The sequence below is a fragment of the Nesterenkonia marinintestina genome, assembly GCF_025420485.1.
Lineage (GTDB): Bacteria > Actinomycetota > Actinomycetes > Actinomycetales > Micrococcaceae > Nesterenkonia > Nesterenkonia marinintestina.
This window is the reverse complement of record NZ_JAOEFD010000005.1, coordinates 1-55,699: the sequence shown is the minus strand read 5'-3', so window position 1 is coordinate 55,699 and position 55,699 is coordinate 1. Positions and strand designations below refer to the sequence as shown.

53 protein-coding genes and 1 riboswitch (1 of these 54 cut by a window edge) are annotated in these 55,699 nt (G+C 70.2%); of the genes, 28 read left to right on the top strand and 25 right to left on the bottom strand.

The genetic code is table 11. The features are described from left to right. Together N7E59_RS05530 and N7E59_RS05525 are read right to left on the bottom strand one after the other, a co-directional pair. On the bottom strand, positions 1-993 hold the 5' end (the start) of the coding sequence (locus tag N7E59_RS05530) for an acyltransferase family protein (RefSeq protein WP_261623923.1). It extends 1,053 nt beyond the left edge of the window; only the first 993 of its 2,046 coding nucleotides appear in the window; it begins with the start codon at positions 991-993; its stop codon lies beyond the left edge, outside the window. 121 nt (positions 994-1,114) lie between these two features. Beyond that, entirely contained in the window at positions 1,115-2,518 is a 1,404-nt protein-coding gene (locus N7E59_RS05525; RefSeq protein WP_261623922.1) for an FAD-binding oxidoreductase, read from the bottom strand. A gap of 299 nt (positions 2,519-2,817) precedes the next feature. On the opposite strand from N7E59_RS05525, the gene N7E59_RS05520 reads away from it, so the two are divergent. The 6 genes from N7E59_RS05520 (at position 2,818) to N7E59_RS05495 (ending at position 9,685) form a co-directional block, all read left to right on the top strand. After that, positions 2,818-4,137: an MFS transporter gene (locus N7E59_RS05520; protein ID WP_261623921.1), complete on the top strand. Its 1,320-nt coding sequence runs from the start codon at positions 2,818-2,820 to the stop codon at positions 4,135-4,137. Between the two features lie 133 nt (positions 4,138-4,270). Then, complete coding sequence (locus N7E59_RS05515) at positions 4,271-5,395, top strand: ABC transporter substrate-binding protein (protein ID WP_261623920.1); 1,125 nt, start codon at positions 4,271-4,273, stop codon at positions 5,393-5,395. 145 nt (positions 5,396-5,540) lie between these two features. Next, positions 5,541-6,605 (top strand): ABC transporter permease, encoded by a 1,065-nt coding sequence (locus tag N7E59_RS05510; protein WP_261623919.1) that lies wholly within the window; start codon positions 5,541-5,543, stop codon positions 6,603-6,605. A 2-nt stretch (positions 6,606-6,607) separates the two neighbouring features. After that, on the top strand, positions 6,608-7,399 hold the full coding sequence (locus N7E59_RS05505) for an ABC transporter ATP-binding protein (protein ID WP_261623918.1): 792 nt from the start codon (positions 6,608-6,610) through the stop codon (positions 7,397-7,399). Positions 7,400-7,577: 178 nt separating this feature from the next. Then, on the top strand, positions 7,578-8,777 hold the full coding sequence (locus N7E59_RS05500) for a glycine cleavage T C-terminal barrel domain-containing protein (protein WP_261623917.1): 1,200 nt from the start codon (positions 7,578-7,580) through the stop codon (positions 8,775-8,777). Between the two features lie 2 nt (positions 8,778-8,779). Next, positions 8,780-9,685: a methylenetetrahydrofolate reductase gene (locus N7E59_RS05495; RefSeq protein WP_261623916.1), complete on the top strand. Its 906-nt coding sequence runs from the start codon at positions 8,780-8,782 to the stop codon at positions 9,683-9,685. Here N7E59_RS05495 and N7E59_RS05490 read toward each other — a convergent pair. Further along, on the bottom strand, positions 9,641-11,038 hold the full coding sequence (locus N7E59_RS05490) for a short-chain fatty acid transporter (RefSeq protein ID WP_390905012.1): 1,398 nt from the start codon (positions 11,036-11,038) through the stop codon (positions 9,641-9,643). The two genes, N7E59_RS05495 and N7E59_RS05490, sit on opposite strands and share 45 nt — an antisense overlap. A 193-nt stretch (positions 11,039-11,231) precedes the next feature. Between N7E59_RS05490 and N7E59_RS05485 the strand changes: the two genes are divergently transcribed. From N7E59_RS05485 to N7E59_RS05475, 3 genes are read left to right on the top strand one after another with little or no spacing between them, the layout of a single operon-like run. After that, positions 11,232-12,440, top strand: coding sequence for a thiolase family protein (locus N7E59_RS05485; protein ID WP_261623915.1), 1,209 nt, complete (start codon positions 11,232-11,234; stop codon positions 12,438-12,440). A gap of 4 nt (positions 12,441-12,444) precedes the next feature. Then, positions 12,445-13,254 (top strand): enoyl-CoA hydratase/isomerase family protein, encoded by an 810-nt coding sequence (locus N7E59_RS05480; protein WP_261623914.1) that lies wholly within the window; start codon positions 12,445-12,447, stop codon positions 13,252-13,254. Continuing rightward, a complete protein-coding gene (locus N7E59_RS05475) occupies positions 13,251-14,105 on the top strand; it encodes a 3-hydroxyacyl-CoA dehydrogenase family protein (protein WP_261623913.1) in 855 nt (284 codons plus the stop codon). Before N7E59_RS05480 ends, N7E59_RS05475 begins: the two co-directional genes overlap by 4 nt. 102 nt (positions 14,106-14,207) lie before the next feature. On the opposite strand, the gene N7E59_RS05470 is transcribed toward N7E59_RS05475, so the two are convergent. The 3 genes from N7E59_RS05470 to pdhA are packed head-to-tail and all read right to left on the bottom strand — an operon-like array spanning position 14,208 to position 17,840. Beyond that, complete coding sequence (locus N7E59_RS05470) at positions 14,208-15,599, bottom strand: dihydrolipoamide acetyltransferase family protein (RefSeq protein WP_261623912.1); 1,392 nt, start codon at positions 15,597-15,599, stop codon at positions 14,208-14,210. A gap of 1 nt (position 15,600) precedes the next feature. Continuing rightward, complete coding sequence (locus tag N7E59_RS05465; RefSeq protein WP_261623911.1) at positions 15,601-16,632, bottom strand: alpha-ketoacid dehydrogenase subunit beta; 1,032 nt, start codon at positions 16,630-16,632, stop codon at positions 15,601-15,603. Positions 16,633-16,634: 2 nt separating this feature from the next. Continuing rightward, positions 16,635-17,840: a pyruvate dehydrogenase (acetyl-transferring) E1 component subunit alpha gene (gene pdhA, locus N7E59_RS05460; protein ID WP_390905011.1), complete on the bottom strand. Its 1,206-nt coding sequence runs from the start codon at positions 17,838-17,840 to the stop codon at positions 16,635-16,637. A 180-nt stretch (positions 17,841-18,020) separates the two neighbouring features. Between pdhA and N7E59_RS05455 the strand changes: the two genes are divergently transcribed. The 5 genes from N7E59_RS05455 to N7E59_RS05435 all read left to right on the top strand — a co-directional run bounded on the left by N7E59_RS05455 (position 18,021) and on the right by N7E59_RS05435 (position 22,654). Next, positions 18,021-18,530 carry an Lrp/AsnC family transcriptional regulator gene (locus N7E59_RS05455; RefSeq protein ID WP_261623910.1) on the top strand — a complete coding sequence of 170 codons (510 nt, stop codon included), beginning with the start codon at positions 18,021-18,023 and terminating at the stop codon, positions 18,528-18,530. A 91-nt stretch (positions 18,531-18,621) separates the two neighbouring features. Then, a complete protein-coding gene (locus N7E59_RS05450) occupies positions 18,622-18,798 on the top strand; it encodes a hypothetical protein (protein ID WP_261623909.1) in 177 nt (58 codons plus the stop codon). 173 nt (positions 18,799-18,971) lie between these two features. Then, positions 18,972-21,077, top strand: a complete 2,106-nt coding sequence (gene paaZ / locus N7E59_RS05445) for a phenylacetic acid degradation bifunctional protein PaaZ (RefSeq protein ID WP_261623908.1) — start codon at positions 18,972-18,974, stop codon at positions 21,075-21,077. A gap of 33 nt (positions 21,078-21,110) precedes the next feature. Further along, complete coding sequence (locus N7E59_RS05440) at positions 21,111-21,938, top strand: SDR family oxidoreductase (RefSeq protein WP_261623907.1); 828 nt, start codon at positions 21,111-21,113, stop codon at positions 21,936-21,938. Further along, a complete protein-coding gene (locus N7E59_RS05435; protein ID WP_261623906.1) occupies positions 21,926-22,654 on the top strand; it encodes a class I SAM-dependent methyltransferase in 729 nt (242 codons plus the stop codon). Before N7E59_RS05440 ends, N7E59_RS05435 begins: the two co-directional genes overlap by 13 nt. A gap of 9 nt (positions 22,655-22,663) precedes the next feature. Here N7E59_RS05435 and N7E59_RS05430 read toward each other — a convergent pair whose 3' ends face one another. The 12 genes from N7E59_RS05430 to N7E59_RS05375 all read right to left on the bottom strand — a co-directional run bounded on the left by N7E59_RS05430 (position 22,664) and on the right by N7E59_RS05375 (position 33,325). Then, positions 22,664-23,719 (bottom strand): DUF2510 domain-containing protein, encoded by a 1,056-nt coding sequence (locus N7E59_RS05430; RefSeq protein ID WP_261623905.1) that lies wholly within the window; start codon positions 23,717-23,719, stop codon positions 22,664-22,666. A gap of 112 nt (positions 23,720-23,831) precedes the next feature. Beyond that, complete coding sequence (locus N7E59_RS05425) at positions 23,832-24,587, bottom strand: enoyl-CoA hydratase/isomerase family protein (protein WP_390905017.1); 756 nt, start codon at positions 24,585-24,587, stop codon at positions 23,832-23,834. A gap of 61 nt (positions 24,588-24,648) precedes the next feature. Further along, positions 24,649-25,827 (bottom strand): 1,2-phenylacetyl-CoA epoxidase subunit PaaE, encoded by a 1,179-nt coding sequence (gene paaE / locus N7E59_RS05420; protein WP_261623903.1) that lies wholly within the window; start codon positions 25,825-25,827, stop codon positions 24,649-24,651. Next, positions 25,827-26,324, bottom strand: a complete 498-nt coding sequence (gene paaD, locus N7E59_RS05415; protein ID WP_261623902.1) for a 1,2-phenylacetyl-CoA epoxidase subunit PaaD — start codon at positions 26,322-26,324, stop codon at positions 25,827-25,829. The genes paaE and paaD overlap by 1 nt, the downstream gene beginning before the upstream one ends. A 59-nt stretch (positions 26,325-26,383) precedes the next feature. Next, positions 26,384-27,211, bottom strand: coding sequence for a 1,2-phenylacetyl-CoA epoxidase subunit PaaC (paaC, locus tag N7E59_RS05410; RefSeq protein ID WP_261623901.1), 828 nt, complete (start codon positions 27,209-27,211; stop codon positions 26,384-26,386). Then, positions 27,208-27,510: a 1,2-phenylacetyl-CoA epoxidase subunit PaaB gene (gene paaB, locus N7E59_RS05405; protein WP_261623900.1), complete on the bottom strand. Its 303-nt coding sequence runs from the start codon at positions 27,508-27,510 to the stop codon at positions 27,208-27,210. Before paaB ends, paaC begins: the two co-directional genes overlap by 4 nt. Before the next feature lie 45 nt (positions 27,511-27,555). After that, positions 27,556-28,542 carry a 1,2-phenylacetyl-CoA epoxidase subunit PaaA gene (gene paaA / locus N7E59_RS05400; protein WP_261623899.1) on the bottom strand — a complete coding sequence of 329 codons (987 nt, stop codon included), beginning with the start codon at positions 28,540-28,542 and terminating at the stop codon, positions 27,556-27,558. Between the two features lie 98 nt (positions 28,543-28,640). Then, positions 28,641-29,246: a TetR/AcrR family transcriptional regulator gene (locus N7E59_RS05395; protein WP_261623898.1), complete on the bottom strand. Its 606-nt coding sequence runs from the start codon at positions 29,244-29,246 to the stop codon at positions 28,641-28,643. Between the two features lie 56 nt (positions 29,247-29,302). Beyond that, the gene (locus tag N7E59_RS05390; protein ID WP_261623897.1) at positions 29,303-30,628 is read right to left on the bottom strand and encodes a phenylacetate--CoA ligase family protein; all 1,326 of its coding nucleotides are present in this window, start codon (positions 30,626-30,628) and stop codon (positions 29,303-29,305) included. Positions 30,629-30,632: 4 nt separating this feature from the next. Next, positions 30,633-31,091: a hydroxyphenylacetyl-CoA thioesterase PaaI gene (paaI, locus tag N7E59_RS05385; RefSeq protein WP_261623896.1), complete on the bottom strand. Its 459-nt coding sequence runs from the start codon at positions 31,089-31,091 to the stop codon at positions 30,633-30,635. A 126-nt stretch (positions 31,092-31,217) separates the two neighbouring features. Beyond that, positions 31,218-32,099 (bottom strand): NAD-dependent epimerase/dehydratase family protein, encoded by an 882-nt coding sequence (locus tag N7E59_RS05380; RefSeq protein ID WP_261623895.1) that lies wholly within the window; start codon positions 32,097-32,099, stop codon positions 31,218-31,220. 20 nt (positions 32,100-32,119) lie between these two features. Continuing rightward, a complete protein-coding gene (locus tag N7E59_RS05375; protein WP_261623894.1) occupies positions 32,120-33,325 on the bottom strand; it encodes an acyl-CoA dehydrogenase family protein in 1,206 nt (401 codons plus the stop codon). 155 nt (positions 33,326-33,480) lie between these two features. On the opposite strand from N7E59_RS05375, the gene N7E59_RS05370 reads away from it, so the two are divergent. Next, positions 33,481-35,241, top strand: coding sequence for an AMP-binding protein (locus N7E59_RS05370; protein WP_315942989.1), 1,761 nt, complete (start codon positions 33,481-33,483; stop codon positions 35,239-35,241). Between the two features lie 22 nt (positions 35,242-35,263). Further along, on the top strand, positions 35,264-35,779 hold the full coding sequence (locus tag N7E59_RS05365; RefSeq protein WP_261623893.1) for a MarR family winged helix-turn-helix transcriptional regulator: 516 nt from the start codon (positions 35,264-35,266) through the stop codon (positions 35,777-35,779). 24 nt (positions 35,780-35,803) lie between these two features. On the opposite strand, the gene mmsB is transcribed toward N7E59_RS05365, so the two are convergent. Continuing rightward, a complete protein-coding gene (gene mmsB, locus N7E59_RS05360) occupies positions 35,804-36,760 on the bottom strand; it encodes a 3-hydroxyisobutyrate dehydrogenase (RefSeq protein WP_261623892.1) in 957 nt (318 codons plus the stop codon). Between the two features lie 27 nt (positions 36,761-36,787). Further along, the gene (locus N7E59_RS05355; protein ID WP_261623891.1) at positions 36,788-38,284 is read right to left on the bottom strand and encodes a CoA-acylating methylmalonate-semialdehyde dehydrogenase; all 1,497 of its coding nucleotides are present in this window, start codon (positions 38,282-38,284) and stop codon (positions 36,788-36,790) included. A 105-nt stretch (positions 38,285-38,389) separates the two neighbouring features. On the opposite strand from N7E59_RS05355, the gene N7E59_RS05350 reads away from it, so the two are divergent. The 3 genes from N7E59_RS05350 to metX all read left to right on the top strand — a co-directional run bounded on the left by N7E59_RS05350 (position 38,390) and on the right by metX (position 42,576). Beyond that, positions 38,390-39,574, top strand: coding sequence for an acetyl-CoA C-acetyltransferase (locus N7E59_RS05350; protein ID WP_261623890.1), 1,185 nt, complete (start codon positions 38,390-38,392; stop codon positions 39,572-39,574). Positions 39,575-39,841: 267 nt separating this feature from the next. Further along, positions 39,842-39,974: riboswitch (SAM riboswitch) on the top strand. Positions 39,975-40,103: 129 nt separating this feature from the next. Further along, complete coding sequence (locus tag N7E59_RS05345; RefSeq protein ID WP_261623889.1) at positions 40,104-41,438, top strand: O-acetylhomoserine aminocarboxypropyltransferase/cysteine synthase family protein; 1,335 nt, start codon at positions 40,104-40,106, stop codon at positions 41,436-41,438. A 7-nt stretch (positions 41,439-41,445) separates the two neighbouring features. Next, positions 41,446-42,576 carry a homoserine O-acetyltransferase MetX gene (gene metX / locus N7E59_RS05340; protein WP_261623888.1) on the top strand — a complete coding sequence of 377 codons (1,131 nt, stop codon included), beginning with the start codon at positions 41,446-41,448 and terminating at the stop codon, positions 42,574-42,576. Between the two features lie 70 nt (positions 42,577-42,646). On the opposite strand, the gene N7E59_RS05335 is transcribed toward metX, so the two are convergent. Further along, positions 42,647-43,417: a cytochrome b5-like heme/steroid binding domain-containing protein gene (locus tag N7E59_RS05335; RefSeq protein ID WP_261623887.1), complete on the bottom strand. Its 771-nt coding sequence runs from the start codon at positions 43,415-43,417 to the stop codon at positions 42,647-42,649. A 32-nt stretch (positions 43,418-43,449) separates the two neighbouring features. Next, positions 43,450-44,298 carry an SGNH/GDSL hydrolase family protein gene (locus N7E59_RS05330; RefSeq protein ID WP_261624018.1) on the bottom strand — a complete coding sequence of 283 codons (849 nt, stop codon included), beginning with the start codon at positions 44,296-44,298 and terminating at the stop codon, positions 43,450-43,452. A 125-nt stretch (positions 44,299-44,423) separates the two neighbouring features. Here N7E59_RS05330 and N7E59_RS05325 point away from each other — a divergent pair, with 125 nt between their 5' ends. Further along, positions 44,424-45,089 (top strand): alpha/beta hydrolase, encoded by a 666-nt coding sequence (locus N7E59_RS05325; RefSeq protein WP_261623886.1) that lies wholly within the window; start codon positions 44,424-44,426, stop codon positions 45,087-45,089. Between the two features lie 59 nt (positions 45,090-45,148). Here N7E59_RS05325 and N7E59_RS05320 read toward each other — a convergent pair whose 3' ends face one another. Further along, on the bottom strand, positions 45,149-45,394 hold the full coding sequence (locus N7E59_RS05320) for an RNA-binding S4 domain-containing protein (protein ID WP_261623885.1): 246 nt from the start codon (positions 45,392-45,394) through the stop codon (positions 45,149-45,151). Positions 45,395-45,427: 33 nt separating this feature from the next. Here N7E59_RS05320 and N7E59_RS05315 point away from each other — a divergent pair, with 33 nt between their 5' ends. The 7 genes from N7E59_RS05315 to N7E59_RS05285 all read left to right on the top strand — a co-directional run bounded on the left by N7E59_RS05315 (position 45,428) and on the right by N7E59_RS05285 (position 52,478). Next, positions 45,428-46,420 (top strand): DMT family transporter, encoded by a 993-nt coding sequence (locus N7E59_RS05315; protein WP_261623884.1) that lies wholly within the window; start codon positions 45,428-45,430, stop codon positions 46,418-46,420. Positions 46,421-46,506: 86 nt separating this feature from the next. Beyond that, a complete protein-coding gene (locus tag N7E59_RS05310; RefSeq protein ID WP_261623883.1) occupies positions 46,507-47,886 on the top strand; it encodes a glycine--tRNA ligase in 1,380 nt (459 codons plus the stop codon). A gap of 139 nt (positions 47,887-48,025) precedes the next feature. After that, positions 48,026-48,988, top strand: a complete 963-nt coding sequence (locus N7E59_RS05305) for a GNAT family N-acetyltransferase (RefSeq protein ID WP_261623882.1) — start codon at positions 48,026-48,028, stop codon at positions 48,986-48,988. Positions 48,989-48,992: 4 nt separating this feature from the next. Next, a complete protein-coding gene (dusB, locus tag N7E59_RS05300; protein WP_261623881.1) occupies positions 48,993-50,192 on the top strand; it encodes a tRNA dihydrouridine synthase DusB in 1,200 nt (399 codons plus the stop codon). Between the two features lie 134 nt (positions 50,193-50,326). Continuing rightward, the gene (locus N7E59_RS05295; RefSeq protein ID WP_390905010.1) at positions 50,327-51,670 is read left to right on the top strand and encodes a deoxyguanosinetriphosphate triphosphohydrolase; all 1,344 of its coding nucleotides are present in this window, start codon (positions 50,327-50,329) and stop codon (positions 51,668-51,670) included. Between the two features lie 145 nt (positions 51,671-51,815). Beyond that, complete coding sequence (locus tag N7E59_RS05290) at positions 51,816-52,088, top strand: type II toxin-antitoxin system Phd/YefM family antitoxin (protein WP_261623880.1); 273 nt, start codon at positions 51,816-51,818, stop codon at positions 52,086-52,088. Positions 52,089-52,091: 3 nt separating this feature from the next. Continuing rightward, positions 52,092-52,478: a type II toxin-antitoxin system VapC family toxin gene (locus tag N7E59_RS05285; protein ID WP_261623879.1), complete on the top strand. Its 387-nt coding sequence runs from the start codon at positions 52,092-52,094 to the stop codon at positions 52,476-52,478. Positions 52,479-52,490: 12 nt separating this feature from the next. On the opposite strand, the gene N7E59_RS05280 is transcribed toward N7E59_RS05285, so the two are convergent. Then, the gene (locus N7E59_RS05280; protein ID WP_261623878.1) at positions 52,491-53,009 is read right to left on the bottom strand and encodes an aminoacyl-tRNA deacylase; all 519 of its coding nucleotides are present in this window, start codon (positions 53,007-53,009) and stop codon (positions 52,491-52,493) included. Positions 53,010-53,107: 98 nt separating this feature from the next. Here N7E59_RS05280 and dnaG point away from each other — a divergent pair, with 98 nt between their 5' ends. Continuing rightward, positions 53,108-55,015: a DNA primase gene (gene dnaG, locus N7E59_RS05275; RefSeq protein ID WP_261623877.1), complete on the top strand. Its 1,908-nt coding sequence runs from the start codon at positions 53,108-53,110 to the stop codon at positions 55,013-55,015. Positions 55,016-55,031: 16 nt separating this feature from the next. Here the strand turns inward: dnaG and N7E59_RS05270 are convergent, their stop codons facing one another. Further along, positions 55,032-55,685 carry a GNAT family N-acetyltransferase gene (locus N7E59_RS05270; protein WP_261623876.1) on the bottom strand — a complete coding sequence of 218 codons (654 nt, stop codon included), beginning with the start codon at positions 55,683-55,685 and terminating at the stop codon, positions 55,032-55,034. Positions 55,686-55,699 lie beyond the last annotated feature (14 nt).

The window sequence follows — 55,699 nt, the reverse complement described above, 5'->3', positions numbered from 1 at the left end:
CCGCTGGCCGATCCACACCACCAGCGGGACTTCGAGCAGCCGGACGAACGGACCCCGCGATCCGCGCCGAGCATCGTCGACCACCGCGATCAGCGCGACCAGGGTCAGCAGGCTCGCCCCGACCAGCCCCCAGGGATGCAGCCACAAGGGCTGCTCGCCGACCGAGGAGAGGGACAGCCACACGAGGGCGACGACCGCGGCCGGTCCGAGCACATGGCGACTCAACCGTCGGGCCCCCCGGCGCTGGAGTGCGTTGTTCGACTGGGCGCCCTGCAGCACCCACGGGCGGGCCAGGGCCAGCGCCGCTCCGGCCATCAGGCCGAAGGCATGGGTGTCGGTGCCGTAGTAGACCCGCGAGGGGGAGGACCCGGTCTGGATGAGCACCAGCATCGCCGCCGCCGAGGCGACGGCCAGGCCGACGGCCACCCATCGGGTCCGGCGGATGCCCGGCAGCAGGGTGAGCATCACCGCCAGCACCACCGGCCACAGCAGGTAGAACTGCTCCTCCACCGCCAGGGACCACAGATGGGTGAACAGCTCCGGACTGCTCTGGGTGAAGTACTCGTTGCCCGCGGCGATGTTCGTCCAGTTGGAGGTGAAGCTCAGCGCGCCGAAGACCTGGCGATCCATGCCGGCCAGGGCGTCTCCGCCGACGGCCAGCGCGGCGGGCACGGTGACCAGCACCAGCAGGAGGATCGCCGGGAGGAGCCGGCGGATGCGACGGACCCAGAACCTCGGCAGGCTCAGGTAGCCGTTGTTCTGCCCCTCCTTGAGCAGCAGGGAGGTGATGAGGAAGCCGGAGATCACGAAGAACGCGTCGACCCCGATCATCCCGGTGGGCATCCACGCCGGCATCAGGTGATAGATCAGCACCAGCACCACGGCGAGTGCGCGGAGTCCGTCCAGGCCCGGCAGCGTATAGCTCCGCTTCGCGGCGGCCGGCCTACCGCCGAACCGTTCCGCACGCGCCGACTCCTGCACAGGCGGTCCCACTTTCCCGTCGTATTGCCCGTCGCCCGGACTCCGTTCCCCTGAGGCCACAGTCTAGGGAGACCCCACCGGCGAAGACCCCCGGATCAGGGGTGACGGCTCAGACTGTGACCATCCTGTTGCCTCAGAGCACCCCGCGCGCCGGGTTCAGCAGATGGGTCGGGTCGAAGGCGTCCTTGATGCGGCGTTGGAGTTCGATGACCTCCGGGGACTGCTCCCAGTCGAGCCACCGCAGCTTGTATCCGCCCACGCCGTGCTCTCCGGTGATGGTGCCGCCCAGCCTCAGCGCGGTGCGCACCGAGTCGTCGAGCGCGGCGTCGAGCCGTGCCGAGACCTGCTCGAACGGTTCGTCGCCCGAGGTGCGCACGGAGAAGGTGGGATGGAGGTTGCCGTCGCCGGCGTGGGCGACGACCTTCAGCTCGACCCCGTGGGCGACGGCGATGTCGTGCATCTGTTCGATGCAGGCCACCAGCTGCGAGCGGGGCACTGCGATGTCCTCGCCGACCCGGATCTCATCGGGCAGGCCGTCCCCGCGGGCGTGCCGCCGCAGCTCGACCAGCCGGTCCGCCTCCTCGGAGCCCGATTCGGTGACCTCCGCGCCCAGTCCGCGCAGGGCCTCGCGCACCAGCTCGGCCTCGACGGAGGCGCCGTGTCCGTCGGTCTGCACCAGGAGCAGGGCCTCTCCGCGTCGGGCGAGGTCGGAGCCGCGGGCCTCGTCGAGCGCGCGCATGGTCGCGCTGTCGAGCAGTTCGGTGATCGCGGGCTGGACCCCGGCCCGCGACATCTCCACCACGCCGGAGGCCGCGGTCGAGAGGTCGGGGAAGAACGCACCGATGGTCTCCACGGCGAGGCTCCGGTGGCGCAGACGGACCGTGGCCCCGACGACGATCCCCAGGGTGCCCTCGGAGCCGACGATCAGGGAGGTGAGGTCGTATCCGGCCACGTTCTTGAACGTCGCCGATCGGGTGCTGATCAGCGATCCGTCGGCGAGCACCACGTCCAGCGAGAGCACCGAGTCCCTGGTCACTCCGTACTTCGCGCAGCGCAGGCCTCCGGCGTTGGTGGCGATGTTCCCGCCGATGGTGCTGATCGTCCAGCTTGCCGGGTCCGGGGCATACATCAGGCCGTGCTCGGCCGCGGCGGCGTCGAGGTCGGCGACGATCACGCCGGGTTCCACGGTCGCGGTGGAGTCTTCGGCGCTGACCCGGATGATGCGGTCCATCCCGGTCATCTCCAGCACCAGGCATCCGTGGACCGCATTCGCTCCTCCGGCCAGCCCGGTCCCGGCGCCGCGGGTGACCACGGAGCGGCCGTGGGTCCGGGCCAGACGGACCGCGGTCCGGACCTCTGCGACGGTCTGCGGTCGCACGACGGCTGCGGGCAGCTGCGGGGTGAGGTGGTCTGCCGGGCCCAGGTCGGCGGCTCGGCTGTGCAGGTCCTCGGGATCGGTGCTGACGATCTGATCGGGGAGTTCGGCCCGCAGGGCGTCGAGGAGGGGGTCTGTCGGGGTGTCGGAGGAGTTCGCCATGGTCCGATCGTAGGTCCGGCGGCGGCCCCGATCCATTGCCCTCGGGAATTACCAACCAATCGGTCGGGAAAGGTGCTACAGTTCACTCATCGGTGATTCGCATCACATCCGAACGCGGACCCCATCAGGATGCGACGACGACGTCGCGACCTCGACCGGCACCCCGCGAGCGGCGCCCCAAGGCCTCCTGAGCGATCATCGATCCGCACCACGAGCACAAGAGTGTCGGATGGAATCCGCATCTCTGGGAGGGGAGTCCCTTGAGTCAGAAGGCCTATGTCAGCAGCGAGGGTCACGAGATGACCCGCGAGGAGAAGAAGGTCCTCGCAGGGACCCTCGTCGGCACCACCATCGAGTGGTACGACTTCTTCATCTACGCCCAGGCCGCCGGCTTCGTCCTGGCGGTCCTCTACTTCGAACCGCTCGGCGCCGAGAACCCGGCCCTGGCACAGATCGTGGCCTGGTCCTCGGTCGGCATCTCCTTCCTGTTCCGCCCGCTGGGCGCGATCGTCTCCGGTTGGCTGGGGGACAGGTTCGGTCGCAAGCTGGTCCTCTTCATCACCCTGACCGGTATGGGTGTGGCCACCGTGCTCATCGGTATGCTGCCCACCTACGCCGCCTGGGGTGCGGCCGCACCGATCCTGCTGATCGTGCTGCGCATCCTGCAGGGCCTGTCCGCCGGCGGTGAGTGGGGCGGCGCCGCCCTGCTGTCGGTGGAGCACGCTCCGCGCCACAAGCGCGGACTCTTCGGCGCCTACCCGCAGGTCGGCGTCCCGCTGGGCATGCTGATGGCCACCGGCTTCATGTTCGGCCTCAACGCCGTGACCACCGAGGAGCAGTTCCTCGCCTGGGGCTGGCGCGTGCCGTTCCTGTTCTCCTTCGTGCTGATCATCGTCGGCATCCTCATCCGACTGAAGGTCGACGAGTCCCCGGTCTTCGAGGAGATGAAGGAGCGCAAGAAGGAGTCCTCGGCCCCGCTGTCGGAGCTGGTGACCACCCACAAGAAGTACACCTTCCTCGCCGCGGTGATCTTCGCGGCCAACAACGCCGCCGGCTACCTCGTCATCGCGTTCTTCGCCGCCTACGGGGTCAACACCCTGGGCATGGACCGCGGGGCCACCCTCATCGCCTCCGTCATCGGCGGCGTCGGATGGTTCGCCTTCACGCTCTTCGGCGGATGGATCTCCGACCGGTGGGGACGAGTACGGACGTTCCAGATCGGCTACATCATCATCATCATCTGGGCGATCCCGATGTGGTTCCTGCTCGACACCGCCTCGCTGCCGCTGTTCGCCCTGGCCATCTTCATCCTCACCATCGGCCTCGGCCCGTCCTACGGTCCGCAGTCGGCGCTCTACGCGGAGATGTTCCCCGTCTCCATCCGCTTCTCCGGAGTCTCCATCGGCTACGCGCTGGGATCCATCATCGGTGGTGCCTTCGCCCCGATGATCTCCCAGGCGATCCTCGACGGGACGGGGCAGTCGTGGCTGATCGGGGTCTACATCGCGGGGCTCGGCATCATGTCGCTGACGGCGGTCTCCCTGGTCCCGAAGGGTCTGCAGGGGATCAACCTGATGGACGACTCCGAGCGCTCCGGCCTCTCACCGGTGGGTCGCTGATCCCCGATCGGATCAGTCAGGCACTATGAGAGACATCACACAGCTGCCGGGTGCCGTCTACCGTGACGGCACCCGGAGCGCCGAGCCCACAAGGCGCGGCACCCGGCTCGCCCGCACCGATCAAGGAGGAACAATGCGTCAGCGACACCACATCATGAAGGTCACCGCACTCACCGGGGCCGCGGCACTCATGCTCACCGCATGCGGCAACGGAGACGGCGGCGGAGGCGACGACGACGGCGGCGACGGCGAGAGCTACAGCATCGGCGTCACCCAGATCGTCTCCCACCCCTCGCTCGACGCCGCGCGGGACGGCTTCAAGTCCGCCTTCGAGGAGGCCGACGTCGAGGTCGAATGGGACGAGCAGAACGCCCAGGGCGAGCAGGCCACCGCGACCAACATCGCCGGCACCTTCGCCAACGCCGACCTGGACCTGGTCCTGGCCATCGCGACTCCGACCGCCCAGGCCGCGGCCCAGGCCATCGACGACACCCCCATCGTGTTCACCGCGGTGACCGACCCGGAGGAGGCCGGCCTGGTCGACTCCTGGGACGAGCCGGGCGGCAACATCACCGGCACCTCGGACATGAACCCGGTCCAGGAGCAGCTCGAGCTGCTCCAGGAGATCGACCCCGACGCCGAGACCGTGGGCATCGTCTACTCCTCCGGCGAGGCGAACTCGCAGGTGCAGGTCGACATGGCCAAGGAGGCCGCCGACGAGCTCGGCCTCGAGATCGAGGAGTCCACGGTCACCACCTCCGCCGAGGTCCAGCAGGGTCTGCAGTCCCTCGACGTCGACGCGGTCTACGTGCCGACCGACAACGTGGTGGTCTCCGCCCTGGAGACCGTGATCCAGTACGGCGAGGACAACGAGCTGCCGATCATCGCCGCCGAGGGCGACTCGGTGACCCGCGGCGCGGTGGCCACCTACGGCATCAACTACGAGAAGCTGGGCCAGCAGGCCGGTGAGATGGCGCTGCGGGTGCTGCAGGACGACGAGGACCCGGCGTCGATGGCCGTCGAGGAGCAGTCCGAGCTGGAGCTCTACATCAACCCGGAGGCCGCCGAGGCCCAGGGCATCGAGATCTCTGACGACCTGCTCGACCGCGCCGACGTCGTCGTCGGCGAGGACGTCGAGGCTCAGGACCCGGCTGAGGCCGGCGAGGAGGAAGAGGAGGAGGACGACGAGGACTCTGAGGACGAGGACGCCGAGGACGAGGGCGCCGAGGACGAAGAGGCCGAGGACGACGACTCCTGATCCCCGTCACCCGCACCGGATCCCCCGTCGCCGCGAGGCGGCGGGGGATCACCGCGGGGCCGGCGAACCGTCGACCGGACCCCGCACCCCGCCGCACACCCCGCGGCCCACGCAATACACCTCTCCACACCCCCGATGAGGACAGATGATCACAGCAGTCGAGCTCGGCCTGATCTACGCGATCGTGGCGTTGGGCGTCTATCTGACGTTCCGAGTGCTCAATTTCCCCGACCTGACGGTCGACGGCTCGTTCACCACCGGCGCCGGCACGGCCGGCGTGCTGATCGTCCAGGGGGTGAACCCGTTCCTGGCCACCGCGGCGGCCTTCCTCGCCGGTGCGATCGCCGGCCTCATCACCGGCCTGCTGCACACCAAGGGGAACATCAACGGACTGCTGGCCGGCATCCTGACCATGATCGGGCTCTACTCGATCAACCTGCGCATCATGGGCGCCTCCAACGTCCCCCTGCTGGGCGAGGACACCCTGTTCACCATGATGTACGGCTTCGTCGACCGCGGCATCGCATCCATCGCCGTGCTGATCGTCGTCGCGCTGCTCTTCAAGCTCGTCATCGACTGGTACCTGCACACCGACACCGGGATGGCGCTGCAGGCCACCGGTGACAACGAACTGATGATCCGCTCCTTCGCCGTCTCCACCGATCGGCAGAAGATCTACGGTCTGATGATCTCCAACGGGCTCGTCGCCGTCGCCGGCGCGCTGGTGGCCCAGTACCAGGGCTTCGTCGACATCCAGATGGGCATCGGTCTGATCCTGGTCGGACTGGCCTCGGTGATCGTCGGGCAGGCGATCTTCGGCTCCCGACTCGTCATCCAGGCGACCTTCGCCGTGCTGCTGGGTGCGGTGCTCTACCGACTGGCCATCCAGTTCGCCCTCAACGCCGGCCTGAACCCCAACGACATGAAGCTGCTCTCCGCGCTGCTGGTGATCGCCGCGCTGCTTCTTCCCCAGTGGTCCGGCTTCCGCCGGCTGGCGAAGTGGCGGCGCGGGCTCGGCGCGGGCGGCGGCTCCGCGATGCTCACCGCTGAGGGCGCCGACGCCGCGGCCGAGGCCGAGAGCACCCCCGCCGAGGAGGTCGTCGAGGAGCCCGCGGGCGCCCCCGCGGCCGAGGGAAGCGGAGGGTCCGCCGAACCTGGAGGGGCCGGAGAGACCGGACAGACCGGACAGACCGGACAGAAGGAGTCCTGAGCATGCTGACCATCGATCAGGTCTCGAAGACCTTCTTCCCCGGCACCGTCAACGAGCGCAAGGCCCTGGTGGACGTGTCCCTGGACATGCACGAGGGCGACTTCGTCACGGTCATCGGCTCCAACGGCGCCGGCAAGTCGACCATCCTGAACACGATCGCCGGCCGCATCCCCCAGGACCACGGTCAGGTGCTGCTCGCCGGTCGCGAGATCTCCAAGCAGAAGGAGCACCAGCGGGCGGCCCGCATCGGCCGGGTCTTCCAGGACCCCATGGCCGGCACGGCGCCCAACCTCACCATCGAGGAGAACCTGGCGCTGGCCGATCGCCGCGGTGCCTTCCGCGGGCTGGCGCGGGCGGTGACCCGGTCCAAGCGGGATCGGTTCGCCGAGGAGCTCAAGGCCCTGGAGCTGGGCCTGGAGAACCGGCTGAAGACGAAGGTCGGGCTGCTCTCCGGCGGTCAGCGGCAGGCGCTGAGCCTGCTGATGGCGACCTTCTCCCGGCCCAAGGTCCTGCTCCTCGACGAGCACACCGCGGCCCTGGACCCCCAGCGCGCGGCGCTGGTGACCCGGCTGACCAAGCAGGTCGTCGAAGGTCAGGGGCTGACCACGCTGATGGTCACCCACAACATGAACCAGGCGCTTGAGGTCGGCAACCGGCTGATCATGATGCACGAGGGTCGGATCATCCTCGACGCCACCGAGGCGGAGAAGCGGAACATGACGCCGGAGGACCTGCTCCACCGGTTCTCCCAGCTCAAGGGCGCCGCCCTGGACGACAAGACCATGCTGCAGTGACCTGAGCCCTCCGGACGCCCATGATGCGGGCCCACCCCCTGCGGGGCGGGGCCCGCATCTGCGTCTCCGGCTGCACCTGACCTCCGATGAGATGTTGCGCAGTACGCACACCATTGCGCCATACGAGTGATTGGCGTCACACTGGAGGGACAGGCTCCTACGGCCCCAGGAGGCGGCGATGCCCGTCAACACCAGCCCCGGAATGCTCCTCTACCCGCGGATCCGGAAGTCGCCGTTCTTCTGCGCCTCGCGACAGCACGGCGTGGCCATGTACAGCGTCTACAACCGCACGTACCACGCCCGCCACTACGGCGACCCGATCGCCGAGTACTGGGCCCTGCTCAACGGGGTCACGCTGTGGGACGTCGGCGTCGAACGCCAGATCGAGATCACCGGTCCCGACGCCTTCGACTTCACGAATCTGCTGGTCACCCGAGACCTCACGAAGTGTCGGGTGGGCCAGTGCAAGTACGTCTTCCTCACCGATGACGACGGCGGCATCCTCAACGACCCGGTGCTGCTGCGCCTGGGGGACGACCACTTCTGGCTCTCGCTGGCCGACTCCGACATCCTGCTCTGGGCACGGGGGGTCGCACGGAACTCCGGATTCGACGTGCAGATCCGTGAGGCCGACGTGGGCCCCGTCCAGGTCCAGGGCCCACTCTCGGTCTCGGTCATGCGGGACCTCTTCGGCGAGTCGATCCTCGACGTGCCCTACTACGAGCTCCATGAGTACGAGATCGACGGGATGCCCGTGGTCGTCTCGCGGACCGGCTACACCGCCGAGATCGGCTACGAGATCTACGTCTACGACGCCAGCGTCAACGGGGTGCGCGTCTGGGAACGCATCTGGGAGGCCGGACGACCGTACGGTATGACGGTCATCGGTCCCTGCCACATCCGTCGGATCGAAGGCGGCTTCCTGGCCCACGGCGCCGACATCACCTTCGACACCAACCCCTACGAGGTGGGTATGGGCTACGACTGGATGGTCGACCTGGACCAGGAGGCTGACTTCATCGGCAAGCAGGCCCTGGCCCGGATCCGGGAGGAGGGTCCCCGACGACGTCTCGCCGGTGTGGAGATCGGAGGAGCCCGGCTGGGCAGCTACAACGACGGCTCCATGATCGACGCATTCGCCGTCCGCCGCGGGGGCCGGCTGGTCGGCCACGTCCCCTCGGCCTGCTGGTCGCCGCGGCTCGAGCGGAACATCGGATACGCGATGGTGCCCAGCGAGCTCGCCGAGCTGGGCACGGATCTGCAGATCGAGACCGGGGAGGAGACCGTCGACGCCGTCGTGGTCCCCAAGCCGTTCGTCGACCCGACCAAGGACCAGCCCAAACAGGACGTCAGCGGACTCACCGGAGCCGGGGTCTGAGGATGGGCGGCGTCGGGGTCGGTGCGGGGTCGGTGGGCCCTCCGTCGCCGCTCTGGCCGTCGGTCCTCGGCGGCTCCGTCCGATTCGAGGTCATACCGCTCGACGGCGTCGTCGACGCGGTGCTGACCCATCTGGACCCCGAGGACGTCGTCACCGTGACGGCCTCCCCCCGCCACGGCCTCCAGGGCACCCTGGAGGTCGTCGACGCGCTGAGCGCAGAGGGCCGGCGGGCGGTCCCGCACCTGGCGGCCCGGATGATCCGCGGCCCCTCCGAGACGGAGGAGATCGTGGCCCGCCTGGGCGCGGCGGGTGTCGACGAGGTGTTCGTCATCGGGGGCGACGCCGCCAGACCGGCAGGTCCGTACGGCTCGGCCGAGGACCTCATGCGGTCCCTGCTCCAGCAGCGTCCCGACCTGCGGATCGGGATCGCCGGCTACCCCGAACCGCATCCGGGCATAGCCCCCGAGGACCTCGACGCCGCCTGGGCGGCCAAGCGGGAGCACGCCAGCGAGGTGGTCAGCCAGATGTGCTTCGACGCCGAGGCGATCGTGGACTGGATCTCGGGGCTGCCCGGACGCGGCGTCGGACCGCCGGTGCGCCTCGGGGTGGCCGGGCCGACGAGCACCGCACGCCTGATCAGAGTCGGGGCCCGGATCGGGGTCGGGGACTCGCTGCGCGTCCTCAGCCGTCACCGCGGGGGGCTGCGGGCGCTGATGGGCCCGGGCACATGGACGCCCGACGCCCTGCTCGACGAGGTGGTCCGGCGCTCCGCCTCCGCCGACGACCTCGGCCCGGTCGGGCTGCACCTCTACACGTTCAACGCCGTGGCGGATTCGGCCCGCTGGTGGCGACGGGTGCGCCGGTCAGCCGGAGACGATGAGCATCGTGGCACCGAACACCAGTCCTGAGGCGATGAGCGCGATGGTGGTGTAGCTGAGGATGTCGCGCATCTTCAGCCCCGCGATGGCCAGCAGCGGCAGCGCCCAGAACGGCTGGATCATGTTCGTCCACTGGTCCCCGTAGGCCACCGCCATGATGGCCACGGCCGGATCGGTGCCCAGGGCTTCGGCGGCGTCGAGCAGGATCGGCGCCTGGATGGCGATCTGTCCGCCTCCCGAGGGGACGAAGAAGTTCACCAGTCCCGCCGAGAGGAACGCCCACAGGCCGAAGGTCTCCGGAGTGGAGATCGCCACGAAGGCCTCGGAGAAGACCTCGATCAGCCCGGTGCCGTCCATCATGCCGAGGATCCCCGCGTAGAGCGGGAACTGCAGCAGGATCTCACCCACGTTCGACGCCGCGTTCTTCGTCAGCACGATCAGTTCGAACGGGCTGCGCACCAGCAGCATGATCAGCGCCAGGAAGGACCAGTTGACGATGTCCAGGGTCAGCGAGCCGCCGCCGGCGAAGTGGATCACCAGGTAGCCGGTGAACAGCAGCCCCATGATCAGCGTCGGGATGCGGGAGGCGTCGGCGCGGTCGGCCGGAGTGACGACCTCCGCCTCGGCGTCGACGTCGCCCTCGGTGATGTCCGCGTCCAGCGTCCGGATCTGAGACGGGTCCCGGGGTGCGACCAGGGCCAGGGAGAGCCCGACGACGAGGATCGTGACCACCACGGCGATGAGGTTCCACGAGGCGAAGATCGTCTCGGAGATCGGCAGGGGCTCGCCGAGCTGCTCGGCGACGAAGGAGTCCTCCGTGGCGGCGGTCAGCGGGCCGGAGGCCGAGTACCCCATGTGCCACACGACGAATCCGGCGAAGCCTGAGGCCACCAGCATCGGGAAGTGCACGGGGATCTCGCGGCGCCGGCTCTGTTCGGCGACCTCGCGGGCCAGCAGTCCGCCGACCACCAGGCCCAGCCCCCAGGTGATCAGCGAAGCCAGTGCGGCGACGAGGAAGACGAAGAGATAGGCCTGCATCGGCGTGCGCGGCACACGGCCCAGACGGCGCAGCAGGGCGCGGACCGGACGGGTGGAGGCCAGGATGTGGCCGAGGAACAGGATCAGCGCCATCTGGGTGATGAAGTCCAGCAGGCCGGAGAGCCCGAGCCCCCACTCCTCGACCACGGTCAGCGGGCCGGAGTCGGTGAGGACCAGGGCCAGCGCCGCGACGATCAGAGTCAGGGCGATGGCGAAGAGCAGGGCCGACGGGATGAACCGTTCGACCAGTGCGTTAATCGGGCGCATGACCGGTCCCAGAAGGGCGCCGCCGCCGCGCGGCGAGCCTCCCGAGGGCGTGCCCGCGGTGTGCTCCGAGGTGCTCATAGGTGCTCCGTCCCCTCCACGTGTGGCAGATACGCCCCCACTGTAGTGTGGGCGGCATCACACCGCGCCCGGAGGGGTCGTCCGATGCCCGGTCCTGTCGTGATTGACCTCACAGGGGTGCCGTGGAAGAGTATTATATGAACGATCGGTCAGTAATTCTGGCCCCTGCATCCCGAGACTCGGAGGAGCCGCCGTGCCCGCCCCATCGCCCGCATTCCTCGTCTCCGGCACCCGGACCCCCGTGGGACGCTACGGAGGCGCACTGTCCTCCGTCCGCCCCGACGACCTCGCCGCGCTGGTGGTCCGCCGCGTGGTGGAGGACTCGGGGATCGACCCCGCCGACGTCGACGAGGTCATCCTCGGCAACGCCAACGGCGCCGGCGAGGAGAACCGCAACGTCGCCCGCATGGCCTGGCTGCTGGCCGGGTTCCCCGACTCGGTGCCTGGGATCACCGTCAACCGGCTCTGCGCCTCCGGGCTCTCCGCAGTCGCCCAGGCCTCCCACATGATCGCAGCAGGCGCGGCCGACATCGTCGTCGCCGGAGGCGTCGAGTCGATGTCCCGGGCGCCCTGGGTCATGGCCAAGCCGACCACGCCCTTCGCCAAGCCGGGGGAGGTCTTCGACACCTCCATCGGATGGCGGTTCGTGAACCCGGAGTTCCTGTGCATCGACAAGCGCACCTACTCCATGCCCGAGACCGCCGAGGAGGTCGCGCGGCTGGACTCCATCACCCGGGAGGACGCCGACGCCTTCGCCGCCGAATCCCAGCGCCGCGCCGTGGCCGCGGTCGAGGCCGGGCGTCTGACCCGTGAGATCACCCCGGTGGAGGTGAAGGGGCGCAAGGGTGCGGTGACCGTCGTCGACACCGACGAGGGACCCCGTCCGGACACCACCGCCGAGGTGCTGGCCAAGCTGCGGCCCGTGGTCGCCGGGGGAGAGGTCGTCACCGCCGGCAACGCCTCCTCGCTGAACGACGGCGCCTCCGCGGTGATCGTCGCCTCGGAGCGTGCGATCGAGAAGTACGGACTGGCTCCGCGGGCGCGGGTGGTCGGTTCGGCCAACGCCGGTGTGGCCCCGGAGATCATGGGAATCGGGCCGGTCCCCGCCACGGAGAAGGTCCTCGAGCGCGCCGGCTGGGGGGTCGGGGACCTCGGGGCCGTCGAGCTCAACGAGGCCTTCGCGACCCAGTCCCTGGCCTGCATCCGCCGGCTCGGCCTGGACCAGGCCACGGTCAACGCCGACGGCGGCGCCATCGCACTGGGACACCCGCTGGGCTCCTCCGGCTCACGCATCCTGCTGACCCTGGTGCGCCGCATGGAGGACGAGGGCGTCGGCCGCGGCCTGGCGACCATGTGCGTCGGCGTCGGACAAGGCTCCGCCATGCTGGTGGAGACGGTCTGAGCCGATGGTCGACTCCACCACCGGACTGGACCCGGACGACTTCACCACCCTGCGGCTGCACGAGTCCGAGGATCGTGTCCACGCGGTGCTGGACCGCCCCGAGGTCCGGAACGCCATCGACGCGGACATGGTGACCGAGCTGCACACGATCTGCGCCGCGCTCGAAGCCGCGCCGAGGATCCTCATCCTCTCCGGCACCGAGGTTCCCGGCCGGGACGGCACGAAGAAGGGGCTCTTCGCCTCCGGCGCAGACATCGGACAGCTGAAGGAGCGGCGCCGGGACGATGCGCTCCGCGGGATCAACTCCACGATCTTCGACAGGATCGCGAAGCTGCCCATGCCGGTCATCGCGGCCCTCGACGGCTTCGCACTCGGAGGCGGGGCCGAACTCGCCTGGGCCGCGGACTTCCGCCTCGGATCCGAGTCGCTGAAGGTCGGCCAGCCGGAGACCGGGCTGGGGATCATCCCCGCCGCGGGCGCCCTGTGGCGGCTGCGCGAACTCGCCGGCGAGGCGATCGCCAAGGAGATGCTCTTCGCCGGACGCATCCTCGATGCCCAGGAGGCGCTGGAGCACGGGCTGATCAGCTCGGTGCACCCCTCCGACGAGCTGCTGTCGGCCGCCGATGCGCTGGCCGACCGCATCGCGACGCAGGACCCCCTGGCGGTGCGCGTCACCAAGCAGGTGTTCGCGATGCCGCGCGACGCGCACCCGCACGTCGACAACCTCGCCCAGGCGATCCTCTTCGAGTCCGAGGAGAAGTTCGCCCGCATGCAGGCGTTTCTGGACCGGAAGAAGAGAGGGAGCAGCTCATGACCGCATCGATCCCCACCCGCGTCGGAGTCCTCGGCGGAGGGCGGATGGGCGCCGGCATCGCCCACGCCTTCCTCATCTCGGGGGCGAGCGTGACCGTGGTCGAACGCGACCCGCAGGCCGCCCAGGCCGCGCGCGAGCGCATCGAGTCGGACCTGGCGAAGTCGCTGGAGCGCGGCAAGATCGACGGGAACCTCGACGTCTGGGTCGAGCACCTGACCGTGAGCCTCGACCACGCCGACTTCGGCGCCTGCGAGCTCGTCGTCGAAGCCGTGCCCGAGGACATGGACCTGAAGGTCGCGGCGCTGCAGCAGGTGGAGTCCCAGCTGGGGGCAGAGGCGTGGTTGGCCTCGAACACCTCGTCCCTGTCCATCACCGAGCTGGCGACGTCCCTGCAGCGCCCGGAGCGCTTCTGCGGACTGCACTTCTTCAACCCGGTGCCCGCCTCCAAGCTGGTGGAGGTCGTCCTGGGGGAGGCCACCGGCGAGGAGCTGGCCGGTCAGACCCGCGGCTGGGTCGAGGGGCTGGGCAAGACCGCCGTCGTCGTCAACGACGCCCCCGGCTTCGCCTCGTCCCGGCTCGGGGTCGCCATCGGTCTGGAGGCCATCCGCATGGTCGAGGAGGGTGTGGCCTCGGCCGAGGACATCGACAACGCCATGGTGCTGGGCTACCGGTACCCGATGGGCCCACTCGCGCTGACCGACGTCGTCGGGCTGGACGTGCGCCTGGGGATCGCCGAGCACCTGCACCGCGAGCTGGGAGACCGGTTCGAGCCCCCGCAGCTGCTGCGCGACAAGGTCGCCCGCGGCGAGCTCGGCCGGAAGTCCGGCAGGGGCTTCTTCGACTACTCCTGACCCCTCATCACACATCGAGTCCCCGATCTCTGCAGCATCTCAGGCCGATTCCGGCCCGACACGCCGCAGAGATCGGGGACTCGATGGTGGGGTGGGGGTGGGTCACATGTCGGCCAGGGCCCCGGCGGGGTTCTGCAGGCAGGTGGCCACGAAGTTGAGGAACCCACCGGCGGTGCCGCCGTCGCAGACCCGGTGGTCGAACGCCAGGGTCAGCGTGGTGACCTGACGGACCGCCAGCTCGCCGTCCATCGCCCACGGGCGCTCCAGAATCCGGCCCATGCCCAGGATGCCCACCTCCGGGTGGTTGATGATCGGCGTCGCTCCGTCGGAGCCGAAGACTCCGTAGTTGTTCACGGTGAACGTCCCTCCGGTCAGCTCCTTGCCGGAGAGCGTGCCGTCGCGCGCCTCGCCCACGATGCGCCCGATCTCGGCGTGCAGTCCGCGGGCCGAGAGACGCTCGGCGTGACGGATCACCGGCACGACGAGACCCTTCTCGGTCTGCGCGGCGAAGCCCAAGTTCACTCCGTCGAAGCGGACGATCTCCTGCTCACCGGACTCGTCGGTGTCCAGCCGGGCGGCCAGCTCCGGGTACTTCGCCAGCCCGGCGAGCACGAAGCGACCGACGAAGGCGAGGATCGACGGCGCGCCCTCTGCGGAGGTCGCCTTGAGCTTCGCCCGCATCTGCATCAGCTCGGTGACGTCGACGTCCTGCCAGACCGTCGCCTCGGGGATCTCCCGGCGGGACTGGCTGAGCTTGGTCGCCACGGCGCGGCGCATCCCGGTCACCGGGGTCCGCTCCACGATCTCCAGCCCTCCCGGGGCCTGAGCCCCGGTGCCGGCCTGCGGAGCCGCCGCGTACTCGGAGGAGCCGCGTGCCGCGGGAGCCTCTGCCGTCCCGCCGGCCTCGGCGGCTGCGAGCACGTCGGCACGCACGATCAGTCCGTCCGGACCTGAGCCGCTCAGCGAGGACAGCGCGAGGCCGTGCTGCCGGGCGAGCTTGCGCACCAGCGGGGAGGAGACGCGGGGCGCCTTCTCTGGCGCCGCAGCGGCAGGCTCCGACGCCGGAGCGGGAGCCTCGGAGCCTCGGCCGCCGCCCCTGCGACGACGACGTCGACCTCCTGCGGAGGACGAGGTGCCGTAGCCGATGAGCACGTTGCCCGACCCCTCGTCGTCAGCCTCGTCGGCGGCCGAGGGGTCGGTGCCCGCACGCTCCTCCTCGCGGTAGGACTGTGCGCCCGCGCCGGCGGAGTCAGCACCATCACCGGTGTCGACGGTGATCAGCGGCTCATCGACGATGAGCGTGTCACCCACTGCGCCGTGCAGAGTCTTCACCACCCCGGCATACGGGGAGGGCACCTCGACGGCGGACTTGGCCGTCTCGACCTCGGCGATGGGCTGATCGACGACGATCTCCTCGCCCTCCTCCACCAGCCAACTCAGCAGGGTCGCCTCGGTGAGTCCTTCGCCCAGATCGGGCAGATCGAAGGTGGTCATCTCAGTCCTCCCACTGGAGCTCGTCGAGGGCGTCGAGGATGCGGTCCACGTTCGGCAGGTGGTGCTCCTCGAGCTTGGGGGCGGGGTAGGGGATGTCGAATCCGGTCACGCGCAGCACCGGGGAGGCCAGGGAGTGGAAGCACTGCTCCTGGATCCGGGCGACGATCTCGCTGGCCACGGAGACGAATCCCTGGGCCTCGGCGACGACGACGGCCCGTCCGGTCTTCTCCACCGTCGCCCGCAGGGCCGCGTCGTCGAAGGGGACGATGGTGCGCAGGTCCAGCACCTCGGCGGAGATGCCGTCCTCCTCTGCGGCCTCGGCGGCCTTCACCGCCGCGGAGACGGAGGGGCCGTAGCTGATCAGCGAGACGTCGGTGCCCTCACGGACCACCGCCGCACGCCCCTCGGAGCCCACCGCGGTCGGCTCGCCGTCGTACCGGGCGCGCAGGTCGTCGAGGCTGACCTCATCCTTGGACCAGTACAGCTTCTTCGGCTCGAAGAACACGACCGGGTCGGGAGAGTCGACGGCCTCGCGCAGCATCAGGTATGCGTCGGAGACCGTCGCGGGGGTGAAGACCTTCAGTCCGGCGGTGTGGGCGTAGTAGGCCTCGGAGGAGTCGCAGTGGTGCTCGACTCCGCCGACCCCGCCGCCGTAGGGGATCCGGATGACGATGGGCAGCCGGACGTTGCCGCGGGTGCGGTTCGCGTACTTGGCGATGTGGCTGAAGATCTGCTCCAGGGCCGGGTAGGCGAAGGCGTCGAACTGCATCTCGATCACCGGGCGCATGCCGTTGAGCGCCATGCCCACCGCCATGCCGGCGATCCCGGATTCGGCCAGCGGGGTGTCGAAGCAGCGGGAGGTGCCGAAGCGGGCGGTCAGCCCGTCGGTGATGCGGAAGACGCCGCCGAGGGTGCCGACGTCCTCGCCGAAGACGCAGACCCCGGCGTCGGTCTCCATGGAGTCGGCCAGGGCCGTGTTCAGCGCTGCGGCGAAGGTGGTCTTCGCGGGAGCCTGGGTGGTGGTCGCGGTCATGGTCAGCCCTCCTCGCTGCGAGCCAGCTCGTCGGCCAGCTGCTCGCGCTGGGCGCGCAGCTGTGCGGTGGGCTCGGAGTAGACGTGGTCGAAGATCTCGAGCGGATCCATCGACGGGTCGGTGGTCATGGTGGCGCGCAGGGCGGCGGCGACCTCTTCGGCGCGCTCTCCGATGCGGGTCTCGTCCTCGTTCGTCAGCACACCCCTGCCGGAGAGGAAGCGCTGCATCCGCTGCAGCGGGTCCTTCTGCTTCCACTGGTCGACCTCGTCGGAGTCCCGGTAGCGGGAGTCGTCGTCGGCGTTGGTGTGGGCCTGCATGCGGTAGGTCATCGCCTCCACCAGCAGCGGCATCGAGTGCTCGCGGGCCAGGTGGACCGCACGACGCAGGGTGGCGAGCACCGCGACGAGGTCGTTGCCGTCGACCCGCTCGCCGGCCAGGCCGTAGCCGATGGCCTTGTGCGCCAGTGTCGGTGCGGCCGACTGGCTGGACAGCGGCACGGAGATGGCGAATCCGTTGTTCTGGACCAGGAACACCACCGGGACCTCGAAGACCGCGGCGAAGTTCAGCGCCTCATGGAAGTCGCCCTCACTGGTGGCCCCGTCGCCGCACATGGCGATGACGACGGTGTCCTCGCCGCGGAGCTTGGCCGCGTGGGCGACGCCGACGGCGTGGAGCAGCTGGGTGGTCAGCGGGGTGGACTGCGGGGCCACCTGGTGCTGCTGGGGGTCGTATCCGCAGTGCCAGTCGCCGCGGAAGGAGACCATGACGTCCTCGGGGGCGACGCCGCGGGAGATCACCGCGACGGTGTCCCGGTAGGTGGGGAACATCCAGTCGCCGTCGTCCAGGGCCAGTGCGGCCCCGACCTGGCAGGCCTCCTGCCCGTGCGAGGAGGGGTAGACCGCGAGGCGGCCCTGGCGGACCAGGGCGTAGTTCTGATCGTTGATGCGGCGGCCGATGACCAGCGCCTCGTAGGCGCGCACGAGCAGGTCGTCGTCGGGCAGCGGATATTCGTGGCCGGGGCTCGTGCCCTGCTCCTCCTCGGGGACGAGCTCGCCGGTGGGGGAGAGCAGGCGGATCTGCTGCTCTGCGGGGAGCATGTACTGCTCGGGGCTGATGCCGAACTCGCGGCTGGCCTCCATGATCTGCGCGGCAGGATCGGAGGAGGGGCCGTCGAAGGAGTCCTGCAGAGGGGTGCTCTCTTCGGACATGGGTCACCTTCTTCTGCGTCGGGTGCGGGGCGGCTCCTATGAGTGTGACCCGCTTCATAGGAGGGCCGCCAGGCCTGAGCGCGTCGGTCAGGACATTCCGGACGACAGGTGCTCGATGAGTCGATCAGGCTGGACGATCTGTCACTTCAGCGTGAGAGAGCAGTGATATCGTCTGGTGCTATGCAGGTCTCACCGGACGATCAGACCTCGCCGGCCGGCTCCGCCCGCCAGGTGGTGCTGGACGACGCCGACCACCGCATCCTCGCGGCCCTGAGCCGTGACGCCCGACAGTCGGTGACGGCCCTCGCCCAGTCTCTTCACCTCTCCCGGGCCGCCACCTACGATCGGATCTCTCGGCTGCGGACGGCCGGCGTGCTCCGGGGCTTCACTGCGGTGATCGACCGCCGCCGAGCGGGGCAGGCGACGGCGGCCTACGTGTTCCTCACGCTGAAGCAGGACGACTGGGAGGTGCTGCGCAGCGGCCTGGCCGACGAGCCGGCCGTCCAGCATCTGGCGCTGGTCGGCGGGCAGTACGACGCGGTGCTGCTGGTGCGCACCGCCTCGGTGGAGGAGCTGCGTCGGGTGATCTTCGAGCGGATCCAGTCGCTGGGCTGTGTGGAGTCCACCCAGACTGCGCTGATCTTCGACGATCACGCCGAGCACCGCTACGCGGTCCCCGGGTCGGACTGAGGCGGGGTCTGGTCGGGCCTGCACCGGTGGAGCGGGCACAGGCCGTGCTCGTCCCATCGTTCGAGCCGGACCGATGGGTAGGCTCCGGGATATGGATGAGAACCGTATGGGCTACGGGATCGGAATCGGACTCCCGTTGGGAGTCGCCTTCGGCCTGACGATGGACAACGTCGCCCTCGGGATCTCACTGGGCCTCAGCCTCGGCGTCTGCTTCGGGGCGACGGGACGGGGCGGGAGCGATAAGAAGGACCCATCACCGGAGGGCTGAGTCCGTCGTTGGTCCCGTGGGGCTGAGCTCACGCGAGACTGATCAGACTGTCGTCAGGGCTCTGAAGGGCTCTGAGCGGGTGGTGATCACACGGTGGCCCCTGTGAGGTGGCACACGCTAGGATGGAGACTAAACCGACCGATCGGTCGGTAATCCCGTGCCGAGAGGACATCATGCCCGCGTCCGAGACCCTTGTGCCCACCGAGATCCTCCCCAGCCTCATCCGAGACGAGTGGTGGCGGCCGGAGGCGCCCGAGCGGATCACCGACGTCCACGACGCCTCCACCGGCGAGCTGGTCACCCGGGTCTCCACCGACGGCGTCGACGTCGCCGGCGCCGTCGACCACGCCCGCACCCGCGGCCAGCAGACCCTGGGTGAGATGACCATCCACCAGCGCGCGCTGCGCCTGAAGGAGATCGCCCAGCACCTCGACGCCCACAAGGAGGAGCTCTACGAGCTCTCCGACATGACCGGTTCCACCCGCAGGGACCACCTGATCGACGTCGACGGCGGCATCGGCACCATCCGCGTGTTCTCCTCCAAGGGCCGCAAGGAGCTGCCCAACGCCAACGTCGTCGTCGACGGCGAGGTCGAACAGCTCTCCCGCGACGGCTCCTTCCTCGGCGAGCACATCTACACCCGGCTCACCGGCGTCGCCGTGCAGATCAACGCGTTCAACTTCCCCGTCTGGGGGATGCTCGAGAAGTTCGGCCCCAGCTTCATCGCCGGCGTGCCCACCATCGTCAAGCCCGCCACCCAGACCGCCTACGTCACCCAGGCCTGCGTCCGGCTCATGCTCGACTCCGGACTCCTGCCCGAAGGGTCCCTGCAGCTGATCTCCGGCTCCGCCCGGGACCTCCTCGACCACCTCGACCACCGCGACCACGTCGCGTTCACCGGCTCGGCCGCCACCGCGCAGCTGCTGCGCTCCCACCGGAACGTGCAGAATGAGGGCGTCCGCTTCACCGCGGAGACCGATTCGCTCAACGCTGCGATCCTGGGACCCGACGCCGGACCCGGCACCGAGGAGTTCGACGCCTTCATCCGCTCGGTCACCCTGGAGATGACCGCCAAGGCCGGCCAGAAGTGCACCGCGGTGCGCCGGACCATCGTGCCCGGCGAGCACGTCGACGCCGTCGTGACGGCCCTCAGTGAGCGGCTGGAGTCCCGCACCGTGCTCGGAGACCCCCGCGACGAGGCCACCACGATGGGTGCCCTGGCCTCGAAGGACCAGCAGGCCGAGGTGTCCAAGGCGGTGCGCACCCTCGTCGACTCCGGCGGCACCGTCCGCTTCGGCGGCGAGGAGGCCGGCACCGGCTCCGCCGACGCCGAGGCCGGGGCCTTCTATCCGGCCACCGTCCTCTCCTTCGACGACGCGCGCACCCCTCAGGTCCACGCGGTGGAGGCGTTCGGCCCGGTCACCTCGGTGCTGGGCTACGCAGACGTCGACGACGCGGTCGAGCTCGCCGCCCTCGGGGGCGGGTCCCTGGTGGCCACGGTCTGCACCCACGACCCGCAGATCGCCGGAGCCTTCGCCCGCGGCATCGGCTCCCACCACGGACGTGTGCTGTTCCTGGACCGCGACGACGCGAAGACCTCCACCGGGCACGGGTCCCCGCTGCCGCACCTGGTCCACGGCGGCCCGGGCCGCGCCGGCGGCGGAGAGGAGCTCGGCGGAGTGCGCGCGGTCAAGCACTACATGCAGCGCACCGCCGTCCAGGGCTCGCCGGACCTGCTCACCGGCGTGACCGGGATCTGGCACCGCGGGGCGCAGGCGAACACCGCCACCCCGGCCACCGTGGCCGACGGGACCGCCGTCCACCCGTTCCGGAAGTCGCTGGCCGAACTGCGCATCGGCGACCAGTTCGCCTCCGACCTCCGACTGGTCACCCTGGAGGACATCCTCGCCTTCGCCGAGTCCACAGGGGACACCTTCTACGCCCACACGGACGAGGAGGCCGCCATGGCCAACCCGTTCTTCCCGCGACGGGTGGCCCACGGCTACCTGCTGGTCTCCTGGGCGGCCGGCCTCTTCGTGGAGCCCGCACCGGGACCCGTGCTGGCCAACACCGGGCTGGACGACCTGTCCTTCCAGGTGCCGGTGACCTACGACGACTCCATCCGGGTCACCCTGACCGCCAAGCAGATCACCCCGCGGGAGACCGACGACTACGGCGAGGTCCGTTGGGACACCGTCCTGCACAACCAGCGCGACGAGGTCGTCGCCACCTACGACGTGCTCACCCGCGTGGCGAAGACCTGGCCGCCGCAGGAGTGACCCCCGACCGACGGAAGGACGGTGCCGCAGCCGATGCGTGACGAGCGGGAAGTCGACCGCGATGTCGACCGGGGACTGACCATGCACCGGCGCGCCGTCGTCGTCACCGGGGTCAGCCGACGCCGGGGGATCGGCTTCGCCGTGGCGCGCCGACTCGTCGCCCGGGGTGCCTCCGTGCTGTGTCAGCACTACGCCCCGCACGACGCCGAGCAGCCCTGGGGCGGCGACGACGTCGAGGCCGTGCTCGCCGACCTCCGCGAGCATGCCAGGGGCTCCGCCCAGGTGGTCGGACTGCACGCGGACCTCACGGTCGAGGGTGAGCCCGAACGTGTCGTCTCCGTCGCTCACGAAGAGTTCGGACGTCTGGACGGGCTGGTGTGCAATCAGGCGCAGTCCGGACGGGACGGACCCTTGGGCGCGCTGACCGCCGGAGAGCTCGACCGCCACTGGCAGGTCGACGCCCGCGCCTCCATCCTGTTGGCGCAGGAGTTCGCCGCCCGATGCGGGGACGGCGTCGACGGATCCATCGTCTTCATGACCTCGGGTCAGGCGCAGGGACCGCTGCCCGGAGAGGTGGCCTATGCGGCGGCCAAAGCGGCGATCGCCGGGGCCACGACGACCATCGCCGACCAGCTCTCCGATCGGGGGATCCGCGTCAACACCGTCAATCCCGGACCCGTGGACACCGGTTATCTGAACGATGAGATGTGGGCGTCGGTGCGCTCGAAGTTCCCCTTCGGCCGCTTCGGTCAGCCCGACGACGCCGCCCGGCTGGTGACCTGGCTGCTCGACGACGACTCCCGATGGATCACCGGACAGGTCATCAACTCCGAAGGAGGCTTCGCCCGGTGGAGGACGTGACCGCAGACCGCAGCTTCGACGACTTCGTCCCAGCACCCAACCAGGCCGACGATCCCGACCTCTACGAGGTGGAGAACCGTGCGATCGATCCGAAGGGGCACCTGTGGCATGCGCTGATCGAGGCGGCTCCCTGGTCCGGTCGCACCCTGGTCGATCTGGGGTGCGGCACCGGGTACTGGCTTCCGCACTACCGCGAGGCGGGCGAGGTGATCGGCGTCGAGCCGGACGAGCGGCTGCTCGATGCCGCACGGGCCCGTCCGGGCGGAGCGCAGGTGCTGCACGGCTCCGCCGAGCACCTGCCGCTCGGCGATGACAGCGTCGACGTCGTCCATGCCCGCTTCGCCTACTTCTTCCCCCATGAGCGCTTCGATCCCGGCCCGGGCTTGGATGAGGTCGCACGCGTGCTGAGGCCCGGCGGTCGGCTCGTCGTCATCGACAACGACACCGAACGCGGAGAGTTCGCCGAACTGCTGCGCCGCAGCGACTGGGCCGAGGAGCAGGGCCGCACACCGTTCGCCTCCCGGTGGTGGGCCGAGCGGGGAGCCGAGACGACACCAGTGATGAGCTCCTGGAGCTTCGACGACGCCGCGACCTGCGAGGCGGTGCTGCGGATGGAGTTTCCGGGTCACGTCGTCGATGAGTGGTGGCAGGAGCACGGGCCCACCGTTGAGTTGAGCTACGGCTACCTGCTCCACGTGTGGAGGGCGCCGGGATGAGCGGAACGGTCAGTCCTCCACCTCGACGGTGACCGTGCCGTCCAGCGCCCCGTCGCCGTAGCCGCCGACGATGATCGTCGCCGTCCCCGCCTCGGAGGATCGGACCTCGAGGTACGGATCGAAGACGCTGCCGTCGCCGGATGCGTCGGAGCCGCGGTCGTCGTTCTCCAGGTGCGTGTGGTCGGGCATCACGATGTTCAGCACGCCGTCGTCGCCGGGTCCGTCACCACGGACGTCGACGGTGAGCGTCTCGCCCTCCGCCAGATCCACGGTGCCGATCCACTGGTCGCCGTCGTCGATGGAGAGGTCGAAGTCACCGGGTTCCAGGGCGCTCTCGTCAGCCTCGACGGAGGTCGCGGAGACCTCGGTGTCGGCGCCGCCGAAGAAGAAGGTGTCGACGACGACCTCGTAGTCGCCGGGCTCCAGATGGGTGACGATGCCGGCGTCGAGGGTGTTCGAGGAGTCGGCGCCGCCGTCGTCGACCGAGGCGATCTGAGTGCCCTCCGGACTGTTCAGACTCAGCATCGGGTCGTTCCCCGAGGAGCTGGCGGTCTGCACATGGTAGAGGCCGGCCTCCTCGACGGTCAGCGTCAGCGACGCGGACTCTCCGCGGTCCACTGTCAGTGAGGCGGCCTCCCCGTCAGCCTCGAGGGTCTCCGGGTTCGCGGAACCGCCGTCCCGGTCCCCGTCACGATCCGTCTCGTCGCCCTCGTCGTCGCTCTCGTCCGGATCCTCGTCCGTGTCCGGATCGGTCCCCTGATCCGAGTCGTCGGCCTGCGTGGTGTCCTCATCGCCGCCGAGGAGAAGCAGGGTGGCGACGAGCGCGCCGATGAGCAGCACCCCGACCACGGCGAGGACCCCGAGCACCACCCCGGGACGCATGCCGCCGCCGGAGCTCGAGTCTGCTCTCGGAGCGCCGGGGGAGGGGAATCCGTCATGCATCGGAGTGCCCGGCGCGGTCGCCGGTGCCGGCGCGGTGTGCGCCGTCCATGCGGTGCCGTCCCACCAGCGCAGCTGATCGGGGACCTGTGGGTCGGAGTACCAGCCCGGCTCCGGCGTCGTCATGGCTCGCCCCATCCTCCCCGTCCGATCTCGCGCCGGGGTTCAGGACCGCAGGCGCGTCACATCTCTGAGGATAGACCCGGGACCACGGTTCGGCGAGGGCCGGTGTGCCCGGTCAGACGCCCCGGAACTCCGGGCGGCGCTTGTCCTGGAACGCGGCGAACCCCTCGGCATAGTCCTGCGAGGAGCAGAGTCGGCCCTGGGCGCGGTTCTCCTCGTCCAGAGACTCCCACAGGCCGATGCGGTCGTCGCGCAGACGCCGGACCAGCTCCTTGGACTCACGGAAGGCCAGGGTCGCGCCCGCTGCGGCCCGGACCGCCTTGCCGCGGGTGAACTCGACCAGCTCCTCGCCCGGCAGTGCGCGGGAGAACAGGCCGGACCGGACGGCCTCCTCGCCGGTCATCAGATCTGCGGTGTAGATGAGGTCCAGGGTGCGGTGGGCGCCGAGCCGCTCGACGAACAGTGCGTGGCCGCCGGAGTCCAGCGTCGCCCCGAGGTTGGCGAAGGGCGAACCGATCTTCGCGTCCTCGGCGACGTAGACCACGTCGGTGGCGATCGCCAGCCCCAGTCCGACGCCCAGGCATGGCCCGTGTACGGCGGCGAACGTCGGTGCCGGGAAGGCCGCCATCCGCCGGAGCACTGGGGTGACCTTCTCCTGCAGATAGCCCAGGGCGTCGTCGGTCGACGGGTCGACCGCGGAGATGTCGCGCCCGGCGCAGAAGCCCTTCCCCTCGCCGCGCAGCAGCAGCGCACGGGCGCCGGCGGCCTCGGCCTCACGGTAGGCGTCGTCGAGCTCGGACAGTGCGGCCTCGTCCAGGGAGTTCAGCTTCTTCGGCGCGTCCAGCACGACCTCGGCGAGTCCGCCGTCCATGGTCCAGTCGATCACGGTGCTCTCCTCTCGACCGCAGACACGGCCGATGATGCGGGGTGGGTCAGGAGTCGAAGTCGACGGCCAGCTTCTTCGAGGTGGGACGGGTCTGGCAGGTCAGCACGTAGCCGGCCTCGACCTCGTCGGGCTCGAGGGCGAAGTTCTCCTCCATCTCGAAGTCCCCGGAGACGACCTTGGCCCGGCAGGTGCCGCAGACGCCGCCGGCGCAGGCGAAGGGCACGTCGGGTCGGGTGCGCAGCGCGGCGTTGAGCACCGTCTCCTGGGCGGACTTCGGGGACTCCACCTGTCCGGTGAGCCCGTCGAGGGTGAACTCGATCTCGAAGTTGTCGCCCTTCGGGTCGGCCTTCACCTCGCGACCCTGCTGGCCCGTCGGGCGGTCCGGCCGACCGGTGGTGAACAGCTCGAAGCGCACCTTCTCCTCCGGCACTCCGCGGGAGGACAGTCCGTCGCGGACCAGCTGCACGAGCTCGAACGGGCCGCAGAGGAACCATTCGTCTGTCCCGTCCACCCGCAGCACCTTGTCGAGCAGGTCGTCGAGCTTCTCGTGGTCGATGCGACCGGTCAGCATCGGGTTGATGCGCTGTTCGCGGGAGAGGACGTGGTGGACGGCGAACCTGGAGGGGTAGCGGTCCTTCAGATCACCGATCTCTTCCGCGAACATCACGTCGCCCGCCGAACGGTTGCCGTAGACCAGGTCGAAGGAGGTGTCCTCCGCGGTGGCCAGGACCGACTTCGCGATCGACATGATCGGAGTGATCCCGGATCCGGCGGCGAACGCCACCATGTGCACGTGGCCCGGCTCGGCGGCGGCCTCGGCGGCCACCTCCTCAGGACGGTTGAGGGTGCGCAGCGCGGTCTTGGAGACGAAGGTCCCGGCCGGGTTCATGACCTCGAGGGTGTCTCCGGCCCGGAGCTCGTCGTTGGCCCACGAGGAGAAGAGCCCGCCGAAGTCGCGCTTGATGGCGACCCGGATCTCTCCGGGCACCGGGACGGTGCAGATCGAGTAGGAGCGGCGGATCTCCTGCCCCTCGATCTCCGCCCGCAGGGCCACGTACTGTCCCGGCGCGTAGTCGAAGTCGTCCTGCAGCTCCTCGGGGATCGCGAAGGTGACCTCCACCGAGTCCGGGGTCAGCCGGCGGACCTCGGAGACGGTGAGCGTATTGAAGGTGGCTCGGCGTCGTGCGGGGGCCCCGCTCTGCGCGTCGGCGGTGTCAGTGGTCATCAGTGCACCTTGAAATGGTCGAAGGGTTCCAGGCAGCTGTTGCAGCGGTAGAGGGCCTTGCAGGCGGTGGAGCCGAAGTGGGCCATCTCGCGGGTGTCGGGGGAGTCGCAGCGCGGGCACTTCACGCTCAGGCCCACACGGACCGGTCCGCCCGCCGCGGCTCGGCCGGTGGGCGGCGCGATGCCGTACTCACGCAGCTTCCGCTTCCCCTCCTCGGTCATCCAGTCGGTGGTCCAGGCCGGATGGAGGACCAGGTCGACACGCACCTTCTCGAAGCCGGCCTGCTCCAGAGCGGTTCGGACGTCGGCGGTGATGGTGTCCATCGCCGGGCAGCCCGAGTAGGTGGGCGTGATGACGACGACGGCGGTGCCGTCCTCCTCGACGTCGGTGCGTCGGAGGATCCCCAGGTCGGCGATGGAGAGCACCGGGATCTCCGGGTCCGGCACCGTGGCGGCGATGTCCCAGACGCTGGTCTGCGGCGCGGCGGTGGTGGCCATCGGGCGGGCTCCTCTCGGTGTGGGGTGCGTGTGGTGATCCGGGGCGGGCCCGGGGACCGTCACCAGGTGGCGTCGGGGTGCCGGCGGGCGAGGACCTGCATCTCGGCGAGGATGAAGCCGCGCTGCTCGGAGTGGAGCCCTCGGCGGTCTCCGCCGTAGGCCGGAGCCGCATCGGGCACGGTGAGTCCGGCCTCCTCGATGATCTCGGCGACCCGGCGCATGGTCGGCTCACGCAGCGACGACGGCGGCACGGCGACGCCCTCGAGACGTTCGATCGGCTCGACGTCGACGAAGAGCTCCTCGACCAGGGGCCACAGCGAGTCGAGTCCGGACTGCATCCGGCGGGAGGACTCCTCGGTGCCCAGGCCCAGGCGCAGCACCCACTGGGCGGCGTGGTCCTGGTGGTAGGCGACCTCCTTGAGCGCCTTGTCGGCGATGGCCGACAGGGTCCGGTCCTCGGAGTCCAGCAGCCGGGTGTAGAGCTCGTGGGCGTAGAAGCTGAAGATCAGCTGCCGGGCGATGGTCGTGCCGAAGTCGCCGTTCTCCTGCTCCACGAGCCGGCAGGACCGGAAGTCCTCCTCATCGCGGAAGTAGGCGAGGTCGTCCTCGGACTTCCCCCAGGCGCTGCCGGCGTAGGTGAGCAGGAACCGGGCGTGGCCCAGCAGGTCGAGGGCGATGTTCGCCAGGGCGATGTCCTCCTCGAGCTCCGGAGCCCGGGAGATCCAGCCGCCGAGGCGCTGGGCGAGCATCAGGGAGTCGTCGCCGAGGATGAGCGCATACCGGGCGACGTCCTCGGAGGCCGTCGCACCGGAGTCGGCGATCTCCTCCGCGGTGATCGCGTCGCCCTGCGACTGCTTGGTCGCGGAGTCGTGGGAGGCGAAGCTCACAGGTGCTTCACCCCTTCGGACTTCGTGTAGTAGGTGGCGTGGCGGTAGCTCTTGCCCTGCGCCGACTCGAAGAAGCCGCCCTTGGAGTCCGGGTCGGAGGCGGTGACCGCATCGGCCGGGACGACCCACACGGAGGTCCCCTCGTTCCGGCGGGTGTAGAGGTCCCGGGCGTTGCGCACGGCCATGGTGGCGTCCGGGGCGTGGAGCGAGCCGGCGTGGACGTGGGAGAGTCCCCGCGAGGACCGGATGAAGACCTCCCACAGCGGCCAGGTGTTGGAGGAGGAGTGCTCGGAGGTCATGGGTGTGGTGCCTCTCTGACGTGACGTGGATCGTGTGGGTGCGGCTCAGGCGCCGACGAGACCGGCCTGCGGGGCGGCCTCGCGGCGGGCGTATGCGGCCGCGGCCTCGCGCACCCAGGCGCCCTCGTCGCGGGCCCGGCGGTAGTGGTCCATGCGCTGGCGGCTGCACGGGCCTCCGCCCTTGAGCACGGTGAAGAACTCGTCCCAGTCGAGCTCGCCGAAGTCGTAGTGGCCCCGCTCCTCGTTCCACTTCAGGTCGGGGTCGGGCAGGGTCAGTCCCAGCGCCTCGGCCTGGGGGACGATCATGTCGACGAACCGCTGGCGCAGCTCGTCGTTGGAGAACCGCTTGATGTTCCAGGCCATCGACTGCTGGGAGTTCGGGGAGTCGGCGTCGGGCGGGCCGAACATCTGTAGCGCGGGGCCGTAGAACCGGTCCACGGCGTCCTGGGCCATCTGCTTCTGGGCCTCCGTGCCGTGGGCCAGGGTGTGGAGGATCTCCCAGCCCTGGCGCTGGTGGAACGACTCCTCCTTGCAGATCCGGACCATGGCCCGGCCGTAGGGGCCGTAGGAGGCGCGGCAGAGCGGGACCTGGTTGCAGATCGCGGCACCGTCGACCAGCCAGCCGATGGCGCCGATGTCGGCCCACGTGCGGGCCGGGTAGTTGAAGATCGAGGAGTACTTGGCGCGGCCGGTGTAGAGCTGGTCGTACATCTCGTCGCGCGGGGTGCCCAGCGTCTCGGCGGCCGAGTACAGGTAGAGGCCGTGGCCGGCCTCGTCCTGGACCTTCGCCATGAGGATGGCCTTGCGCTTGAGGCTGGGAGCGCGGGTGATCCAGTTCCCCTCCGGCTGCATGCCGATGATCTCGGAGTGCGCGTGCTGGGAGACCTGCCGGACCAGGGTCTTCCGGTACTTCTCCGGCATCCAGTCCCGCGGCTCCACGCGGGAGTCGTCGGCGATGAGCTGCTCGAAGCGGGCCTCGCCGGCCTGGGCGTCCTCGCGTGCGTCCTGCAGGGAGGTGACATCGGCTGACATGCTGCGTCCTCGATCCGTCGAAGAATTACTGACCGTTCGTTCAGTATATCCCCACAGGCCTGTGACAGTCAACACATCGCCGCCGCGACGCCGACGGTTCAGCGGCGCAGGCCGTCCAGCATCAGGGAGACCATGTGGTCGCGCAGCGCATCCACCGAGGCGACCCGCTCCGGCCGGTACCAGTCCACTATGGAGTTCACCATGCCCATGGTCAGGCGCGAGACCGTGCGCGCATCGATGTCGGCGCGCAGATCGCCGTCGCTCTGCGCCCGGCGGACCAGCTCGGCCAGGCGCAGGGTGATGTCCCGCCGACGCTGCAGGGCCCGGACCTCGAGGTCCGAGTTGCCCCGCAGGCGCAGCAGCAGCGTCACGTAGGGCAGCGAACGGGTGAGCACCTCGATCGAGGAGCCCAGGATGCGTTCGAACTCCTCGACCGGCCGCAGCCCTGCCGAGCCGGCCTCCTCGACCACGCTCTCCAGCTCGGACAGGGAGTGGGTCAGGGCGATGTCGAGGATCTCCTCCTTGGAGGAGACGTGGTGGTAGATCGCCGACTTCGAGATCCCCAGCTCACGGGCCAGTGCGCCCATGGACGTACCCTCGTACCCGTGGCGGTTGAAGGTCTCGACGCAGACGGTGATCAGCTCGTCGCGGTCGTATCCCGGACGGCCCCGACGGACCGCGGGCTGTGTGGCGGCGTCCGTCATGGCATCCCCCCGCCGCGGCCCGACGGGGCCGAGGGGGAACGCGTCATCGTCGCACCTCACTTGGGCCGTTCGTCATAGATCCTCCTCAGCTTGCCCGACGAGCGTGCCAGCGCTCCGGGCTCCTCGACCACGACGCGGCAGGAGCTGCCGATCCGGATCTTGATCCGCTCCGCCAGGGTGCGTCCGGCGCCCTCGCCGTCCTCGGCGGTGCAGTCGGAGCGGCGCTCGATGTGCACCGTCATCTGGTCCATCCGGTCCGGGCGCGTCAGCCGCAGCTGGAAGTGCGGGGACAGGTGGTCGATGCCGAGTGCGATCTCCTCGATCTGCGAGGGGAAGAGGTTCACTCCGCGCAGGATGATCATGTCGTCGCTGCGGCCGGTGATGCGGCCCATGCGGCGGTGGCCGGGCCGGTCGGTGCCCGGCAGCAGCTGGGTGAGGTCGTGGGTCCGGTAGCGGATGATCGGCAGCGCCTGTTTGGTCAGCGCGGTGAAGACCAGCTCGCCGTGCTGACCGGTGGGCAGCACCTCGTCGGTGAAGGGGTCGATGATCTCCGGGCGGAAGTGGTCCTCCCAGATCGTCGAGGCGTCCTGGCGCTCGCCGGACTCTCCGGCCACGCCCGGGCCCATGACCTCCGAGAGCCCGTAGATGTCGCAGGCCCGCAGGTCGAAGGTCCGCTCGATCTCACGGCGCATCTCGTCGGTCCACGGCTCGGCGCCGAGCACGGCCACCTCGAGCGAGGTCTCCCGGGGGTCGACGCCGGCCGCACGGAACCCGTCGGCCAGTGCGAGGAGGTAGGTCGGGGTGCACAGGATCGCCCGCGGGCGGAAGTCCTCGATGAGCTGGACCTGCTTCTCCGTCTGCCCGCCCGACATCGGGATGACGGTGGCCCGGAGCTTCTCGATGCCCGCATGGGCCCCCAGGCCTCCGGTGAACAGCCCGTAGCCGTAGGCGTTGTGGACCATGTCCCCGGGACGCACTCCGGCGAAGCGCAGGCAGCGCGCCACCAGCGTGGCCCAGGTGTCGAGGTCCTCGTCGGTGTAGCCCACGACGGTCGGCAGGCCGGTGGTGCCGGAGGAGGCGTGGATCCGGCGGATCTGCTCCATCGGCACGGCGAAGCCCTTGAACGGGTAGGCCCGGCGCAGGAACTCCTTGTCCGTGAAGGGGAACTTCGCCAGGTCGTCGAGGGTCTGCAGGTCGTCGGGGGAGACGCCGTGGGAGTCGTAGAGCTCCCGGTACGCCTCCACGCCGTCGTAGGCGCGCCGCACGGCGTCCTGCAGGCGGGTGAGCTGGAGCGCTTCGATCTCAGCCCGGCTCATCAGCTCCTCGGGGTCGGGCTGTGAGGGGTCGGTCGGCGCGAGTTCGGAGGGCGTCTCGATGCTCATGGCGTCACTTCTCTCGGGAGGTCTCGGCCCCGGCGGGCGAGGAGGGGGCGGGGATGGTGCGGTAGCGGCCCCGGAACAGGGCGATGGGCTCGTCGTCGCTGTCCCGGGTGACCACGACGTCGCAGACTCCGCTGCGTCCGGTCGCCGCCACGGCGCGTGCCTCGGCGATCAGCACGTCGCCGACGGCCGCGGGCCGCAGGAAGTTGATGTCCACTCCGGAGGCCACCGTCACGGTGTCCGCGTCGCCGTCGGGGGCGTTGCACGACATGGCGAATGCGGTGTCCGCCAGGGAGAAGACCATCCCCCCGTGGGTGATGGCGAAGCCGTTGGTCATCTCCCGCCGGACGGTCATGGTGATCCGGGCGTGCCCGAGGTCGGCCTGGAGGACCTCGATGCCGAGCCACTGGGAGGCGTGGTCCGAGGCGAGCATCGCGTGGGTGGGAGCTTCGAGGGGCTGCGGCATGGGTTCTCCGGAGTGGTGCGAGGAATTACAGACCGTTCGGTCGGTAACTCAACTCAAGCACCGGGGGTCTGTGATGTCAACCACAGCCGGGGGTGTCTGTCCCCAGCAGGCGGGACGTCGCCGATCTCAGAGTTCGAGGGCGTAGCCCGACCGGTAGTCGCGGTGCCGCAGAGCGGTTCCGCAGGCGGCGAGGAGGCCGTGCAGCCGTGAGCCGTCCATCCGACGGCCGTGCGCCCGGTCCGGGTCGAGCTCGGGCCATGGACGCGGTCGATCGAGCCTGTCGGCGAGCCAGTTGTGGACCTCTCCGACCGCGATCGGCATCTCATCGACTCCGATGAGCACCCCGGGCGGCTCCTCGACCCCGGCGAGCGTGCACGCGGCCAGGGCGGCGTCGTCGACGTGGATCCTGTTCGAGATCCGCAGCGGGTCGCCGAGGCGCTCGCGGGCCTCCGCACCGCCGTCGAACGCCTCGATGCGGCTGATGAGCCGTCGGCGTCCGGGACCGTAGATCCCGGAGAGCCGCAGGGTCGAGGCCGTGATCCCGTGCGTGCGCGCCCCGACGACGAGCTCCTCGACCTGGACCAGCACCTCCGCGGTGGGGGAGGCCGGGGTGAGCGGGGACTCCTCGTCGAGACGGCCCTCGGCCCCTCCGTGGACCGACGTCGAACCGATGACGATCAGGCGGGGACGCGGGGCCGGCATCGCGGCGATCCGCTCCAGGACCGCCGCCAGGCCGTCGTGGAGGACGGCGCGGTATCGGGCGGCGCTGCGCTCGCCGGCGCTGGGTGTGAACACCACCGTGGAGGTGTCCTCGGGCAGCTCCGGAAGGTCTGCGGGTCGAAGCAGGTCGGCCGCGACGCCGCGGATCTCGGCGGGGAGGCGTTCGGGAGACCGGCGCCAGCCGTCGACGTCGTGCCCGCGGGCGTGCAGCCGCAGGCCGATGCGTGTGCCGAGGTCGCCGCATCCGACGACGACGGCGCGGCCCGCTGTGCTCCCGTCATGGTCCATGGCTGCACCCTACCTGCGGCTCAGACGAAGGCGGAGAGTCCGGTCAGGCCGCGGCCGACGATGAGGGAGTTGATGCCGTAGGTGCCCTCGTAGGTGTAGATGGCTTCGAGGTCGTTCATCATCTTGGCCATCTCGAAGTCGCTGACGATGCCGTTGCCGCCCATCGCGTCGCGCCCCATCGCGGCCGACTCGCGGCCCAGACGGGTGGTGGTGGCCTTGGCCATCGCCGCATGCATCATCTCCAGCCGCCCCTCCTCCTGCAGGCGGGTGACCTCGGACATCATGCCGATGCTGGCCGCCAGGTTCCCGGCGATGTGGGAGAGCGCCTGCTGGATGAGCTGCAGCTTGGCCAGCGGGCGCCCGAACTGGTGCCGGCTCAGCGTGTACCGGCGGAGGATCTCCAGCAGGCCCTGCTGGGCACCCACGGCCTGCCAGCCGACCCAGGCGCGGGAGGCTCGCAGCAGGTCGTTGGCGGCCCCGAAGCTCTGCGCCCCGGGCAGCAGCGCGTCCTGCGGGACACGGACGTCGTCGAAGACGATGTCGGCGTTCTGCATGATGCGCAGGCCGATCTTGTTGCCGATCTTGGTCGCCCGGTATCCGGGGGTGTCGGTGGGCACCAGGAAGCAGCGGATCTCGTCGTCGGCGGTGTCCCGGGCCCAGACCAGCGCGACGTCGGCCAGGGTTCCGGCGCCGATCCAGCGCTTGGTGCCCCTGATGACCCATCCGTCGTCCTCGAGTGTCGCCGAGGTCTCGAGTCCGCCGGCGATGTCGGAGCCGTGCTCGGGCTCGGTGAGGCAGAAGGCTCCCAGCGACTCGAGCCGCTTCATCCGAGGCAGCCACCGCTCCCGCTGGGCCTCGGAGCCCAGGTGCTCGATGGTGCCGACGTTGAGCTCGTTGTGGATGCCGATCAGCGCGGAGATCGACAGGTCGCAGCGGGCGAGGGCCGCATGGGCGAGCCCCTGGAACAGGAGCGAGGAGCCGTCGGTGAAGACCTCTCCGAGCCCCAGTGCGCCCAGCCCGGGCAGCAGCTCCGGCGCGAACTCCTCGCGGTTCCAGGGCTCGATCGTCTGCCGACGGACGTGCTCCTCCAGATGCGTCTCGATCGTCTCGAGGCGGGTGCGCTCCGCGGCGTCGAGGCGGGAGCGCAGGTCGAACAGGTCGACGTGCGGCAGGCCGTCGAGGTGGGCGGCGTCGGGTCCTCCGGCGGGAGAGACGGTGTGGGTCATCGTGACTCCTTCGTCGCGGACGGGCGGGACGAGGATCGCCCGTCGTCGCCCGCAGTGGCTTTACCGACTATAGGATATCCAAGTAAATTGGGCGTGTCTCACATCACAGCCGGCGATCCGCCGTCCGCGACCGTCGACCCAGGAGGTTCCCCATCATGTCGGTGACCGAGCAGTTCACAGAGGCCCGTGACCACCTCGTGTCGCTCCAGCAGGACTGGGAGCGGGCCCGCGAGGAGTTCGTCTGGCCCCGGTTCGAGCAGTTCAACTTCGCCCTGGACTGGTTCGACGCCGTCGCCGCCTCCGAGGCCCGCGGCTCGCAGGACGCGCTGGTGATCCTGGAGGAGGACGGCTCGGAGCTTCGGCGCAGCTTCGCCGACCTCTCGGCGACGTCGAGCCGGATGGCCAACTGGCTGCGGGAGAAGGGCGTCGCCCGGGGGGACCGACTGATCCTCATGCTGAACAACCAGGTCGAGCTGTGGGAGGTCATGCTGGCCTGCATCAAGCTCGGCGCGGTGATGGTTCCGACCACCACGCAGATGGGTCCGGCGGACCTGCAGGACCGGATCGACCGGGCCGAGGCCGAGTGGGCCGTGGCCGGCGGCGAGGACCTGGCGAAGTTCGCCGAGGTCGACGGCGGATACACCCTCATCCACGTCCCCGGGGTCTACGCCGACGAGGCCGCACGCCGCACGCCCGAGGTCCCCGGGCGCACGGTGCTCAGCCTGCCCGAGGCCTACGGGGCGCCGGCCGACTTCGCCCCCGACGGGCCCACCGGCGCCGAGGACACCCTGCTGCTCTACTTCACCTCCGGGACCACGTCGAAGCCGAAGCTGGTCGAGCACACCCACACCTCCTACCCGGTGGGACACCTGTCCACCATGTACTGGATCGGACTGGAGCCCGGAGACGTCCACCTCAACGTCGCCTCGCCGGGATGGGCCAAGCACGCCTGGTCGAACTTCTTCGCCCCGTGGATCGCCGAGGCCACGATCTTCGTCCACAACTTCCGGAAGTTCGACGCCGGCGCCCTGATGGACGCCATGGACCGGGTCGGCGTGACCAGCTTCTGCGCCCCGCCCACCGTGTGGCGGATGCTCATCAAGGCGGACCTGAGTCAGCTCAGGACCCCTCCGCAGAAGACGATCTCGGCGGGCGAGCCGCTCAACGCCGAGGTCATCGACCAGGTCCAGAAGGCCTGGGGCTGCACCATCCGCGACGGCTTCGGTCAGACCGAGTCCACGCTGCAGGTGGCGAACACGCCCGGCCGTCCGGTCCGGATCGGAGCCATGGGGCTGCCCCTGCCCGGCTACGACGTCGTGCTGATCGACCCGGTCACCGGGGAGGAGTCGCAGGAGGGGGAGATCTGCCTGCGCCTGGACCCTCGACCGGTCGGTCTGATGAAGGGCTACTTCGGCGCCCCCGACAAGAACGACGAGGTCTTCCGCGACGGGGTCTACCACACCGGTGACATCGCCTCGCAGGACGAGCAGGGCATCGTCACCTATGTGGGTCGGGCCGACGACGTCTTCAAGTCCAGCGACTACAAGATCTCCCCGTTCGAGCTCGAGTCGGTCCTGGTCCAGCACCCCGGCGTCGTCGAGGCGGCCCTGGTTCCGGCTCCGGACGAGATGCGTCTGGCGATCCCCAAGGCGTACGTGACCCTGACCGCCGGGTACGAGCCCACGGAGGAGACCGCCGCCGACATCCTGCAGTTCTGCCTGGACCGGTTGGCCCCGTACAAGCGGATCCGTCGCATCGAGTTCACCGAGCTGCCCAAGACGATCTCCGGGAAGATCCGACGGGTGGAGCTGCGTCAGCACGAGAACGACCGTGCCGGGGCCGGTCCGGACGATGCAGCGTCCGCTCCCGCACTGGGACGCGAATTCCGGGAGGAGGACCTGCCGCTGCGCCGCTGAGGCGCCGCCGTAGACTGTTGCGATGTCCAAGAGAGCCACAGAGCTGAGCAGGGATCCCATCGCCGAGGCCCGCCGGAACTGGGAGCGCCACGGATGGACTGAGGTGGCCGCACCCATGGCCGCGGTCACCTCCGTCATGAGGGTGCAGCAGATCCTCCTCGCCCGGGCGCAGGAGGTGCTGAAGCCGTTCCGGCTGACGTTCGCCCGCTATGAGATGATCGCGCTGCTCAGCTTCTCCCGCGAGAAGCAGATGCTGATGAGCAAGGCCAGCGCCCTGCTGCAGGTCCACCCCACCTCGGTGACGAACACGGTGGACCGTCTGGAGGCCGCGGGTCTGGTGGAGCGCCGTCCGCACGCCTCGGACCGGCGGGCCGTCCTCCTGGTCCTCACCGACGAGGGACGGCGCGTGGCCACCGAGGCCACTCAGGCGCTGAACGACGAGCTCTTCGCGGACACCGGGTTCGAGGCCGCCGACGTCGCCCTCGTCAACGACATCTTCACACGATTCCGCGCCCGGTCCGGCGACTTCAGCCTGTGACCGGACGCGGTGCCGCGGGTCGACTCAGCGCTCCTGGGACGCCTCGCGGATGGTGGTGATGATGCCGGAGAAGTCCAGCCCGGCGCCCTCACCCTCGGCGAAGCGCCGGTAGATCTCACCGGCCGCACGACCCAGCTGCGCGTCCACACCGGTCTCGTCCAGGGCGTTCGCGGCCAGGGTCAGGTCCTTGGCCATCAGCGCCCCGGCGAACCCGGGGGCGAAGTCGCGGTTGGCCGGGCTGGTGGGCACGGGGCCGGGGACGGGACAGTTGGTGGTCAGGGCCCAGCACTGTCCGGTGGCCCCGGAGACCACGTCGAACATCGCCTCGTCGGAGAGCCCCAGCTTCTCCGCCAGGACGAAGGCCTCCGAGACCGCGATCATCGAGACCCCGAGGATCATGTTGTTGCAGATCTTGGCGGCCTGTCCCAGGCCCGCGTCGCCGCAGTGGACGACCCGGCGTCCCATGATGTCCAGCAGCGGGTGGAGCTCGGAGAAGACCTCCTCGGTCGCTCCGACCATGAAGGCCAGGGTGCCGGCCTCCGCACCGACCACACCGCCGGAGACCGGCGCATCGGCCGCGCGGAACCCGGCCTCGCGGGCCATGTTCGCCGCCTCCACGGCCTCGGAGGTGTTGATGGTCGAGCAGTCGAGGAAGATGGTCTCCGCACGGGCGGCGGAGAGCAGGCCGGGCCGTTCGGGGGTCCCGGCGTAGGCCTCCTTGACGTGCTGCCCGCTGGGCAGCATCGTCAGGACGACCTCGGCCTCGGCCACGGCGTCCAGCGGGTCGTCGACGACGGTGACCCCCTTCGAACGTGCGGCGTCCAGGGCGGCGGGGACCACGTCGAAGCCGTGGACGACGACGCCGGCGGCGACGAGGTTGGCCGCCATCGGCCCGCCCATGTTGCCGAGCCCGATGAAGGCCACCCGCGGAAGGTCCGATCCGGGGACGGCCCCGGTCGCGTCGTCAGAGGTCTCTGTCATGATCGTCTCCCTTCGGAAACCTGGGTCTCAGCTGCCTTCTGGCATGACGAAGCTGGCACCGTCCTTGATGCCGGACGGCCAGCGGGTCGTCACCGTCTTGGTCTTGGTGTAGAACTTCAGGCCGTCGGTGCCGTGCTGGTTGAGGTCTCCGAACCCGGAGGCCTTCCAGCCGCCGAAGGTGTAGTAGGCGATCGGCACCGGGATCGGCACGTTGACTCCGACCATCCCGACCTCGACCCGACGGGTGAAGTCGCGGGCGGCGTCGCCGTCGCGGGTGAAGATCGAGACGCCGTTGCCGAACTCGTGCTCAGTGGGCAGGCGCAGAGCCTCCTCGTAGTCGGCGGCGCGGACCACGCTCAGCACCGGACCGAAGATCTCCTCCCGGTAGATGCGCATCTGCGGGGTGACGCGGTCGAACAGGGTGGCACCGACCCAGAAGCCGTCAGGGTGACCGTCGACGGTCGCGCCGCGTCCGTCGACGCGCAGCTCGGCGCCCTCCTCGACTCCGACACCGATGTAGTCCTCGATGCGGGCCTTGGCGTCGGGGCCTACCACGGGGCCGAAGTCCGAGGACTCCTCGAGGGACGGACCGAGGGTCAGCTCCGCCATGCGCTCCTCGAGCAGCTCCACGAGCCGGTCCGCGGTCTCCTCACCGACGGGCACCGCCACGGAGATCGCCATGCAGCGCTCACCGGCGGAGCCGAAGGCCGCACCGATCAGAGCGTCGGCCGCCTGCTCCAGGTCGGCGTCGGGCATGATCACCATGTGGTTCTTCGCGCCGCCGAAGCACTGGGCGCGCTTGCCGTGGGTCGCGGCGGCGGTGTAGATCGCCTGGGCGATGGGGGTGGAGCCCACGAATCCGACCGCCCTGATGCGGTCGTCCGCGATGAGGGCGTCCACCGCCGTCTTGTCTCCGTGGAGGACGTTGAGCACGCCTGCGGGCATACCGGCCTCGATCGCCAGCTCGGCCAGCCGGACCGGCACCGAGGGGTCGCGCTCCGAGGGCTTGAGGACGAAGGTGTTCCCCGCGGCCAGCGCGACGCCGGCCTTCCACAGCGGGATCATGGCGGGGAAGTTGAACGGGGTGATCCCGGTGACCACGCCCAGGGGCTGGCGCATCGAGTGCACGTCGACCCCGCCGGAGACCTCGGTGGAGAACTCTCCCTTGAGCAGGTGCGGAGCGCCGGCGGCGAACTCGACGACCTCGACGCCGCGCTGGATGTCCCCCTTGGCGTCGGGGAAGGTCTTGCCGTGCTCGCCCGACAGCGTCTCGGCGAGCTCATCCATGTGGGTGTAGATCAGATCGACCCACTTGAGCAGGATCCGGGCACGACGCTGCGGGTTCATGGACGCCCATCCGTCGAAGGCGGCCTGGGAGGAGGCGATCGCGGCGTCGACCTCGGCCTCGGAGGCCAGCGGCACCGTGGCCTGCGGCGCGCCCCGCACCGGATCGAAGACCTCCTTGGTGCGGCCCGAGGTGCCCTCGGTGCGTCGTCCGTCGATGAAGTGCGTCACCTGGTGCATGGAGCTTCTCCTCCGCGTCGCGGCTGGAATAGTCTGTGAGCTGAGTCTCGTTGGTAATCTAGCGAGAGATTATTGGACGTGCAACTATTTCTGGAGGTCCCGCCCATGTCCGTGAACGTCATCGTCTCCGGCGCCCGCACCCCCGTCGGCAAGCTCCTCGGGGGCCTCTCGAGCCTCAGCGCCGCCGAGCTCGGCGGCGTCGCGATCGCCGGTGCCCTGGAACGGGCCGGCGTCTCCGGAGAGGACGTCGACTACGTCATCATGGGGCAGGTCATCCAGGCCGGGACCGGCCAGAACGCCGCCCGCACCGCAGCACTGGCCGGCGGCGTCCCCGCCGGGATCCCATCGATCACCATCAACAAGGTCTGCCTCTCGGGCCTCAACGCCGTCGCCACCGCCGACCAGATGATCCGGGCGGGGGAGTGCGAGGTCGTCGTCGCCGGGGGCATGGAGTCGATGTCCCAGGCGCCGCACCTGCTGACGAAGTCGCGGACCGGAATCGCCTACGGAGACGGGACGCTGGTGGACTCGATGGCCCACGACGCGCTCTGGGACCAGGCCACCGACCAGTCCATGGGTGCCCTCACCGAGTCCTGCAACACCGGTGAGCGCTCCTACACGAGGCAGCAGCAGGACGAGTTCGCCGCCGAGTCCCACCGCCGCGCCGCCGACGCCTCGGAGGCCGGCCGCTTCGACGAGGAGATCGTCGAGGTCGAGGTGCCTCAGCGTAAGGGCGACCCGATCCGCGTCACCGCAGACGAGGGAGTCCGCGCCGGCACCACCGCCGAGTCCCTGGGTCGGCTGCGGCCGGCGTTCGCGAAGGACGGCACGATCACGGCCGGGTCCGCGTCCCAGATCTCCGACGGCGCCTGCGCCATGGTCGTGATGCCCAAGGAGAGGGCCGAACGGCTGGGTCTGACCTGGCTGGCCGAGATCGGAGCCCACGGCATGGTCGCCGGCCCCGACTCCTCGCTGCAGCTGCAGCCGGCCAACGCCGTCGCGCGCGCCTGTGAGAAGGACGGCCTCGAGCCCGGGTCCCTGGACCTGGTGGAGATCAACGAGGCCTTCGCCGCCGTCGGGCTGGCCTCCGCCGATGAGCTGGGCATCGCCCCGGAGAAGGTCAACGTCGACGGCGGGGCCATCGCGCTGGGCCACCCGGTGGGGATGTCGGGCGCCCGCATCCTGCTGCACCTGGCTCTGGAGCTGAGGCGCCGCGGCGGCGGCACGGGGGCGGCCGCCCTCTGCGGCGGCGGCGGCCAGGGGGATGCGCTCATCCTCCGCGTGCCGTGACCGGACGCTGAACCCCGCACCCCCGCCGCCGCCCATCGAGGGAGAGAATCTGGTCTTCCGGGTCCGCGTGTCGGCACCAGTCATGCTCCTTCGATGAGGGGTGGGGGTCGTACCGCCCATCGACGGAGAGAAGTTCGCCCTGGGCGACGGCGTGTCGCGACGAGCCTCTCTCCCTCGATGCGGGAGGTGCGCTCGGGTGGGCTTGAGGGCGGTCGACGGTGTGCCCGGGTTGCCCTGCGGGGGTTTCCCGGGCACACTGATTCCGAAGGTCAAGAGTGCCAGCGCGAAACCCCGGTTTGCTGGCCGGCAACCCTCCAGTTCGCGGTGGGGTGCCCCGGGTGACGACCTGGCCCGGACGGCCTGCGGATGCTCCGCGGACCCGGACGGGCAAGCGCGGGCCTCCACACCAGTGCGGCCCTACACCAGTCCATGAGACGCCACCACGTCCATGGGGCAGGGCCCAACGGTCGACCCGTCGCCGGAGATCCGGGGCGCTGCTCCATCGGGCCAGGACCGAACGGAGTCGGCCATGAGCGAGAACTCGACCCAGCACACCCCCCGCTTCGAGACCCTGCAGATCCACGCCGGCGTCGAGCCCGACCCGCACACCGGAGCCCGAGCCCTGCCCATCCAGCAGACCACCTCCTTCGTCTTCCCGGACACCGAGTCCGCCGCCCGACGGTTCGGACTCGAAGAGCTCGGGCCCATCTACTCCCGCCTCACCAATCCCACCGTGGAGGCGGTGGAGAACAAGATCGCCGCGCTGGAGGGAGGCGTCGGGGCACTCGCCGTCGGCTCCGGCCAGGCGGCCACCTCACTGGCTCTGCTGAACATCGCGGAGTCGGGCGCCCACATCGTGGCCTCCCCGCAGCTCTACGGGGGCACGCAGAACCTCTTCAAGCACACGCTGCCGAAGTTCGGGGTGAGGGTGAGCTTCGTCGAGGACCCCGACGACGTCGCCTCCTGGCGGGCCGCGGCCCAGGAGGACACCGTGGCACTGTTCGGGGAAATCGTCGCCAACCCGCGCGGCGACGTGCTCGACGTCGAAGCCGTCTCCGGGGTGGCCCGGGAGTTGGGCGTCCCGCTCATCGTCGACTCCACTCTGACGACCCCGTACCTGATCCGTCCCATCGACCACGGCGCCGACGTCGTGGTCCACTCGGCGACGAAGTTCCTCGGCGGACACGGCACCGCCATCGCCGGGGTCATCGTGGACGCCGGGCGCTTCGACTACACCCGATACCCCGAGCGATTCCCCGGCTTCTCCCAGCCCGATGAGAGCTACCACGGGCTGGTCTACGGCCGAGACCTCGGAGCCGACGGCGCCTTCGGCGTCAACCTGTCCTACATCCTCAAGGCCCGCGTGCAGCTGCTGCGCGACTTCGGACCGGCGCTGTCGCCGCACAACGCCTTCGAGATCAACCTCGGACTGGAGACCCTCAGCCTGCGGATGGAGCGTCACGTCGCCAACGCCCAGCGGGTCGCCGCCCACCTCCGGTCCCACCCCGCGGTCCGGCGGGTCGACTACGCCGGCCTGGACTCCAGCCCGTCGGCCGAGCGCGCCCGGCGGTACCTGCCCCGTGGGGCCGGGTCCGTGCTGGCCTTCGAGGTCCACGGGGGTGCGGAGGCGGGCCGGGCGCTCGTCGACGCCCTGGAGCTGCACTCGTTGGTGGCCAACGTCGGTGACGTGCGCTCCCTGGCGATCCACCCGGCCTCGACCACCCACAGCCAGCTCTCCGAGGAGGACCAGCGCGCCGCCGGCGTCTCTCCCGGGATGGTGCGGCTCTCGGTCGGGCTCGAGCACATCGACGACATCCTCGCCGACCTCGACCAGGCGCTCGCCGCCGCACCGACGGAAGGCTGATCCGACGATGAGCACACCCGCGCTCACCGCCGCCGCGAACGACTTCGGCCACCGGCCGGCCGGGGCCCTCCGGGTCCGGGAGGTCGGCGGCCACACCTTCGAGGCGGGCGGGCATCTTCCCCACGTGGAGATCGCCTACGAGACCTGGGGGCGGCTCAACGCGGCCGGCGACAACGTGGTGCTCGTGGCCCACGCACTGACCGGCGACTCGCACGTGGCGACCACCGAGGCCGACCCCTCGCCCGGCTGGTGGGAGGCGCTGGTCGGCCCCGGCCGCCCGGTGGACACCGACCGCTGGTTCGTCGTCGCCCCGGCGATGGTCGGCGGCTGCTACGGCTCCACCGGCCCCGCGTCGGCGGACCCGGACGGCCGCCCCTGGGGCTCACGGTTCCCGTTCGTCACCATCCGCGACGCCGTCCGCCTGGAGCGCCGGCTGCTCGGCGCCCTGGGCGTCACCCGGCTGCAGGCGGTGATCGGCGGTTCGATGGGCGGGGCCCGGGCCCTGGAGTGGGCCGCCACGTTCCCTGAGATGGTCGCAGGGGTGGGGGTGTTCGCCTGCGGAGCGGAGACGACCGCCGAGCAGATCGCCTTCGGCCAGGCGCAGATCAAGGCCATCGAGAACGACCCCGACTTCGCCGGAGGCGACTACTACGGACTGCGGCCCCCGCTGCAGGGACTGGCCCTGGCTCGACGCATCGCCCACATCACCTATCGTTCCGAGCAGGAGCTCGGGTTCCGCTTCGGCCGCGAGAAGCAGGGCTCGGAGGAGCCGCTGGGCGCGGCCGGCCGGCGCACCGGTCGGTATCAGGTGGAGTCCTACCTGGACCACCAGGCGACGAAGCTCATCTCCCGGTTCGACCCCAACGCCTACCTCGTGGTGGCGGAGGCGCTGATCAGCCACGACGTCGGTCGCGGGCGCGGGGGAGCGGCCCGCGCGCTCGGTAGGGTCGCCGCGAGGCCGCTGATCGTGGCCGTGGATTCGGACCGGCTGTACCTGCCCGCACAGAGCGAGGAGCTCGCGCGGATGATCCCCGGGGACCACCGGGTCCGCATGATCTCCTCGCCCATCGGACACGACGGCTTCCTCACCAGCGCCCAGCAGCTCGGCGACGAGATCCGCCAGGTGCTGCGCCTCTAGAGCCCGGCCGAACCCGGCCGAACCCGGCTGTGCCCAGCCGTGCCCGCACCGGACCTGGACTGCGCCGGGCTCAGTCCAGGGGCCCGAGCTCGAACTGGGCCAGCTGGTCCTCCGGCCGGGACTGCCCGCCGTGCTGCTGCCGGAAGTCTTCGGTGGCATCGGTCCCGCACAGCCCTTCGATGGCCTGCTCGCCGCCCGGATGGTCGGGGACCCAGTCGGTGAGGTCGTAGACGGTGCCGTCGACGGCCGCCCAGCAGGAGTCCGAGGAATCGTGCTCGGAGACCTCCTCCATCGTCAGCGCGACGTCGCCGTCCGCCTCCTGCCCGTCCTCTTCCTCCTGCCCCTCATCCTCAGCGGCGTCGGCCTCCTCCTCAGTGTCGGACCAGACCTCCTCGGCCCCGGAGTGGCCGGCCATCACGGTCAGCGCCGTGGCGGTCACCGCCAGCACCACCGTGGCGGTTCCGAGCACCGCACCCAGCGGCGAGGGCCTGGGCCGCGGGGCGCCCTCGGTGGGCTCCGCGGCGGCGGGCACGGCGCGACCGGCGCGCCATGTGGTCCAGGCCCACGCGGCGGCGACGACGGTCAGCGCGGCCGCGGTCAGGAAGGTCGGCAGGCCCCAGCGTGAGTGGGCCTCGGGATCTCCCACGGTCTCGGCGAGCTGCTCGCCGGTCTGCATCGCCAGGAACGCGCCCGCCGCGCCCATGCCGACGAGCACCACCGCCACCAGCATCAGGTGTCGGCGCAGGGGCCTGATCGTCACGGCCAGGATGAGCATGATGCTCGAGAGCGGGATGAGGACCACCGGCAGATGTGCGGCCAGGGGATGGATGGGCAGGTCCATGGAGCGATCCTTCCGGTCTGCTCAGCGGCGGTTCAGGCGTCCTCCTCGGAGGTGCCCGGGGGCATGGCTCCGCCGAACAGCGGCTCCGCCTGGGGCCGCTTCGGATTCATCCCGTCGCCGGAGGAGCGTCCGCGCAGTCGGCGGACCACCCACGGGAAGAGGTGCTGACGCGCCCAGACGACGTCGTCGGCGTAGGCCTCTCGCCAGGTCCGCTCCGGCAGCGGGCGGGGCTCGATCGGATCCAGCTCATGGGGGACGTTGAGCGTGTCCAGCACCATACGGGCGATGGTGTGGTGGCCCATGGGGGAGAAGTGCAGACGATCCTCGTCCCACATCACGGGGTTGGCCAGCTCCCGCAGCGACCACATGTCGGCCACCAGGGCGTCGTGGCGCAGGGCCACGGTGCGCACGTTCTCGTTGAAGATCGCGACCTTGGAGCGGATGGAGCCCATGACTGCGCTGTCGCGCACGTCGGGTCCGTTGAACAGCACGATCGTCGCACCCGTGGTGGCGAGGATCTGGACCATGGTGTCGAGGGTGGCGGCGACCTGGTCCGGATCTCCGCCGGGTCGGATGACGTTGTTCCCGCCGGCGCAGACCGAGATCAGGTCGGGCTTCAGCTCCAGGGCGGGGGCCACCTGGTCGTCGCGGATCTGCTCGATGAGCTTCCCGCGCACCGCCAGATTGGCGTAGGCGAAGTGCGGACCTCCCAGCGCCAGCTCCTCGGCTACACGGTCCGCCCAGCCGAGGTGGTACCCCTCACGGTCCGGGTCCGGGTCGCCGATGCCCTCGGTGAACGAGTCTCCGACGGCGACGTACCTGGTCCACGGGTGCTTCACGGGTGGTCCGGCGTCGGAGCGGCCGACGTCCGGGCGGCCGATGCTGCGGGGCTCGTCGTCGTAGGGGCTCACCCGGACATTGTGTCAGACCGTGCTGCCCGGACGTAGGATGGCCGGTGCCCCGTCGCAACCCCACGAACCTGCCGCATCGCCGCTGAGGAGGCCCCATGACCGAGGACACCGCCGTCGAGCAGCCTGTGGTGGTCTGGTCGCGCGATCCTGAGGAGCGGGAGGGCACGCCGCTGGTGGTGATGCTCCACGGCTTCGGCTCCCACGAGCACGACCTCTTCTCCTTCGCGCACATGCTGCCCGAGCGCTTCACCTACGCCTCGGTCCGGGCACCCCTCCCGGAGGGCCCCGGCTACACGTGGTTCGCCCTCGATCCGATGCGCCTGGCCTACCGCTCGGCCGACGCCCGCGCCGCCGTCGACGACCTCTGGAACTGGATCGACGGGGTCCGAGGCCACCACAGTTCGGTCACCCTCCTCGGCTTCTCCATGGGCATGGCGATGGCGACGTCGCTGCTGCGCTCACGTCCGGACGCCTTCGCCGCGGTGGTCGGGCTCTCCGGATTCGCCGTGGATCCGCAGGACGACCCGGAGACCTCCGAGTACTTCGACGACGAGGCCCTGGCCGCCCAGCAGGTGCCGTTCTTCTGGGGACGGGACCAGGAGGACCCGGTCATCCCGGCGGAGTATGTGGACTACACCCACTCCTGGGCGAACCGCACGGTGAAGCTCACCAAGGTGCTCTACGCCGGCGCCGGCCACGGTGTGGTGCCGCAGGAGATCCGCCACATGGGTGAGTTCCTGGAGTTCACGGTCCGGGACTGAGCGGCCGGGGACCGGACCGCCGCACTCAGCCGTCGGGCCGTCGCCGGACCGCACGGCCCTCAGTCCGAGGTGACGCTCAGTCGCACCGTCGGCAGACCGAAGGGCTCCCCCTCGACCACGACGACCTGACCCACCTCGACCTGGCGGCCGCGCCGGGTCTCCGGATCCCCGTCCACGCGCACCGCCTCGGTCTCGATCAGGTCCCGTGCCATCACCCCGTCCTCCGCGATCCCGGAGAGCTTCAGCAGCTGTCCCAGACGGATGGCGCCGTCACGGATGGGCACCTCGATGTGTTCCTCGCTCATGGGTTCAGTCTCGCAGGTGACTAAGATGTCCGGGTGCATGCTGTGAAGGGCCCGCCCGCCCACTCTCCGGTCGTCTGGGTCGGACTGATCGTCCTGATGCTGGTCGCCGGTGCGGCGATCCCGATGCAGGGGCGGATCAATTCGGCGCTGGGCGCCGAGCTCGGCGACCCCTTCCTCGCCGCGCTGCTGAGCTTCGGGGGCGGACTCGTGCTGATCGGCGCCGTCGCGGCGGGCACCCGCCGCGGGAGGTCGACGATGCGGCGGGTGCCCGCCGCCCTGCGCAGCGGGGCCGTGCGCCCCTGGTACCTGCTGGTGGGCCTCGGCGGGGCGTACTTCGTACTCGCCCAGACCCTGACCATCGGTCTGATCGGCGTCGCAGTGTTCACCGTGGCCGTGGTCACCGGGCAGACCGTCGGCGGGCTCCTCTGGGACCGGATCGGTCTGGGACCGGCCGGGCGCATCCGACTGAGCCCGCTGCGGGTGATCGCCGCGGTGCTGACCGTCCTCGCCGTGGTCTGGGCGGTGTCCCCGCAGTTCGGGGGAGGCCGCGGTGGATGGGACCTGCTGCTGTTCGTGGTCGTCCCGTTCACCGGCGGATTCGTCAACTCCGCCCAGCAGGCGCTGAACGGTCGACAGACCGCCGCCTACCGCAGCCCCATCCCGTCGACCCTGTTCAACTTCGCCTCCGGGGCCGCGGCGCTGGCGCTGGTGTGGCTCGGTGTGCTGGTCGCCGGGGGGACCGAGCTTCCCGGCACCCTGCCGGGGCAGTGGTGGCTGTACCTGGGCGGTCCGCTGGGCGTGCTGTTCATCGGTCTCGGCGCGCTGCTGGTGACCCGGGTCGGTGTGCTCGTGGCCGCGATGGGCATGATCGGAGGCCAGCTGGTCGGATCCCTGCTGCTCGACGTCGTCGCCCCGGCGCCGGGAGCGGTGGTCACCACCGCGACCGTGCTCGGCACAGCACTGACCCTCGTCGCGGTGGCGCTGGCCTCCCTGCCGGACATGCTCCGGTCCCGCCGCGGGCGGTAAGCTTGCCCAGTGGTGATGCGCCGGCCCGTGCGGTCGGTGCCCCCCTGTCCCGACACTCCCACGCTCCCCCGAGGTGAGAAGCACCCATGTCCGTTGAGAACGCCCTCGACAAAGTCATCTCCCTGGCGAAGCGCCGCGGCTTCGTCTACCAGTCCGGTGACATCTACGGGGGCTCCCGCTCGGCCTGGGACTACGGGCCGCTGGGCACGGAGCTGAAGGAGAACATCAAGGACCAGTGGTGGAAGACCTTCGTGCGCGGACGCGGCGACATGGTCGGCCTCGACTCGGCCATCATCCTCCCGCAGCAGGTCTGGCACGCCTCGGGCCACGTGAAGACGTTCTCCGACCCGCTGGTCGAGTGCACCCAGTGTCACCGCCGCCACCGTCAGGACCACCTGGAGGAGGCCTTCGCCGACAAGAAGGGCCGTGAGGCCGAGTCCATGGCCGAGATCGTCTGCCCCGACTGCGGCACGCGCGGCGCGTGGACCGAGCCCCAGCAGTTCTCCGGCCTGATGAAGACCTACCTCGGCCCGGTGGACAACGAAGAGGGCCTGCACTACATGCGCCCGGAGACCGCCCAGGGCATCTTCGTGAACTTCAACAACGTGGTGACCTCGGCCCGGAAGAAGCCGCCGTTCGGCATCGGTCAGATCGGCAAGGCGTTCCGCAACGAGATCACCCCCGGAAACTTCATCTTCCGGACCCGCGAGTTCGAGCAGATGGAGATCGAGTACTTCACCTATCCGGACGACGCCCCGGGCTGGTTCGACCACTGGGTCGAGGCCTGCTGGGACTGGTTCGTCGACCTCGGGCTCGACCCGGAGAACCTGCGCCGCTTCGACGTGCCCCAGGAGGAGCGCGCCCACTACTCGGCCTCCACCATCGACCTCGAGTACCGCTTCGGGTTCCAGGGCTCGGAGTGGGGCGAGCTGATGGGCATCGCCAACCGCACCGACTACGACCTCGGCTCCCACACCGAGGCCTCCGGGCAGAAGCTGCAGTACTTCGACCAGGGCACCGGGGAGCGGTACACCCCGTACGTCATCGAGCCCTCCTTCGGACTGACGCGCGCCATGATGGCCTTCCTCATCGACGCCTATTCCGAGGACGAGGCCCCCAACACCAAGGGCGGGGTGGACGTGCGCACCGTGCTCAAGCTGCACCCGAAGCTGGCTCCGGTGAAGGCCGCGGTGCTGCCGCTGTCGAAGAAGCCCGAGCTCGCCGAGCCCGCACAGCGGCTGGCCGCCGAGCTGCGCCGGGAGTGGAACGTGGACTACGACGACGCCGGCGCCATCGGCCGCCGCTACCGCCGCCAGGACGAGGTCGGCACCCCGTTCTGCCTGACCGTGGACTTCGACACCCTCGAGGACCAGGCCGTCACGGTGCGCCACCGCGATGAGATGACCCAGGAGCGCATCTCGCTGGATCAGGTCACCTCGTACCTCGCCCAGCACCTGATCGGCTGATCAGGGGGCGGCACCGGGGAATTGCTCGGACTCCGGGGCCGGGACTAGACTCGCGAGGCTGAACGCATACCACGTGTGCGTCCCTCGGCGCGGTCTGCGCCGACCGACGCGCACGCCCCCCGTGCACGAAGGACACGCGATGAGCTTCTCGCCCCACGGCGCCCCCGACGCCGAAGAGGTCGCCTGCCTGACCCTGGACTCCGGACTGACCGTGCGTCCCTGGGAGGACGGCGACGACCTCGCGCTGCTGGAGGTCTGGGGGGACCCCGAGAACCCCATGCACCATCAGGACCGCAGCCTGCTGCGCCCCTCCTCCGACAAGCCGTGGTCCCGGACCGTGGTCGCCGAGGACCAGGGCGTGCCGGTGGCGGCGGCCACGCTGCTGCGCTCCTCCCTGCACCCGGACCGCCTCTCCTTCTATGCGGAGGTCGCCCCGGAGCACCGCCGCCGCGGGGTGGCGGCAGAACTGCTGAACCTGCTGCAGAGTGAGGCCGAGAACTGCCAGGTGCAGAGCCTCAAGGCGCGGTGCGGATCCCGCACGGCGGCCCAGTGCTTCCTGAGGGACAACGGTTTCCAGAAGGTCCAGGCCTCCCGCCGTGTCGTCGTGCGCCCCGGGGCGCTGCCGACGCCGGACCTCGAAGCCGATCAGCTCGACCTCGAGGACATCGCCACCGGATCGGTGGAGCTGAGCTCCCTGGTGGCCGAGTTCTACAACTCGATCCACACCTGGGACCGCTCCGAGATGACGGTGGGCAAGGCGCAGCAGCTGCTGCTCTCGCCCGAGACCGGAGCCTCCGGCGCAGTGGTGCTGCGCGACCGGGCCCCCGGTGCGCAGGACCGCATCCTGGCCTTCGCGATCAGCTACACGCCCGAGCGCGGCGAGGACCCCTCCGACGTGCTGCTCGGCTGGAACCCCGAGCTGGAGGACGACGAGGCCGAGGCGGCCTCCCAGGTGCTCCTCGCCATGCTCTCCGCCCGCTTCCCGGTCACCGTCGAGGTCGACGACTCCATGGCGCCGCTGAAGCGGGTGGCCCGCCGACTCATCGACGAGGGCGCGGCGGACTCGGACTTCGAAGCCATGGTCTACGCCCGTGACCACTGAGGCCGTGACCGCTGAGTCCGTGACCGCTGACGCCGTCGCCGGTCGGGGGCGCACCGCGCTGCTGCCGCCGCTGCGCCTGGGTCCGATCACTGTGGACACCCCTGTGGTGCTGGCCCCGATGGCTGGGATCACCAACACCGCATTCCGTCGGCTGTGCCGGGAGTACGGCGGCGGGCTCTATGTCAACGAGATGGTCACCGCCCGGGCCCTTGTCGAGCGGCGCCCGGAATCCCTGCGGATCATCCGCCACGAGCCCGACGAGCGCCCCCGGTCCGTCCAGCTGTACTCGGTGGATCCGGTGACCACCGGCCATGCGGTGCGGATGCTGGTCGAGGAGGACCGGGCGGACCACATCGACCTGAACTTCGGCTGCCCGGTGCCCAAGGTGACGCGCAAGGGCGGCGGCTCCGCCCTGCCCTGGAAGATCCGACTCTTCGAGTCGATCGTCTCCACCGCTGTGCGAGAGGCCTCCCGCGGAGGCATCCCGGTGACGGTGAAGATGCGCAAGGGCGTCGACGAGGAGCACCTGACCTACCTGGAGGCCGGACGGGTGGCCCGCGACGTCGGCGTCGTCGCCGTCGCCCTGCACGGACGCACCGCACGCCAGCACTACTCCGGCACCGCGGACTGGGACGCGATCGCCCGCCTGCGTGAGGCCCTGCCCGACGTGCCCGTCCTGGGCAACGGGGACATCTGGTCCGCCGAGGACGCGGTGGAGATGGTCGGGCGCACCGGAGTCGACGGCGTCGTCGTCGGACGCGGGTGCCAGGGGCGCCCCTGGCTCTTCGGCGATCTGCAGGCCGCCTTCGAGGGCCGCGGCGAGCGGCACCGTCCGGACCTGCCCATGGTCTCGGACACACTGATGCGGCACGCCCAGATGCTGGTGCCCTACTTCGACGGCGACGAGCGCAAGGCCATGCAGGACATCCGCAAGCACGTCGCCTGGTACTTCAAGGGCTACCCCGTGGGCTCGGAGCTGCGAACCCGACTGGTCGGGGTGGAGTCGCTGGATCAGCTGGCCGAGCTGCTGGGCCGGCTGGACCAGAGCATCTGCTACCCCGGCGCCGACGCCGAAGGCCCCCGGGGCAGGGCCGGGTCGCCGAAGAAGGTCCACCTGCCGGAGGACTGGTTGGCGTCCCAGGAGCTCAATGCGGACCAGCAGGCCATGATCCACGCCGCCGAGGTCGACATCTCAGGAGGCTGATCCCCTCCCCTCTTCATCCGTTGGGCGTTCCGCGTCGCCCAGACACCGCTGGGAGGCGTTTCGGGCGACGCGGAACGCCCAACCGATGGGGGATGAGCCGGAGCGGCCCCGGTGCGGCTCGGTACACTGTGCCGGTGAGGAATCTGGACAGGACTGTGGGTACGGCGAGCACCGAGCGGGTCGAGGGGGACTACGCCGCACTGGGGCCCGGCTACACCGAGGCCGACGAGCAGCGGTGGCTGCCCGAGCACGGCAAGTCCGTCTACCGCTCATCGTTCGAGCGCGACCGCGCCCGCCTGCTGCACTCCTCCGCGCTGCGGCGTCTGGGCGCGAAGACCCAGGTGGTCTCGCCCGACGCCGACGACTTCGCCCGCACCCGGCTGACCCACTCCCTCGAGGTGGCGCAGGTGGGCCGCGAGCTCGGGAGGATGCTGGGGTGCGACCCCGACGTCGTCGACGCCGCCTGTCTGTCCCACGACCTCGGCCACCCGCCCTTCGGCCACAACGGGGAGGCGGTGCTCGACGACCTCGCCTCGGGCATCGGCGGGTTCGAGGGCAACGCTCAGACCCTGCGGCTGCTGACCCGGTTGGAGACCAAGCGCTTCCACCCCGACGGACGGTCGGCCGGGCTGAACCTGACCCGCGCCTCGCTGGACGCGGCGTGCAAGTACCCGTGGACGGCCGATGAGGCACCGCTGCGCGCCGACGGCACGCGCAGCCGGAAGTTCGGAGTGTATCTGGACGATCTCGACGTGTTCGGGTGGATGCGTGAGGGCGTCGCGGGGACGCGGAAGTCCATGGAGGCGCAGGTGATGGACGCCGCCGACGACATCGCCTACTCGGTCCACGACGTCGAGGACGGCATCTTCTCCGGGCTCTTCCAGCTGAAGTTCATCGACGACTCCGTACAGCGTCGCCGGGTCATCCAGGTCACCCGTGAGTGGTACCTGCCCGAGGCCGAGGATGATCGGATCAGCGCGGCCCTGGACCGGCTCGCCTCCACCGAGGGATGGGTGCGTGAGTCCGACGGCTCCCGCCGGTCGCTGGCCGCGCTGAAGAATATGACCAGTGAGCTCATCGGTCGCTTCTCCGGCGCCTGCTACCGGGCCACGCGAGAGGCCTATGGGGACCGCGCGCTGGTCCGCCACGAGGCGGATCTGGTGGTGCCGGAGGAGACCGATGAGGAGATCGCCGCGATGAAGGGGATCGCGGCGGCCTACATCATGACCTCGAAGCAGCAGCGCCCCATCTACCTGCGCCAGCGCGAGGTGCTCGAATCCCTGATGGAGCTGCTCATCGGCACGGGAAGCCAGTACCTGGAGCCGATGTTCCAGGGTGACTTCCTGGCCGCGGAGGACGACGCCGGCCGCCGTCGCGCCGCCGTGGACCAGGTCGCCTCCCTGACCGACGGTGCGGCTCTGGAATGGTATGCCTCTCTCGTCCAGGGACGCCCGATGTACAACCCGCTGTTCGGATGAGCCGGGAGCGCCCGCGCAGGGTCCCCGAAATCTGTCGCTGACCGGTCTTCTGATGCCCTGATCCGGGGTCCGCAGGTCGAGCGGCGCGTGGATCTCGACGACAGGCGGTCTGGTCGGAGTGACTCGACTTAGCTAGACTTGGTCCATGAATGCCGTCCAGGTCAACATGCATGAGGCGAAGTCCCAGCTCTCCGCCCTGGTCGAACGGGTTCTGGCGGGTGAAGAGGTGACGATCGCCCGGGCGGGCAGGCCGGTGGTGGACCTCGTCGTACACACCGAACCTGCGGTGGTCATCGGCCTGGGTCGCCGGGAAGCGACGACTCCGGTGGAGGTCTTCGACGGCCCGGACGCAGAGATCGCGGAGATGTTCTACGGGGATTCCGAGGCCGACCCTGGTGTGCGTCCGGCAGACGGCTGATCGATGCTCCTGGATACGAACGCCCTGCTGTGGGTCCACCGCGATGCCGAGCAGCTGGGGCCGGGGGCACGTCGGATGCTGACCGATGGTCGTCGTGTCCTCTTCTCCTCGGCATCCGTCACCGAGATCGTCATCAAGCACATGCTCGGTCGCCTGGAGCTGCCCGGGGGTGAGGCGTTCCCTGCGATATTCGTCCAGGCCGGGTTGAAGGAGCTTCCGCTGTCCTCGACGCATGCGGCGATGATGCTGCGAGAAGATCATCTGCCCAGGCATGACCCCTTCGACAGGATGCTGATGGCTCAGGCGAGTGCCGAGGGATGCGATCTGCTGACCTCGGACACGGTGCTGCTGGGTCTGGGACGAAGCTGGATCCTGGACGCCCGTCGGTGAGCGCCGTCGGCTTCAGGAGGCCTGTGGCGGCGTCTTGGTGATGTCGTCGACGACGACGTCGTAGGCCGCGAACAGCTCGGCGGAGTCGACGAACAGGCTCAGCCCGTCCGCGCCGGCGCCCATGGCGATGCGTCCGGCGATCGACTCGTCCGCGAATATCGGCCACCTGGTCCCGTCGGCCGCCGCGGCACCGAAGGGTGTGATGGTCCCCGGCTGGAATCCGGTGGCCTCGAGCGCCTCCTCGGGGGCGGTCATGGACACCTTCTTCATCCCGGTCAGGCGACGCAGCTTCGCCCAGTCGACCTGACGGTCGCCGGGGATCAGTGCGATCACGAAGCTGTGGTCCTTCGCCGACTGGGTCCGCCGGGCCTTGGCCACCAGCGTCTTGACGATCACATGGGGTGCCACGTCCAGGGACGCCGCAGCCTCCTCCAGGGTCCGGGCCGGCCCGCGGGCGACGAACTCGATGTCGACGCCGTGCTCCACGGCGTCACGGCGCAGGCGTTCCACGGCGGGATCTTCGACGGTCATGCTCGGTCCAACCCCGGCTGTGGGCGTCTGATTCCTCACCGGTCCGACCCTGTGGAGAACGAGGGCGGCGGACTCGTCCGTCTGGGTAGAGTTGCACTGTGGCAGGGCTGATCAGACGCGAGGACATAGACGCCGTACGGGAGCGCGCCGACCTGCGGGAGATCGTCGAACAGTACGTGACCCTCCGCGGCGCCGGCGTCGGCTCCTGGAAGGGTCTCTGCCCGTTCCACGACGAGCGGACTCCCAGCTTCCACATCCGCCCGCACATCGGCACCTACCACTGCTTCGGCTGCGGGGAGTCCGGCGACGTCTTCGCCTTCGTCATGGGTATGGAGCACACCGGATTCACCGAGACCGTCGAACGGCTCGCGGCGAAGGTCGGCGTCGAGCTGCGCTACGAGGACGGGGGCTCCGGACCCAGCAGGCAGGAGATCTCCCGCCGTCAGCGACTGCTCGACGCACACAAGATCGCCGACGAGTTCTTCCAGCACCAGCTCGGATCACCCGAGGCGCAGACCGGGCGGGAGTTCCTCACCGGGCGCGGATTCGGCCGTCAGGAGGCCTCGGACTTCGGCGTCGGCTACGCCCCGAAGGGATGGGACAACCTCCTCGGCCACCTCAGGACGAAGGGCTTCCGCGACGAGGAGCTCAAGCACACCGGCCTGTTCTCCGAGGGGAGCCGCGGCATCTACGACCGGTTCCGCGGGCGGCTGATCTGGCCCATCCGAGACATCACCGGTGCCACCGTCGGCTTCGGCGGTCGACGGCTGTACGAGGACGACAAGGGACCGAAGTACCTGAACTCGCCCGAGACCCAGATCTACAAGAAGTCCCAGGTGCTCTACGGCATCGAGCACGCGAAGCGGCAGGTCGCGAAGAAGAAGGAGCTCGTCGTCGTCGAGGGCTACACCGACGTGATGGCCTGTCACGCCGCCGGCATCGACACCGCGGTGGCCACCTGCGGCACGGCCTTCGGTGAGGGGCATGTGAAGATCGCCCGCCGGCTGCTCTCCGACGACGGCGGCGGGGGAGAGGTGATCTTCACCTTCGACGGCGACGACGCCGGACAGGCCGCCGCCCTGAAGGCCTTCGAGGAGGACCAGCAGTTCCTGGCCAGGACGTTCATCGCCGTGGGTCCTGAGGGCATGGACCCCTGCGACGTGCGTCAGCATCGTGGTGACCAGGCGGTGCGTGAGCTCATCGACTCCCGTCGGCCGCTGTTCGAGTTCGCCATCCGGGCGGGCATGAAGCGCTACGACCTCTCCACCGTCGAGGGCCGGGTCGGTGCTCTGCGGTACGCGGCCCCCGTGGTGGCGGGGATCAAGGATCCGGCTCTGCGGCCGGCCTACACCCGAGAGCTGGCCGGCTGGCTGGGGATGGACATGGCTGAGGTGCAGTCCGCGGTGCAGTCCGCCGGCCGGCGCGGCTCCGCCCCGGCCAGAGGCTCGGAGCGGGGCGCAGAGCCTCGGCCGCGGCATGCGGCGGGTCCGGAGCAGTCCGCCCCGCCTTCGGAGGCCGAGGGTCGGGGCTATCCGCAGCCTGATCCCCGGGACCCGGCGGTGGCCATGGAGCGGCAGGCGCTGGAGGTCATCCTGCAGCACCCGACCCGGCTGACCGCCGAGCAGTGGGAGGAGATCTTCGCGGTCCGCCTCACCGCCCCGGCCCACGCGGCGGTGCACGCGGGAGTGATCAGCGCGGCGGCCTCGGCCACGGACCCGCGGAACTGGGTGGCCGCGGTCTCCGACGAGGTGCCGCAGCCGCTGAGATCCCTGGTGGGCGCGCTCGCGGTGGCCCAGCTGCCGGCCCGCACGGAGGAGGACGTGGAACGGTACTGCCAGTCGATCCTGAATCGGCTGGTGGAGCTGAAGATCACCCACCAGAAGGCGAACCTGCTGGGGCGCCTGCAGCGCATGGACCCGCGGGAGAGTCCGGAGGAGCATCAGCGGCTGAACCGAGAGCTCATGGAGCTCGAGCAGCGCCGTCGAGCCCTGCGCGGCGACGACTGAGGCCGACCCCGAGGCCTCAGCCGACGGGCTCCCGCCACATGCCGACCTGGTCGGGACATCCGTCGCCGACGTCGATCCGGGCGATCTCCTCGAAGCCGAAACGCTCGTAGTACGGGATGAGCTCCCGCACGCACTCCAGATACACCGGCAGGCCCTGGGCGTCGGCGCGGTCGAGTCCGGCGCGGATCAAGGCGGAGCCGACTCCGGTGCCCCGGGCGTCGGAGGAGACGCCGACCCCTGCGAGGTACCAGTGCGGAGTCTCCGGATGCACGTCGCGCATGGCACGGTCCACCTGGGAGCCCCGCCGGGCGAAGCGGCGCAGCTGGGGCGGGGCGGCGGCGAAGAACATACGTGGGGCGTTGGACAGATCCCGCCACCACGCCGGGCGCCAGCGGCCGGGCGGACACCAGGCGGCCGCACCGCGGATCTCCGCCTCCGATCGCTCACCGGCGGCAGATGGGGGCCGGCGGACGACCAGGACGGTGCCGGCGGCCGCGGCATGGCGCAGGGATGAGCCGAAGAACACCGGCAGCAGCGAGCTGCGGGTGTCCTCGTCGGGGATGATCCATCGGAACTCGGCGTTGTCGTGGAAAGCCTCAGCCATGGTCGTCGCGCACCGGGGGAGCTCCTCGGAGGTGGCGCGGGACACCCGCACATCGTCATCGATCATGCCTTCACTCTAGG

Excerpts from the sequence above, each read along its gene's own strand:
- N7E59_RS05525 (WP_261623922.1), bottom strand. The coding sequence starts at position 2,518 with ATGGCGAACTCCTCCGACACCCCGACAGACCCCCTCCTCGACGCCCTG.
- N7E59_RS05520 (WP_261623921.1), top strand. The coding sequence starts at position 2,818 with ATGACCCGCGAGGAGAAGAAGGTCCTCGCAGGGACCCTCGTCGGCACC.
- N7E59_RS05515 (WP_261623920.1), top strand. The coding sequence starts at position 4,271 with ATGCGTCAGCGACACCACATCATGAAGGTCACCGCACTCACCGGGGCC.
- N7E59_RS05510 (WP_261623919.1), top strand. The coding sequence starts at position 5,541 with ATGATCACAGCAGTCGAGCTCGGCCTGATCTACGCGATCGTGGCGTTG.
- N7E59_RS05505 (WP_261623918.1), top strand. The coding sequence starts at position 6,608 with ATGCTGACCATCGATCAGGTCTCGAAGACCTTCTTCCCCGGCACCGTC.
- N7E59_RS05500 (WP_261623917.1), top strand. The coding sequence starts at position 7,578 with ATGCCCGTCAACACCAGCCCCGGAATGCTCCTCTACCCGCGGATCCGG.
- N7E59_RS05495 (WP_261623916.1), top strand. The coding sequence starts at position 8,780 with ATGGGCGGCGTCGGGGTCGGTGCGGGGTCGGTGGGCCCTCCGTCGCCG.
- N7E59_RS05490 (WP_390905012.1), bottom strand. The coding sequence starts at position 11,038 with ATGAGCACCTCGGAGCACACCGCGGGCACGCCCTCGGGAGGCTCGCCG.
- N7E59_RS05480 (WP_261623914.1), top strand. The coding sequence starts at position 12,445 with ATGGTCGACTCCACCACCGGACTGGACCCGGACGACTTCACCACCCTG.
- N7E59_RS05475 (WP_261623913.1), top strand. The coding sequence starts at position 13,251 with ATGACCGCATCGATCCCCACCCGCGTCGGAGTCCTCGGCGGAGGGCGG.
- N7E59_RS05470 (WP_261623912.1), bottom strand. The coding sequence starts at position 15,599 with ATGACCACCTTCGATCTGCCCGATCTGGGCGAAGGACTCACCGAGGCG.
- N7E59_RS05465 (WP_261623911.1), bottom strand. The coding sequence starts at position 16,632 with ATGACCGCGACCACCACCCAGGCTCCCGCGAAGACCACCTTCGCCGCA.
- pdhA (WP_390905011.1), bottom strand. The coding sequence starts at position 17,840 with ATGTCCGAAGAGAGCACCCCTCTGCAGGACTCCTTCGACGGCCCCTCC.
- N7E59_RS05455 (WP_261623910.1), top strand. The coding sequence starts at position 18,021 with ATGCAGGTCTCACCGGACGATCAGACCTCGCCGGCCGGCTCCGCCCGC.
- N7E59_RS05450 (WP_261623909.1), top strand. The coding sequence starts at position 18,622 with ATGGATGAGAACCGTATGGGCTACGGGATCGGAATCGGACTCCCGTTG.
- paaZ (WP_261623908.1), top strand. The coding sequence starts at position 18,972 with ATGCCCGCGTCCGAGACCCTTGTGCCCACCGAGATCCTCCCCAGCCTC.
- N7E59_RS05440 (WP_261623907.1), top strand. The coding sequence starts at position 21,111 with ATGCGTGACGAGCGGGAAGTCGACCGCGATGTCGACCGGGGACTGACC.
- N7E59_RS05430 (WP_261623905.1), bottom strand. The coding sequence starts at position 23,719 with ATGACGACGCCGGAGCCGGGCTGGTACTCCGACCCACAGGTCCCCGAT.
- N7E59_RS05425 (WP_390905017.1), bottom strand. The coding sequence starts at position 24,587 with ATGGACGGCGGACTCGCCGAGGTCGTGCTGGACGCGCCGAAGAAGCTG.
- paaE (WP_261623903.1), bottom strand. The coding sequence starts at position 25,827 with ATGACCACTGACACCGCCGACGCGCAGAGCGGGGCCCCCGCACGACGC.
- paaD (WP_261623902.1), bottom strand. The coding sequence starts at position 26,324 with ATGGCCACCACCGCCGCGCCGCAGACCAGCGTCTGGGACATCGCCGCC.
- paaB (WP_261623900.1), bottom strand. The coding sequence starts at position 27,510 with ATGACCTCCGAGCACTCCTCCTCCAACACCTGGCCGCTGTGGGAGGTC.
- paaA (WP_261623899.1), bottom strand. The coding sequence starts at position 28,542 with ATGTCAGCCGATGTCACCTCCCTGCAGGACGCACGCGAGGACGCCCAG.
- N7E59_RS05395 (WP_261623898.1), bottom strand. The coding sequence starts at position 29,246 with ATGACGGACGCCGCCACACAGCCCGCGGTCCGTCGGGGCCGTCCGGGA.
- N7E59_RS05390 (WP_261623897.1), bottom strand. The coding sequence starts at position 30,628 with ATGAGCATCGAGACGCCCTCCGAACTCGCGCCGACCGACCCCTCACAG.
- paaI (WP_261623896.1), bottom strand. The coding sequence starts at position 31,091 with ATGCCGCAGCCCCTCGAAGCTCCCACCCACGCGATGCTCGCCTCGGAC.
- N7E59_RS05380 (WP_261623895.1), bottom strand. The coding sequence starts at position 32,099 with ATGGACCATGACGGGAGCACAGCGGGCCGCGCCGTCGTCGTCGGATGC.
- N7E59_RS05375 (WP_261623894.1), bottom strand. The coding sequence starts at position 33,325 with ATGACCCACACCGTCTCTCCCGCCGGAGGACCCGACGCCGCCCACCTC.
- N7E59_RS05370 (WP_315942989.1), top strand. The coding sequence starts at position 33,481 with ATGTCGGTGACCGAGCAGTTCACAGAGGCCCGTGACCACCTCGTGTCG.
- N7E59_RS05365 (WP_261623893.1), top strand. The coding sequence starts at position 35,264 with ATGTCCAAGAGAGCCACAGAGCTGAGCAGGGATCCCATCGCCGAGGCC.
- mmsB (WP_261623892.1), bottom strand. The coding sequence starts at position 36,760 with ATGACAGAGACCTCTGACGACGCGACCGGGGCCGTCCCCGGATCGGAC.
- N7E59_RS05355 (WP_261623891.1), bottom strand. The coding sequence starts at position 38,284 with ATGCACCAGGTGACGCACTTCATCGACGGACGACGCACCGAGGGCACC.
- N7E59_RS05350 (WP_261623890.1), top strand. The coding sequence starts at position 38,390 with ATGTCCGTGAACGTCATCGTCTCCGGCGCCCGCACCCCCGTCGGCAAG.
- N7E59_RS05345 (WP_261623889.1), top strand. The coding sequence starts at position 40,104 with ATGAGCGAGAACTCGACCCAGCACACCCCCCGCTTCGAGACCCTGCAG.
- metX (WP_261623888.1), top strand. The coding sequence starts at position 41,446 with ATGAGCACACCCGCGCTCACCGCCGCCGCGAACGACTTCGGCCACCGG.
- N7E59_RS05335 (WP_261623887.1), bottom strand. The coding sequence starts at position 43,417 with ATGGACCTGCCCATCCATCCCCTGGCCGCACATCTGCCGGTGGTCCTC.
- N7E59_RS05325 (WP_261623886.1), top strand. The coding sequence starts at position 44,424 with ATGACCGAGGACACCGCCGTCGAGCAGCCTGTGGTGGTCTGGTCGCGC.
- N7E59_RS05320 (WP_261623885.1), bottom strand. The coding sequence starts at position 45,394 with ATGAGCGAGGAACACATCGAGGTGCCCATCCGTGACGGCGCCATCCGT.
- N7E59_RS05310 (WP_261623883.1), top strand. The coding sequence starts at position 46,507 with ATGTCCGTTGAGAACGCCCTCGACAAAGTCATCTCCCTGGCGAAGCGC.
- N7E59_RS05305 (WP_261623882.1), top strand. The coding sequence starts at position 48,026 with ATGAGCTTCTCGCCCCACGGCGCCCCCGACGCCGAAGAGGTCGCCTGC.
- N7E59_RS05290 (WP_261623880.1), top strand. The coding sequence starts at position 51,816 with ATGAATGCCGTCCAGGTCAACATGCATGAGGCGAAGTCCCAGCTCTCC.
- N7E59_RS05285 (WP_261623879.1), top strand. The coding sequence starts at position 52,092 with ATGCTCCTGGATACGAACGCCCTGCTGTGGGTCCACCGCGATGCCGAG.
- N7E59_RS05280 (WP_261623878.1), bottom strand. The coding sequence starts at position 53,009 with ATGACCGTCGAAGATCCCGCCGTGGAACGCCTGCGCCGTGACGCCGTG.
- N7E59_RS05270 (WP_261623876.1), bottom strand. The coding sequence starts at position 55,685 with ATGATCGATGACGATGTGCGGGTGTCCCGCGCCACCTCCGAGGAGCTC.